Genomic DNA, 56,085 nt, shown 5'->3' with positions numbered 1-56,085 from the left:
ACCTCGTCCCGTGCCTGGGCCAGCAGCAGGTTGCCGGTGTCATGCTTGCGAAATACCTCATAAAACAAGCCGCTGGAGGCCTGGATCTGCCTGAGGCTTTTCTGCGCCGCCGGATACCCGCCAAACACCAACCCGGCAATCTGTGCGATCTCGCGAAAACGACGCAACGCCATTTCTCCTGCGTTGAGGCTGGCCAGTACATCATCCAGCAGGTGTTCGGTACCAAGTGCCTGCGGAAGGTGTGTGGCCCAGTCCACGTTGCCCGGGCTGAGCAGTTCGAACCCGTAGTCATTGACCGCAATCGAAACCGAAAGCGGCTGCACGCGGCTCACCCGCCAGGCGATCAGGTTGGCCAGGCCAAGGTTGGCCATGCGCCCGGCGAACGGATACAGGAACAGGTGCCAACCCTGGCGCGACTTGAAGGTTTCTGCCAGCAGCGTTTCGGGGGTGGGCAGCGCCGACCATTGCGCCTGCAAGGCCAGCAGGGGGCGTACTGCACGCATCTCCGGGCTTTGAAAGCGCCCTTGGGTTGCTGCGCCGAGCTGCTCGACCAGTGCGTCGGCCAGTTCGCTGGAGAGCGGCATGCGGCCACCATTCCAGCGTGCAACCGCTGCCTTGCGCGCGGTACTGCGGCGTACGTAGGCCGTCATGTTTTCCACGCGCACCAGTTCCAGCACTCGCCCGCCGAACACCAAGGTGTCGCCAGGGCGCAAACGGGCAATGAACGCCTCTTCGACGCTGCCCAGCGCCTTGCCCCCACCACCCTTGCTCCAGTACTTGAGCTGCAGGCTGGCGTCGCTGACGATGGTACCGATACTCATGCGGTGGCGACGTGCCAAACGTTCGCTGGCAACCTTGTAAGTGCCGTCGGGCTGGCGCTCGACGCGCTGGTAGTCTGGGTAGGCGCTGAGTGAGCTGCCGCCATGGCAGACGAAGTCCAGCGCCCATTGCCACTGGCTGTCGCGCAATTCGCTGAAGGCCCAGGTACTGCGCACTTCGGCCAGCAACTGCTGCGGGTGAAAGCCGCTGCCCAAAGCCATGCTTACCAAGTGTTGCACCAGCACGTCCATGCACAAGCGTGGCGAATGCCGGGCTTCGATGTGCCCGGCTGCCAGGGCGTGCCTGGCGGCGGCTGCTTCCACCAGTTCCAGGCTGTGGGTGGGCACCAGAGTAACCCGGGAGCGCCGCCCCGGCGCATGGCCGGAGCGCCCGGCCCGTTGCACGAGACGGGCAATGCCCTTGGCGGAACCGATCTGCAGTACGCGCTCCACGGGAAGGAAGTCCACCCCCAGGTCCAGGCTGGAGGTGCAGATCACTGCCTTCAGGTTGCCTTGCTTGAGGCTGCGCTCGACCCAGTCACGGGTATCGCGGGCCAGTGAGGCATGGTGCAAGGCAATCAGCCCGGCCCACTCGGGGCGTACCTCGAGCAGGGCCTGGTACCAGAGTTCGGCCTGCGCCCGAGTGTTGGTGAAGACAAGGCAACTAGTGCTGGCATCTATCTCCCGGCTGACCTGATCGAGCATCTTCAAACCCATGTGCCCGGCCCAGGGGAAGCGCTCGATGGCCGTTGGCAGCAGGGTATCGATCTGCAACTGCTTGTCCTGTCGGCCTTGTACCAGCAGGCCGCCTTGTGGCTGCAATACGTCCAGCGCATGTTGGAGATTGCCGAGGGTCGCGGACAGGCCCCAGGTCGGCAGGCTCGAGTGCCAGTGGCGCAGGCGGGCCAAAGCCAGTTGCAGTTGTACCCCACGCTTGTTGCCCAGTAGTTCGTGCCATTCGTCCACCACTACCAGCCGCAGTGTGGCGAAGTCTTCGCGAGCTTGTGCCCGGGTCAACAGCAGCGTAAGGCTTTCAGGGGTAGTGACCAGTACACTGGGCAGGCGCCGTGCTTGCCGGGCACGTTCGGCACTGCCGGTGTCGCCGCTGCGAATGCCCACGCTCCAGGGCAGGCCCAGGTCGTCCAGCGGCATCTGCAGTGCGCGGGCGGTGTCGGCGGCCAAGGCTCGCATGGGGGTAACCCACACCACCTGCAAGGGTGCAGCATGACGTCCTTGGGCTTCGGCCTTGAAGGCCCTCAATGCGGCGAGCCATACCGCGTAGGTCTTGCCGGCACCGGTACTGGCATGCAGCAAGCCGGATTCGCCCCGTTCCACGGCGGCCCAGACACGGCGCTGGAAAGCGAAAGGCTTCCAGCCACGCTTGGCGAACCAGGCCTTGGCGAGGTCGGTGGCGGCGGGCATGGGGCATAGGGTCCTTCGGTGGCTGTGTTTCTACAGACAACCAGCCAGGCGCAATGGTTTTACCGGATCAGTTTGCCAGCAGATAGCCGCTGCGGCACACCTGCTCGCCTGCGACGTGGGCGATGACCATGCCTGCGGTAGCCATGCGCCGTACGTTACGTGCATACAGCAGGCCGGGCTGGCTGTTGCGGATGGCCGTCACCCGGTCGTTGAGCGGGTCGATGACTTCAGCGATCAGCTGGCCCGCCTCCAGGTGCTGGCCTGGCCGGGCGTGGTACACCAGCAACCCACCCAGTGGCGTTATCACCGGTTCTACTGCGGCCAGCGGCGTGGCCGGGCAGCGCAAGGCGGGCAGGGCCGGGCTTGCGCCTTCGATGACCCCCGCATGGGTAAGGAAGTCGAGGATCGCCTGGCAGTCCTTGCTGGCCAGGTCGTGGCTGACATCGGCCTGGCCGCGCAACTCGACGGTGACCGAGCAGCAGCCCAGCGGAATCGGGAAACGTTTGCCGAAGCGTTGTTGCAGCTGCCACCAGACTAGGCTGAAGCATTCATCGAACGACTGCCCGCCAGAGTCGGTGGCAAGCAGGCTGGCTTGGGCACCCAGGTAGCGGGCCAGCGGTTCGATCTGCGGCCAGGCGTCTGGCGTGGTGTACAGGTGCTCGACCGCCTCGAAGTCGCAGTGCAGGTCCAGCACCATGTCGGCATCGCAGGCAAGGCGCTGCAATATCAGGCGTTGGGCCTGCAGCGGTGTGCGCGCCGGGTGTGCGTCCAGCCCCCGCCGCAGGTATTCGCGGATCAGCGCGAGGTTGTGTGCCGGGTCTTCGGTCAGGTGTTCTTCGATCTGGTCGCCGATGCTGTCGGAAAGATCGACGAAGTTACGGTTGAAGTTCTCGCCGCTTTGCAGTTCGAATCGCCCCAGCGGCGCGTCCAGCAGCACTTGTTCCAGGCCGACCGGGTTGGCCACCGGCACCAGGATGATCTCGCGCTGCAGGCGGCCTTGCTGTTCCAGTTCACCCAGGCGGCTTTTGAGGTGCCAGGCCACCAGCATGCCGGGCAGCTCGTCGGCATGCAGCGAGGCCTGGATATAGACTTTGCCGCCACCGCGAGGTCCGAAGTGGAAGCTGTGCAACTGGCGTGTGATGCCCGGAACGGGCGAGAGCAGGTCATGAGTTGAGTGGTGCATGGTGGTCCTGGGTGCGTGGCGAAAACGGTCTGCGACACGGGGCGGCACACAGATAGAAGCACAGTTTTTGGCCTTGCGCCTGCATCGGTGCCCTCCTGGCCACCGCGCTGGCTTCTTCGCGGGTAAACCCGCTCCCAAAGGGATCGCACAAAACTCAGCTTTTGTGCATGACCTGTGGGAGCGGGTTTACCCGCGAAGAAGCCAGCACGGTCCAGAAATTGTTTCAGGCCAGCAGCGCCTGCAATGTAGCCAGGTCATCCGCTTCTTCCACTGGCTTGTCCAGCCGCCAGCGCAGCATCCGCGGAAAGCGCACGGCGATGCCGCTCTTGTGCCTCCTGGACAGGGCGATGCCCTCGAAGCCCAACTCGAACACCAGCTTCGGCGTCACGCTGCGCACCGGCCCGAAGGTTTCAACGGTGGTCTTGCGGATGATGGCGTCGACCTTGCGCATTTCTTCGTCACTGAGCCCTGAATAGGCCTTGGCAAAGGGGACCAGTGCCCGACCCGGCGTACCGGCTGGCGCGTCCCACACGGCGAAGGTGTAGTCGCTGTACAAGCTGGCCCGCCGGCCGTGGCCGCGCTGGGCATAGATCAGCACGGCATCGACGCTGAACGGGTCGATCTTCCATTTCCACCAGGTGCCCATGTCCTTGGTGCGCCCCACGCCATACAACGCCTCTCGCTGTTTCAGCATCAGCCCTTCCACCCCCAGGCTGCGGGACTGTTCGCGCTGGCGGGCAAGGTCGGCCCAGTCCTGGCCTTCGAGCAGAGGCGAGAGCAATACCGGGGCCAATGGGTGCTGCTCAAGTACCTGCTCCAGCTGCTGGCGGCGTGCATGCTGCGGGCGGCTGCGCCAGTCCTCGCCTTGCCATTCCAGCAGGTCGTAGGCCTGCAGCACGACCGGTGCGTCGCTCAGCAGCTTCTTGCCCAAGGTCTTGCGTCCCAGGCGCTGCTGCAACAGGGCAAATGGCTGCACAGCCAGCTCAGCCGCTGAGCCACCAGGTTTCCAAACCAGGATCTCGCCATCGAGCACGACACCGTCGGGTAGCGTCTGCGCCAGGCTGTGCAATTCGGGGAAGCGTTCGGTGACCAGTTCCTCACCGCGCGACCAGACCCACAGCTGGCCTTCGCGCTTGACCACCTGGGCGCGAATGCCGTCCCATTTCCACTCGATTTGCCATTCGCTCGGCGGCCCGAGCAGTATATCGAGCTGTTCGGTTGATACCTGCAGGGGGTGGGCCAGGAAAAACGGGTAGGGCTGGCCGCCACGCAAGCTATGTTCATCGTCTGATTCCGGGGCTATCAGCCGTTGATAGCTGGCTGCCGTCGGGCGGTGGCTGATGTCGGTGTAGCCAACCAGGCGCTGGGCCACGCGTTTGGCATCCAGCCCCGCCAGTTGCGCGAGGGCGCGAGTGACCAACAGCTTCGATACGCCCACGCGAAAGCTGCCAGTGATGAGTTTCAGGCAGAGCATCAGGCTGGGGCGGTCCAGCTGGGCCCAAAGAGGCGGCAGGCGTTGCTGGATCTCCTCGACTGGCAGGCCGCGCAATGGCAGCAGATGGGCTTCGACCCAGCGGGCGAGGCCATCGTCGCCAGGGTGGCGGCTTTCCGGTACCAGCAGGGAAATGGTTTCGGCCAGGTCGCCAACGGCCTGGTAGCATTCCTCGAACAGCCAGTCAGGCAGCCCCGCCAACCTGCCGGCCAGCTCCCGCAGCACGCGTGTAGGCACCAGTTGGCGAGGGCGGCCACCAGCCAGGAAGTACACCGCCCAGGCGGCATCCCCAGCCGGGGCGGTGCTGAAATACTCGCGTAGCGCCGTGAGCTTTGCAGTGCTGGAGGTAGTCGCATCCAGCCTCAGGTACAGCTCGGCGAATGCTTTCATGCGTCTGGCTCCGCGGCTACCACGTCATCTTCCTCGCCGTACTCGGTCACGAAGGCGCGGGCATCAAGGCCTTGTTCGATGAGGTAGCGCACCAGCACATTGACCGAGCCATGGGTGACCATCACGCGTTCTGCGCCGGTCTGGCCGATGGCCCAGAGCAATCCCGGCCAATCGGCATGGTCCGAGAGCACGAAGCCTCGGTCTACCCCGCGCCGGCGGCGGGTGCCGCGCAACAGCATCCAGCCACTGGCAAAGGCATCGCTGTAGTCGCCGAAACGGCTCATCCAGCTGCTGCCACCCGCCGAAGGCGGTGCCAGGACCAGTGCCTGGCGCAGCAGCGGGTCGTTGCGTGGGATATCGCCGACATAGCGGGTTTGCGGAAGGTAGACGCCAGCGTCCCGGTACACCCGGTTGAGTGGTTCGACAGCGCCATGCACGAGGACAGGACCAATGTTGGCGTCCAGCCCATGGAGGATTCGCTGGGCCTTGCCGAAGGCATAGCAGAACAGCACGCTGGCTTTGCCCTGTTCGCAATTGGCGCGCCACCAGGTATTGATGCCGGTGAAGATCTCGCCCTGGCTGGGCCAACGGTAGATGGGCAAGCCGAAGGTCGATTCGGTTATGAACGTGTGGCAGCGCACCGGTTCGAACGGCGTGCAGGTGCCGTCGGGCTCCACTTTGTAGTCGCCGGAGGCGACCCAGACCTCGCCCTGGTACTCCAGGCGCACTTGCGCCGAGCCCAGTACATGCCCGGCTGGGTGCAGGCTCAGGGTTACGCCATGGTGGAGCAGGCGTTCGCCGTACGGCAGGGTTTGCAGGTCGATGTCCTGGCCCAGGCGGCTGCGCAGGATGCCGGCGCCTGGGGCGGCGGTGAGGTAATGGCGGTTGCCTACGCGGGCATGGTCGCCGTGACCATGGGTAATAACAGCGCGGTCTACGGGGCGCCACGGGTCGATGTAGAAATCACCGGGCGGGCAGTACAGGCCTTCGGGGCGGGCGATGACGAGGTCCATGGCTCAACGTCTGGAGTAGGGCTTGCTAGGTCAGAGTGTCGAGGCCTGCGACAAGTTCTATGTGTGAGGCAGCCCTCTCGAGGGCTGCCAGACCCGCGTCAGGAAATAGCGACCTTCCAGCCCGATTTTCGGGCTTCTTCGATGCTGATCTTGGCGACGCGGGCGATGTTCAGGCGTTTGCCGCCATGCATCAGATATGGCGAAGCACGGAAGTGATCCCAAGTGGTATCGACGCTGTCGGGCAGCAGGTCCTCGGTGTCATAAGCGATTTCCAGGGTGACAGGTGAAGAAACCGCAGGGGCGCTGGCATCTCCGTCGCTGATCATGCGGTAGTCGGCGATTGCGCTTCCCACCCAAAGTTGTGCATTGATGGTAGCGCCAGCTGGAACTTTGAGCGTATCAGGCCAGGAAATTTCAATTTTCAGGGTTTCTGTAGCCATGTTCATCATCCTCTTGATGGAAAGTGTGCCGCACCTGTCCGGGAACAGTGCGGCACCGAGGATGCTAGGTAGCTGGGCGGCTGCCGGTAAGCAGGAAAGGCTCCACTAGCGCCCAGGCACCAACGTCAAACGCTGGTTGCCATACGCCCGCCCGAAGTTCTGCTGCTGCAGTGGCAGGCTCATGAAGCGCCCTTGGAACCAGGCATCCAGCCCATCGCTGTAATGCCTGCTGGCCGGGTTGCCGGACTGCCCGCTGCTGGTCAGCACCTGCAACGGCTCGGCCTGGCCGAAGTCGACGATCATCCGTGCCGAGGCCGGCAGGCGGGTGTCGAATTCGCTGCCCCAGGCATATGGCGTCAGGGCCAGGGTGGTGAAGTCGCCACCGGCAGCCAGCGGCGAGCGACCGAGGGCATCGCCCAGGCCATGATAGGCCGGTGCCGGCCAGCGGTACTGGTGCAGCTTGCCCCACTGCCAGGCGCGGCGGTCGGCGCCCAGTTGCGCGGTGCCGGCATCCACAGCGCCCGCCAGGCTGCGGGCGAGAATGGCCGGCTTGTCTTCTTTCTGCGGGGTATTGCGGTCATCCCAGAACGGGCTGTCGTCGCGGCCCAGCAGGTGGTCGGCCTGCGCCGAGAACGACAACCGCGCATTGCTGACGAAAGCCTGCCAGGCCGGGCCGGATTCCGGGCCCAGGTCATCGAGGAAGGTTTGCCGGGCGACTTCCTGGAGGAACAGTTCGTACAGTGCGGCATCGGCCGACACCGGGCTCAGGCGGCCATCGAAGGCCTCGAGCCGGGCCAGCGCGTCGCGGGCCTTGTCACGCTGTGCGGCGGGCAGGGCATCGATCGCCTGCTTGAGCGGCTGGGCCATGCCCGGGGCGTCGAACATCTGCTTGAGCTTGTCGGCCAGCAGGGTGGTCTGGTCGTTCTGCAGGGCCATCAGGCTGCGGCTGTCGTGGCGGCCATTGCCGGCCAGCTGGGCCAGGCGCTCGGCGCGCTCGGGGTAGTACCAGGTGCTGGACAGCTGCATGCCATAGCCACGCGGCAGGCTGCGCTGGTTGGCGTGGCCGATCCAGCCGGCGGGCGGGTCCTGATCGTAAGGGTGCAGCATCGGGTCGGCATAGCCGTCCCAGTCGTAGCGCCCGTCCCAGCCCGGCGACGGCAGCAGGCCCTGGCCTTCGCGACGGTTGGGGTAGCGGCCACTGACTTGCCAGCCGATGTGCTCGGGTTCGGCGAAGACGAAGTTGAGGGCGGCGGCGGTCACTTCACGGGTGCTGTCGAAGGCACGCTCCACGCTCTTGGCACGGGTCAGGTCGAACAGCGCATCCAGGCTGCGGTCGCCCTTGAACTGTGGCAGGTTCAGCGCCAGGCCCAGGCTGGCATTGCCTGGCTGGGCCAGCAGGGTGCCGTGGCGGGTGTCGTACATCACCTCGCGCAGCGGGCGCTGGCCGCGGACGAAGAAGGTTTCGCTACGGGCGCGGGCCGGCAGCCATTTGCCGTCGGCGAGGTAGCTCAGTTGGCTGCCCTGGTAGCGCAGTTGCTCCAGATACAAATCCTGGTTGTCGGCCATGACCGCGCTGCTGCTCCAGGCCAGCTTGCCGTTGTAGCCGGCCAGCACGATCGGCAGGCCAGGCAACGACAGGCCGGCGACCTGGTACTTGCCGGTGTGGATCTGCACCGGGCTCAGGGCCCAGGCGGCTCGGCTGTCGCTGGCCAGCAAGCTTTTGCCGCTGCGGCTGCGCTGCGGCGCCAGGGCCAGGTTGGCCGAGCCCGGGCTGCCCAGAAGGTCGAGGTCGGCCAGCTTCTGGCTGGCGGTTGCCAGGGCTGGCAGCCCCGGCAACTGGCTGGCCAGGTTCAGGCCCTTGAGCTTGTCCACTTCGGCTTCGGCCAACGGCTCGTCCGGGGCGCCGGGTAGCAGCCAGGCCAGCTTGTCGCTGCCGGCTTTTTGCGCCAGGGTCAGGGCGCTCAGTTCTTCCTGCAGGTTCACCGACTGGCTGAACGCATACAGGGTGAAGATCAGTGCCGAGTCCTCGGGCTTCCAGTATTCGGGGCGGTAGCCACTGCTGGCCAGGCCGGCGGGCAGCTTGTCGCGGTAGCGGAACAGGTAGGCGTTGACCCCGCGTGCATACACTTCGAAGAAGCGCTTGAGCCGTGGCGACGCGTCGGCGTACTGCTGGGTGGCGCTCTGCTTGAGGTTGGCCGCGCGCATCAGGCGGTCGATGTCCAGCGCGTCGCTGCCGGCCAGTTCTGCCAGGCGGCCCTGGGCCAGCAGGCGCATGGCGACCATCTGCTCGATGCGGTCGCCGGCATGCACATAGCCCAGGCTGAACAGGGCGTCATGGAAGCTGCTGCTTTCGATCAGTGGTGCGCCCATTGCGTTGCGCCGTACCGAGACGTTCTGCGCCAGGCCCTTGAGTGGCTGCACACCGCTGGTCGGCGGCACGCTGTCCTGGTAGCCGCCCGTCTGGCAGCCGGCCAGCACGAGCATGCCGAACAGCGTGGCAGCGGTTGCGAACCGCGGGCGGAATGGAGGAAAGGCGGGGGCGGCCATGACAAGGGCTCCTGCAAGGCGTGGCGGGTTTCGAAAGGCGCTAAGGTAGTGAGCGCGCAGACGCCGTGCAAGGTCCCTGGGCGGTTTATTTTTTGTGCTTGGCGTGGGGTGTGCGGTGCCTGTGAGATCGAGCGCCGCCCGCGCGGCGCTTCGCAGCACAAGGCTGCTCCTACATTTGTTTCGGGCCAATTATTCCTGTGAGGTTTGTGCGCGAACGCTTTGGCGCATGGCTCGATATCGCGTTGTACGAACAAGGCGGTCGCGTGCACTGGCATAGGCATTACTGGCCCGAAACAGATGTAGGAGCAGCCTTGTGCTGCGAAGCGCCGCGCGGGCGGCGCTCGATTTGCGCGCCACCTCAAAAATCAAGACATTCACTCAAACCTTGAAATGTTCGGCCACGGCGTCGGAAAAGTGCGTGCAATTGATGCGAGCAAGGCGTTGATAGTCACGGCTGACGGCGAAGGCCGAGCCTGGCATCAATAGCACCTTGTGCTGTTCCAGGCGACGCATGAAGGGCCTCAGGTCGGCCAGTTCGGGGTGGTAGACCCACAGGAACATGCCACCTTGGGGCGTTATGTCGAATTGCCAGCCACGCGCCCGCAACAACTGCTGGGTCTGCGCCTGCTGCCGGATCAGGCGCTGCTGCAGGTCTTGCATGTGCCGGGCATAGGTGCCGTCGGACAAAATGGTGTTGACGAAGCGCTCGCAAAACGCCGGTACCGCCACGCAGGTCAGCAGCTTCAGGCGTGTCAGCGGCTCCATCAGCTCTGCCGAGCAGGCGATGTAGCCCACGCGCAATGAGGCGGACAGGCATTTCGAGAAGCTGCCGATGTAGATGACCCGCTCAAGGTCGTCCAGTTCGGCAAAGGTCTGGCGCACACCCGGGCTGAAGTCGCCGTAGACATCGTCCTCGACCACGAAGAAGTCATGTTCCACCGCCAGGCGCAGGACGCTAAAGGCATTGCGCGGGGTGATGTTGCCGCCGGTCGGGTTGTGGAAGGTACTGTTGCAGAAGAATGCCTTGACCTTGTGCCTGGCCAGGTGCTCCTTCATGTCTTCCACGCTCGGTCCGTCCTGGGTTCGGCGCACCCCGACCACATGGCCGCCGGCCAACTGGATCAGCTTGATCAGGTTGCCATTGCCGGGCTCGTCGACGAACACGTGATCGCCTGGCTTGATCAACAACCGCGCCACCAGGTCCAGCGCTTGTGTGGCGCCCAGCGTAGTCAGCAACTGAGTTGGCCGGGCATCGACACGGGTCAGGCGTTTCAGGTGCACGCACAACTGCTTGCGCATGGGCAGGTAGCCCTGGATGTCGCCATATTCTGCCAGCGAACTCTGCTCCAGGCGTGCCGTGCGCCGAATTGCCCTGGCCAGCAGCTCGGTGTCTCGCCAGGCGGGTGGTAGCCAGCCGCTGCCCAGTTTGGTGTAGTGCTGGCCCCCCTGCAGCAACTTGAACAGCGGGTCGTCGGCCATGCCTGCGGGCGTATCCACTGTGCCGGTTTGCCGTGTGTGGCTGGCGACGAAGTAGCCGCGGCCAGGAATGGCGGTCAACACACCTTCGCTTACCAATCGGGCATAGCTGGAGACGACATCGTGGTAGCTGCAGCCAACCGCCGCCGTCAGCTTGCGGATGGACGGCATGCGCTGGCCAGGCAGCCATTCGCCGGCTTCGAGGCGCTGTTTCAACTGGTCATGAAGGCTGTGCGGGCGCATGGCGGGTCCAGCAGCTGTTAGAAAAAACAGCCTAACAGTTAACCGGAAAGCGCGTCGACTGTTCGAGCTTCAGGGCGCGGCAGATGCCACCATGCACCTGTCGGCCTCTTTCCAATGCCGAATTCCACCCGTCCACCAACCGTGAGCACACGCCATGTCGAGCCCCCTTCCACGGCGCACGTACCTGTATTTCACCGCGCAATCGATCAACCTGACGACTGCGGTCATGTCCGTGACCATGGCGGCCATTGTCGGGGCGGCGCTGGCGCCTGCCGCCACATGGTCCACTGTGCCCTATGGGTTCCAGTTCCTCTGCCTGATGCTGGCTACCTATCCGGTCTCCAGGCTGATGAGCCGCATTGGCCGCAAGCGCGCCTTCATGTTGGGCTCGGTCCCTTTGGCGGTGTCTGGCATCAGTGGTTACCTGGCGGTGCAGTACCAGCACTTCCCGACGCTGGTGATCAGCCATTCGGCATTGGGCATCTACATTGCGTTTGCCAACTTCAATCGCTTCGCGGCCACCGATAATCTGGCCCAGAACCTGAAGCCCAAGGCGCTTTCCCTGGTGGTGGCCGGTGGTGTGATCGCTGCCGTGGTCGGGCCGGCGCTCACCGAGTGGCTGAGGGACGTTGGTGGGTATCCGCTGTTTTCGCTGTGCTACGCCGCTTTTGTCGGCCTGGCGGTGATGTCGTTGCTGACAGCGGCCTGCCTGCCCGGCGATACCGGCACCGCCAGTAACGACCGTGCAGCGAAACCGGCTGGCACGACCGCCGAGCCGCTGAGCCCGGTGGTTGCCGTGGCCATGGCGGTGGCCGCGCTGGGCTACGGCATCATGAATTTGCTGATGATCCAGGCGTCCATGCACATGAAACACATGCATGAGGACTTTTCCGACGTTCGCCTGGCGATTCAATGGCATGTGATTGCCATGTTTGCGCCGTCGTTCTTCACCGGCGCCATCATCCACAAGCTCGGCATCAGGGCCACCATCTGTCTCGGCCTGTGCCTGCTGATCGGTTGCACGGCCATGAACATGTGGTCGCACAGCTACGCGATGATGACCTTGTCACTGATAGCCCTGGGCCTGGGTTGGAACCTGACCTACGTGGGCGGTGGGGCGCTGTTGGCGCAGACGCTGCAAAACAGCCCGGCAGCGATGCAGATGCAAGGGAAGAACGATCTGGCCATTGCGGTGTTCGCGACCGTTGGTGCATTCAGCCCATCGCTGTTGCTGGGTACGGTCGGCTGGGATGGCACCAATGCCATTTGCATGGCCCTCTGCATCGTGCTGCTCATGGCCACCGCAGGGTTGCTGCAGCGCAAGGTTTCAGGGCCTGCCAGGGCCAGTTAGACCCCGGCTACCCTCCGCGCGGCCCGCAGCAGGGACGCGCGAGTGCTGTTCAGGTCAGGCGCCGTGGCACTTCTTGAACTTTTTCTGGCTACCGCACGGGCATGGGTCGTTACGGCCAACGTCCTTCAGGGCGTTGCGTACCGGCTCCTGGTGGCCGTGGTTGCAGTGCGGGCCGTGTACATGGCCATGATCGTGGTGGTGATCATGATCGTGGTTGCAGTCAGGGCCATGAACGTGGGGTTGCTGGGACATTGCAGGGTCACTCCGGTTTGTAATCGCCGGGGATTATCTCACCACTGCGCGACAAGTGCAGGTCCCGATGGATGAGCAACCCGGTCGCCAGCTCGCCCAGCAGGCTGTAATGCAGTGGTTGTTCGCTTTTCAGCAGCTTGGCCAGCGGTTTCAGGTGCTGCCACAGGTTGGTCCGTGCGGTGATCTTGAAAGTACGCCGGGCATGCCCGCCGACACTGCGCCACACGCTGGTTTCATCCTGCACCAGCAACAGGTCATTGAGGCGTATGGCATACGACAGGTTGCGGATGAACAGGCGGCTGTCATTGGGGTTGTCGATTCGCAGATGCAGCACGAACTCCTGCTCCAGCAACCTTGCCTTGACTGTCTCCACCTCGACCAGGTGCACCTCGGGTTCGCGCCAGTCGTCACCGCCCCAGCTGGCGCAGCCCGCGAGCAGTGCAAGCCATGCCATCAGGGTGGCGAGCAGCAGCGGGCGGGTGCGGGCGATCATGGTCAGCTACCCACGTAACTGGCGCAGCATTTCTTGAACTTCTGACCGCTGGCGCAGGGGCAGGGGTCGTTGCGCCCGGCCTTGAGCCCGACCGTGGGGTCGATGAAGTACCAGCGCCCGGCGTGCTGGACGAACGCCGAGCGCTCGCGGTGCTGATGGTCACCCTCCTGGTCGTGCCAACGTGCAGTGAAGGTGACAAAACCGTGCTCCGGCTGGCCGCCCAGCACCTCAGCGCTTTCCACCTCCAGGCCCAGCCAGGTGCTCTGGGCGCTCCAGGCGGCCATGGCGGCACGGTCCAGGCCGGCTTGCTGGGCCGGCAGGGTGGTGGCCACCAGGTAGTCGACCAGGCCCAGCACGTAGGCACTGTAGCGTGAGCGCATCAGCGCCTGGGCATCCGGCGCCGGGGTGCCGGCGTGGTAATGCCCGCAGCAGGCGTCGAGCAGGTTGCCACTGCCACAAGGGCAGACCGAGACACTCATCATCACCACCAGTACTTGCCGAAATTTTCAGGGTTGGCCCAGAACTTGGCATTCAGCCAGTCCGGTACCTGCTTGTAGTCATGTAGATCATAGGTGAACAGGCTCAATACCTGCTGGTCACGGCGGAATTTCTCGCTGGCCGACAGGGCAAGGGCAAAGAAATCGGTGTCTTGCCAGCCACAGGCGACCAGGTCGGCCAGCACTGCGACCCGGCTGGCATTGAGGTTGCGAATGCCACCGAGCAATTCCAGGCCGGTGCGTTTTGGCAGGTGCTCCAGGCAGTCCACCAGTACCGCAAGGTCAAAGCGCTGGGCTGCCAGTTCGGCCGGCAGCGGGCCTGGGGCGGCCGTGGCGATGGTTACCTGTGGGTGCGCCTGGGCGAAGGCGTCCAGCGCCGGAAAGCGCGTGCCCACCAGCAGCAGGCGTTGCGGAGTGAAGCGCTCGAGCAGGGCCGCCAAGGCCTGCTGCGGGGTGCGCTGGGAAAAACCGTCGGTCATTGCCAATCCTCGTTGAAGTCATCCAAGACTAGCGGGCCGCAGCGTGCGGGCAAAGAGGCATGTCACTGTGTCGTGGCTTATTGGTGGCAGGGATCAGATGCTCGGTCTTTACTCCCTGAAATCGGCCTTATGCCGATTCCCCCTAGGAGAAGCAATGAAATGAGCATAGTACGCACAGCGATACCCCTGGTTCTGCTCACCAGTGTGTTGACTGGTTGTGCAGGTTTGCAAAAGACCGACTGGCCGAAATGTGCCGCCGTCGGGGGTGTAAGCGGCGCTGCCCTGGGCGCCATCGAGAGCTCCAGCTGGGCTGGTTGGGGCGCGTTGCTGGGCGGTGGCCTGGCGGCGGGCTATTGCTGGGCCCATGGCGATGGCGACGAGGATGGTGACGGTGTGCCGGACAGCCGTGACAAGTGCCCAGGCACCCCGCGCGGTGTGCAGGTCGATGCCAACGGCTGCCCGCCGGAGCCGGCCGCGGTGGTCGAGGAAGTGGTGGTGCAGAAGGAAGAAGTCATCGTCATCCGCGATGTGCACTTCGAGTTCGACTCTGCGCGCCTGACCGCCAGCGACAAGGAGCGCCTCAACACCATTGCCACGCGGCTGAAACAGGAGGCACCGTCCGCCCGCCTGAGCGTCAGCGGCCATACCGATAGCGTCGGCTCCGACAGCTACAACCAGAAACTGTCCGAGCGCCGTGCCCACTCGGTGACCGATTACCTGGTCGAGAGCGGTGTGCCGCGCAGCAGCTTCGTGTCGGTGGTCGGTGCTGGTGAAACCCAGCCGGTGGCAGACAACGCCACGGCCGAGGGGCGTGCCATGAACCGCCGTACCGAGATCAAGATCCAGCGGTAGACCGGCGTGCGTCCGTGCCTTGAGCAGTGGCACGGGCGCGTCTTCACGGCGGTCAGCCGCCCGTGGCCAATGACACAGGAGCATTCAGCATGAGTGTGACGTCGAAGGCGGCGCTGCCGCTGTTGGTGGCTGCCAGCCTGCTAGCGGGCTGCGCCACCCACAGCGATGGCAGCGCGCCGCTCAACCAGAGGACCTGGCCCATCTGCAGCCTGCTCGGCGGCCTGGTCGGTGGTGGCCTGGGTGCCATCGAAAGTTCGAGCTGGGCGGCTGGCGGCGGTGCCCTTGGCGCCATCGCCGGGGGCCTGATCTGTTACGCCCAGGATGGCGACGAAGATGGTGACGGTATTTTCGACCGTCGCGATCGTTGCCCAGATACCCCCGCCAACACTGCGGTCGACCACATGGGTTGCCCGTTGAAGGTGTACCCCGCATCACCGCCTGCCACTGAACCTGAACCCTCGCCGGAGGTGATCATTCTGGATGACAACGGCGCGGTGATGTTCGCCTTCGATTCCGCCGAGCTGACCCCTGCGGCCCAGCAGCGCCTGCAAGGCCTGGTGGCAAAACTCGATTCACCGACGGTGGCCAAGGTAAGCGTCATCGGGCATACCGATAACGTCGGCTCCGACAGCTACAACCAGGCACTTTCCGAACGCCGCGCCAGCAGCGTGGCCGTTTACCTGATTGGCCAAGGGCTGGAGGCGGGCAAGGTCACCAGCCAGGGGCGCGGCGAGAGTGAGCCGGTCACCGACAACGAAAGCGAGGAGGGCCGTGCCCGCAACCGACGAGTGGAACTGCACCTCAACTGAGTGGTGCTGGCGCCTGTCCGGGCATTGCAGTTAATGTTGGTCGCACGGCCCGCTCGAACGGGCCGTCTCGACATAACAACAATCCATGGGGGCGGGATATGAAGTTCATCCTGGGCTTGGGCAAGGTCCTGACTGTCGCTTTCTGGGGGGTGGTGCTGTTCAATCAGTTCATGCCACAACCCTTGCCCTTCAACCTGCTGATCAACGCCGCCGGCATCACCTTGCTGGGCCTGCACCTGCTTGAAGTGCTGTTCTTCAATGGCAGCTTGCGCGGCCGCAGCCACCGCTGGTTCGATCGTTTGCAGATCCTGTTGACGGGTATCTTCCATGTCATGTCCATCCCCCGTGTGCAGGAGGCGCCGCGAAATGCGTAATCTGATGTTATTGGCCATGTTGGCCGCTCCCCTGGCCCAGGCCGAAAGCCTGGAGGTCGCTGCCAATTCCATGCTGCGCCTGCCCGACAAGTCTGCCAGCGTGCACCTGGCACAGTTGCGTGTCGCCGATGCCGCAACCCTGCTGCTGCCTGCCACGCTCGCGGAATTGAAGGTTGACCAGCTGGAGCTGGGGCGCGATGCGCGTATCGCCATTGCACCTTCCGATAGCCCGTTGCTGATCGAGGCGCGCAGTGCGCGGCTGGGTGAGGGTAGCGAATTCAGTGCGCCGGGAGCGGCGGGTACTTACCAGCGGGGAGCCCGGTCAGGCCGCAGCCTGGACCTGAAACTGGCTGAAGTGGATGCCGAGCGCCTGGCCATCGATGCCCGTGGCGGTGCCGGTGCGCCGGGGTACGTGGGGCTGGATGGCGCCAACGGCCAGGCCGGTGGCTGCACCTGGGGCCAGGCCAGCCGCGGTGCCAACGGCGATGACGGCGGCAACGGGCACGATGGCGCGCCGGGTGGGCGCATCCGCCTGAGCGTGCCGCAGGGCTTCCCGCAGGAACGCATCGTGGTGCGCCTGGACGGCGGCGCACCGGGCAAGGCCGGGGCTGCTGGCAAGGCCGGCAAGGGCGGCGCTAGCAAGGGTTGCCTGGTTTACCGCACAGACGCCGGCGCCAACGGCCGGCCGGGGCAGCCGGGCCAACCTGGGTTGGCCGGCGCTGCAGGTGAGCTGATTCTGCAGCGCCTCTGAAGCCTTGCCGCGCCCCCCTGTAGGAGCGGCCTTGTGTCGCGATGGGCTGCGCAGCAGCCCCAAGATTTCAGCACCTTCGCACAAATTGCCGGGGCTGCTGCGCAGCCCATCGCGACACAAGGCCGCTCCTACAGGGGCCGAGCAGATCCTGTCAGAGCATCAGCCGCGAACTGGCCACGACTACCACCGCCAGACCGAGCAGCAGGTTGATCCCCACCATCCGCCGAATCCGTCCCAGCACTGCCGCACCTGCCGGCCAGTCCTCGGCCTGCACAGCCGCCCTCAACTCCGGCAGCAGCAGCGCCTGGATGCGCATGAACAGGGCAAACATGGCGATGCCCCCACCGATCATTACCTGCACATATTTCGGTGCAGTCTCGAAGCCGCTGAAGCGCATGTGCAACATGCCGATACCACTTATCGCCAAAATCGCCACGGCCAGCCAGACCCAACCGAAGAAGCGTCGGAAAACTTCCACCCACAAGCGCAGCCGGGCAGGCCCTTCAAGGGCTGCAACCGTTGCCGGGCGCAGCACCAGCCAGGCGAAGAACATGCCGCCGACCCACACCAGGGCGGCCAGGACATGCAGTGTGTAGGGCAGGGCAAAGGCAAGCATCCGGATCTCCATGCGGCATAAAGGGCAATAGCGGGGTATGATAGCCGCCCCATGCGAAACACTGAAAATATATCCAGCCCTCCGGGCGCCTGCAGACCATGATCAGCAACGAACTCAAAGCCACCATCCAGGGCGCCTATACGCGTTTTCTCGAAGCCAAGAGCCTCAAGCCGCGCTATGGCCAGCGCCTGATGATCGCCGAAGTGGCCAAGGTGCTCGGCGACATCGCCTGCGACGAAGAAGGCCGCCGTGCCGGCGAGCCTGCCGTGGTGGCAGTGGAGGCGGGCACCGGTACCGGCAAGACGGTGGCCTACAGCCTGGCTGCCATTCCGGCCGCCAAGGCCGCCGGCAAGCGTTTGGTGATCGCCACCGCCACCGTGGCGCTGCAGGAGCAGATCGTCTTCAAGGACCTGCCCGACCTGATGCGCAGCAGCGGGCTGAACTTCAGCTTCGCCCTGGCCAAGGGCCGTGGCCGCTACCTGTGCCTGTCCAAGCTCGACATCCTGCTGCAGGAGGGCCACGCCCAGTCGGCCACCGCCCAGCTGTTCGAGGAAGAAGGCTTTCACATCGAAGTCGACGAGCGCAGCCAGAAGCTGTTCAACAGCATGATCGAGAAGCTTGCCGGCAATCGCTGGGACGGTGACCGCGACAGCTGGCCCGAAGCCCTGGAAGACCAGGATTGGGCGCGCCTGACCACCGACCACAGCCAGTGTACCGGCCGTCATTGCCCGAACTTCCAGCAGTGCGTGTTCTACAAGGCCCGCGAAGGCATGGGCAAGGTCGACGTGATCGTCACCAACCACGACATGGTGCTGGCCGACCTGGCCCTGGGCGGCGGCGCGGTATTGCCCGACCCGCGCGACACCATGTACGTGTTCGACGAAGGCCACCACCTGCCGGATAAGGCTATCGGCCATTTCGCCCACTATTCGCGCCTGCGTTCCACTGCCGACTGGCTGGAGCAGACCGCCAAGAACCTGACCAAGCTGCTGGCCCAGCACCCGCTGCCCGGTGATCTGGGCAAGTACATCGAACAGGTGCCGGAGCTAGCGCGGGAAGTGCGCACCCAGCAGCAGTTCATGTTCACCCTGTGCGAGCAGGTTGCCGACTTCCGCCCCAGCGAGGACAACGAAGGCCGTGAGCGCCCGCGCTACCGCTTCGAAGGCGGCGTGGTGCCGGAGCAGATTCGCGAAGTGGGCATCGAGCTGAAAAAGGGCTTTGCTCGCCTCAACGACCTGTTCACCCGCCTGGCCGACCTGCTCAAGGAGGGCATGGACGGTGAGGTCAACATCGGCATCGCCAGCCATCAGGCCGAGGAGTGGTACCCGCTGTTCGGTAGCCTGGTCACCCGTGCCCAGGGCAACTGGGAACTGTGGACGGCCTTTACCGCCGAAGATCCGGAAGACAGCCCACCCATGGCCCGTTGGCTGACCCTGGCCGAGAGCGGTGCGCTGTTCGACATCGAAGTCAATGCCAGCCCCATCCTGGCCGCCGAAATGCTTCGCCGCAGCCTGTGGAGCGTGGCACATGGCGCACTGGTGACCTCGGCGACGCTGACTGCGCTGGGCAAGTTCGACCGCTTCCGCATGCGCTCGGGGTTGCCCCGTGACGCGGTCACTTGCGTGGTGCCCAGCCCGTTCGTGCATGGCGATGCCGGCCTGCTGCGGGTCCCCGACCTAAAGGCCGACCCGCGCGATGCGGCGGCGCATACCGCAGCGATCATCCGCGAACTGCCGAACATCGTCGAAGATGCCCGTGGCGCGCTGGTGCTGTTCTCCTCGCGCAAGCAGATGCAGGACGTGTTCGATGGCCTGGACCGTGACTGGCGCAAGCTAGTGCTGATCCAGGGCAACCTGTCCAAGCAGGAAACCCTGAACAAGCACAAGGCACGGGTCGACGACGGCCAGCACAGCGTGCTATTCGGCCTGGCCAGCTTTGCCGAGGGTGTCGACCTGCCGGGTGCTTACTGCGAGCACGTGGTGATCGCCAAGATTCCCTTTGCCGTGCCTGATGATCCGGTCGAAGCGGCGTTGGCCGAGTGGATCGAGGCTCGCGGTGGCAACCCGTTCATGGAAATTGCCGTGCCCGACGCCTCGCTGCGGCTGATTCAGGCCTGTGGCCGCCTGCTGCGAACCGAACAGGATCGCGGTGTTATCACCTTGCTTGACCGGCGCCTGGTCACCCAGCGCTACGGCAAGGCTATTCTCAATGCGCTGCCGCCGTTCCGGCGGGAGATTTCCTGACCGCCGGAGCACACTTGCTCCGGCGCGTTGTCCATTACTCAGTCGTGGGCCATGAGGGCCCTGAAGGAGAGCCCCAGCCTTATGGTCCGCCGTACCCTGCCCGCCGTTTTTGCCCTGTTGTTCAGCTCGCCGTTGCTGGCTGGGCAGCAGACGCTTTTCAGCTTCGTGCGCCCGGCCTCGGTGGTCAATGTGGCGACCGAGGATGCCGGCATGCCGCAGTACAACGCGGAGCAGACGGCCGAAGGCGAAGTGTTGCGGCGCGTGGTGTTCAACCCGGCCCTGCGGCCGACCCTGCGCCTGAGCCCGCAAAGCGGTGTGTGGGACTGGTCCGGCGGTCAGTTCCTGACCTTGCGCCTGCAAAGCGCGATGGATTGGGCGCTGACCGTGGACGTGGTGGTGCAGGGCAGTGATGGGCGCACGTTGACCAGCCGCATCGACCTTCCGGCCGGTCCTGCACAAACCGTGATGGTACCGCTGACGGCCAGTTCGCCGTTGAGCCAAGGCATGCGCGCCGGCCCGCCCATGCCCTGGAACCATGGCGGCCAGCGCCTGCTGCTGACCAGCAGCGCCGGTGCGGTCGACCTCAAGCAGGTGACGTCGGTCAGCCTGAGTATCCCCAACCCCAAGGTGGCGCAGAACCTGCTGATCGAGCGGGTGGGCATCCAGGATGACGACCAGGCATACAAGGCGGCCTACCAGGAGCTGATCGATGCCTATGGCCAGTCCACCCGCGGCCATTGGCCAGAAAAGGTTACCAATGACGAGCAGCTCAAGGCGGCCGATGTACGCGAGCAGCAACAGCTCAAAGGCTGGCTGGCAGAGCGTGGCAAGCAGCAGTTGGACGCGTACGGCGGCCTGCTGGCCGGGCCGGCGTTCGAGGCCAAAGGCTTCTTCCGCACCGAAAAGCGTGACGGCCGCTGGTACCTGGTAACGCCCGAGGGGCATCCGTTCTATTCCCTGGGGGTGAATGCCGTCGCCGCGGATGGCGGGCGTACCTATGTCGCCGGGCGTGAGGGGATGTTCAAGGGGTTGCCGGGTGAGGAGGATGCACTGGCCGCATTCTATGGTGATGGCAACAACGACGATGGCAACCCCTCGTCGCAAGGGCGCAACTTCAAACAGGGGCGCTGGTTCGATTTCTATGCCGCCAACCTGCAGCGCACCTATGGCAAACCCTGCCCGCCCGCGGTAGAGGGGCAGCCGGCAAGCTGCCCACCATTGGCGCTGGATACCGCCCGCTGGCAGGCGCATGCGCTCGACCGCCTGCAGGCCTGGGGTTTCAACACGGTCGGCAACTGGAGCGAGCCGGCCCTGGGCCAGGCCAGGCGCATGCCGTACACCTTGCCGCTATCGATCGTGGGGGATTACGCCAGCATCAGCACCGGCATGGACTGGTGGGGCCGCATGCCCGACCCGTTCGACCCGCGTTTTGCTATGGCCACAGAGCGCGCCGTGGCCATTGCCGCCCGCGATCACCGTGACGACCCCTGGCTGATCGGCTATTTCGCCGACAACGAACTGTCCTGGGCCGCCCCCGGTAGCGACCCGAAGGCGCGTTACGGCCTGGCCTACGGAACCTTGCGTCTGACTACCGATGTACCGGCCAAGCGCGCCTTCCTCAAGCAGTTGCGTGACAAGTACCGCAACCAGGAAGGGTTGTCCAAGGCCTGGGGCATCGAGCTGAGCGCCTGGGAACTGATGGAGGACCCGGGCTTCGAGGCACCGTTGCCGAACCCGGAGCACCCGGAAATCGAGCGTGACTACCAGCACTTCCAGCAGGTGTTCGCCGAAACCTACTTCAGGACCATTGCCGACTCGTTGAAGTGGCATGCGCCCAATCACCTGCTGCTGGGTGGCCGCTATGCCGTCAGCACGCCGGAGGCGGTCAAGGCCTGCGCCGAGTTCTGCGATGTGCTCAGCTTCAACTTTTATACCCTCAAGCCGCAGGACGGCTACGACTTCACCCGCCTGGCCGAGCTGGACAAGCCGGTGTTGGTGTCCGAGTTCCAGTTCGGCTCGCGCGATCGCGGGCCGTTCTGGCCGGGGCCGCTGGAAGTGGCGCGGGAAGAAGAGCGTGGCCCGGCCTACGGCAACTTCCTCAAGGCGGCCCTTGCGCAGCCGATGATCGTTGGCGCGCACTGGTTCCAGTACCTCGACCAGCCGGCCAGCGGCCGCCTGCTCGATGGCGAGAACGGTCACCTAGGGTTGGTGGCGATCACCGATATGCCATACCCGGGGTTTGTCGATGCCGTGCGCAAGAGCAACTTCCAGGCAATGAGCCAGCTGCGCGTCCAACTGGAAAAACCGGCGCCCTAGCCCAGGACGACGCGGTCTTTTTGTGGGAGCGGCCTTGCGTCGCGAAAGGACTGCGAAGCAGTCCCCTGAATTCAGCGGCGCTGCATAAATTGCCGGGGCTGCTGCGCAGCCCATCGCGACACAAGGCCGCTCCCACAGTGACCACCCAGCCCAAGCCAGTTTGCAAAACGCCAAACTACTGAAACAATGCACACCATTTTCGGAATTGGTCGTACGGAGAACAGCGGGTGCAGATCCAGGGTCACTATGAGCTGAAGTTCGAAGCAGTGCGCGAAGCCTTTGCCGCGCTGTTCGAAGATCCCCAGGAGCGTGGCGCGGCGCTGTGCATCCAGGTTGGTGGCGAAACCGTGGTCGACCTGTGGGCCGGCAGTGCCGACAAGGACGGCCAGCAGGCCTGGCACAGCGATACCATTGCCAACCTGTTCTCCTGCACCAAGACCTTCACCGCTGTCACCGCCCTGCAACTGGTCGGCGAGGGCAAGCTGGCCCTTGATGCGCCTGTGGCCAACTACTGGCCCGAGTTCGCCCAGGCAGGCAAACAGGCGATTACCCTGCGCCAGCTGCTCAGCCACCGCGCCGGCTTGCCGGCCATCCGTGAGCTGCTGCCGGCCGAGGCACTGTATGACTGGCAGGCCATGGTCGATGCGCTGGCTGCCGAAACGCCCTGGTGGACACCCGGCACCGAGCATGGCTATGCCGCCATTACCTACGGCTGGCTGATCGGCGAGCTGATCCGCCGTGCCGACGGCCGTGGCCCCGGCGACTCGATCGTGGCCCGTACCGCTCGGCCGTTGGGGCTGGATTTTCATATCGGCCTGGCGGACGATGAGTTTCATCGCGTAGCGCATATCGCCCGTGGCAAGGGCAACGCCGGGGACGCTGCAGCTCAGCGCCTGCTGCAGGTGACCATGCGCGAGCCCGAGGCCCTGTCGACCCGCGCCTTCACCAACCCGCCGGCGATCCTGACCAGTACCAACAAGCCGGAGTGGCGGCGCATGCAGCAGCCAGCCGCCAACGGCCATGGCAATGCGCGCAGCCTGGCGGGCTTCTATGCCGGGCTGCTGGACGGTAGCCTGCTCGAATCAGAGCTGCTCGACGAACTCACCCGTGAGCACAGCCTCGGCCAGGATCGTACTCTGCTCACCCAGACCCGTTTTGGCTTGGGCTGCATGCTCGACCAGCCCGACGTGGCCAATGCCACGTTCGGCCTCGGGGCCCGCGCCTTCGGCCACCCAGGCGCCGGCGGCTCGGTTGGTTTCGCTGACCCGGAACACGATGTGGCCTTCGGTTTCGTGGTCAATACCCTTGGCCCTTATGTGCTCATGGACCCGCGAGCCCAGAAACTGGTACGCGTCCTTGTCAGTTGCCTTTGATCGGGTAATGCGGGTATTGCCCCAGCCCTTTGACTATCCTCAATGCCAACGCCTGAAGGGCGTAAGCAAAATTTCTTTCTATTTCATGGTGTATCGCTGATGTCTTCACACAAAACCTTAGCACTCGCCCTGTGCCTGACCGCCGTTACCGGCTGCGCCAGTCACCCCCAGGACGGCTCGAAGGACAGCGCCTCGAGCTGGTGGCCCTTCGGTTCGGACAAGGTTGCCGAGCAGGAAGTGAAGCAAGCCGTCACGGAAAATGTGGCCAAGGCCGACGCCAAGTCCGACAACGCCAGCCGTTGGTGGTGGCCGTTCGGCGGTGAAGAGAAGCAGGCCAAGGGGCCGGTGGTGCCGAAGGTCGACCAGAAGGCAACCCAGGCCTGGCTGGACGAGTACGAGCCAAAGCTGCGTGAGGCGATCAAGGGCAGCAAGCTGGAGCTGGAGCGTCGTGACAACGTGCTGGCCGTAACCATCCCGGTGGACAGTTCGTACAACCCCGATCGCCCGAACATGCTGCTGCCGATGACCCTGGGCCCGATCACCCGTGTGGCCAAGACTGTCGAAGGCGATGCCAAGACCGCCGTGCTGGTACTCGGCCATGCCGACAGTAGCGGTGTCGCTGCCGCCAACCAGAAGCTCAGCCTGGAGCGCGCCGCTTCGGTGTCGGCCATCTTCCGCCTCAGCGGCCTGCAGCGTGATCGCCTGAACCTCAAGGGCATGGGCTCGGAAATGCCGCGCGCCGCCAACGACAGCGCCGAGGGCCGTGCCCTGAACCGCCGTGTGGAAATGCTGTTGACCCCGCAGAACACCATGGTCGCCCTGCTGGCCAAGTACCAGCAAGCCGCCCCGGCCCGCGCCCCGATGGTGGCGGTGCAAGATGTCAAAGCACCTGCTGCCAAGCCTGCCGACAGCAAGCCGGCCACCAAGGCTGCGGCGAAGAAGCCTGTGACCAAAGCCAAGGCCAAGGCGCCAGCCAAGACCACGGCCAAGAAAAAAGCTGCGCCGGCCAAGCCGGTTGCCAAGAAAGCTACCACTGAAAAGAAAGTAGCTGCCAACAGCCCTGCGAAGACCAACTGATCGTCAAGGAACGCAGCAATGACCCAATCCCTGGCCGATATGCGCCGCGACTACACCCGTGATGGCCTGGCCGAATCCCAGGCCCCGGGAGAGCCGTTCGCCCTGTTCCACCAGTGGTTCGCCGAAGCGGTGAAAACCGAGCAGGTGCCGGTGGAAGCCAACGCCATGACCTTGGCCACTGTCGACGGTGAAGGCCGCCCGCACTGCCGTATCTTGTTGCTGAAGGGGCTCGATGAGCGTGGCTTCACTTTCTTCACCAACTACGATAGTGCCAAGGGCCAGCAACTGCTGATCAACCCTTTCGCCGCCATGACCTTCTTCTGGCCAGCGCTGGAGCGCCAGGTGCGCATCGAAGGGCGGGTGGAAAAGGTCACCCCCGAGGAGTCTGACGCCTACTACCAGGTGCGCCCGCTGGGTAGCCGCCTGGGTGCTTGGGCTTCGCCACAGAGCCAGGTGATTGCCGGTCGTGAGGAGCTGGAGGGGCTGGTCAAGGCCACTGAGGCGCGCTTTTCCGACACCCAGCCGCATTGTCCGGAGCATTGGGGTGGGTATCGTTTGCTACCTGAGCGCATCGAGTTCTGGCAGGGGCGGGCCAGCCGCCTGCATGACCGACTGAACTACCGGCTGGTGGACGGGCAATGGCTGCGGGAGCGGTTGGCGCCCTGAGTTTGTCGGGGCCGCTTTGCGGCCCCGGCGCTCCATCAGGCTACTCCGGATACCCCGCAGCTTCCCGCTCCAGCCACCCCGCCAACTGCTTGCGCCCCACCTTCTCCACCCGCGCCTGCTCCAGCCTTTGCAGCATATACGCGCGTTTTTCAGGGTCCGACCCTGCCAGCGACAACGCCAGGTCACGGTCCATCCAGCGGCGCATGCGCACATACAGCCACCAGTGGAAATACAGCCCCGCAACGGTGGTGACCACGACGATGAAGTAATCCATGGCTATCCTTGGTCTCACTTGAAAGGCCTCGACACAGCCGTGCAGGCTGTCCCTTGGCTGAATGAAAACAATTTTATTACGTTTGTACCGTGACAGCCGTCAACGTGCAGCGTCTAATGAGCACCTGACTTATGGAGACCTTACCCATGCGTAAATCCGCTTTGCTGGTGGCGACCTTTACCACCATGTCGCTGTTGCTGGGTGGCTGTGCCTCGAGCCTGACCGGTGACAGCTACTCCCGTGATGAGGCCCGCCGCGTGCAAACCGTGCGCATGGGCACTATCGAGTCCCTGCGTCCGGTCAAGATCGAAGGCACCAAGACCCCGATCGGTGGCGGTGCTGGCGCCATCGTGGGTGGCGTGGCCGGGAGCGCCGTGGGTGGTGGCCGTGGCAGCATCGTCGCCGCCGTGATCGGTGCCGTTGCCGGTGGCCTGGCCGGTTCCGCCGCCGAAGAGGGCCTGACCCGTACCCAGGGTGTCGAAATCACCGTGCGTGAGGACGATGGCAGCATGCGTGCCTATGTGCAGGCCGTGCAGCAGAACGAGATCTTCCGCGTTGGCGACCGCGTGCGCATCATGACCGTCGATGGCACCAGCCGCGTCACGCACTGACCGTAGCCCAACAAGACAAAACCCCGACATGGCGCTCGCCAGTCGGGGTTTTTTCATGCTGCGGCCAGGTCAGCCGACGTTGGACTTGCGGCTGGCCATGGCGGTTACCGCATAGCCGATCACGGCGGCGAAGAACGAGCCGGTGAGAATACCCATGCGGTCCATCCCGGCGTAATCACTGCTGCCAGGCACAAAGGCGAGCGAGCCGACGAACAGGCTCATGGTGAAGCCGATACCGCAAAGTATTGCCACACCCAGCAATTGCCCCCAACTGGCGCCTGCAGGCAGCGCGGCCAGGCGCAGCTTGACCGCGACCCAGGTCAGGCCGAAGACACCCACGGTCTTGCCCAGCAGCAGCCCCACGGCGATGCCCAGTGGCACCGGGTGGGTGAAGCTTTCTACGGTCATGCCTGCCAGCGATACACCGGCGTTGGCGAAAGCGAACAGCGGCAGGATGGCGTAGGCAACCCAAGGATGCAGGGCGTGTTCCAGGGCGAGCAGTGGTGAGCGTTCGGCATGGCGCGTGCGCAGCGGGATGCACAGGGCCAGGGCGACGCCGGCCAGGGTGGCATGCACGCCGCTCTTGAGCACGCAGACCCACAGGATCAGGCCAACGACCATGTACGGCCCAAGCTTGACCACGCCAAGCCGATTTATCGACACCAGCAATACCAGGCAGGCGGCAGCCAGCAGCAGCGACATGCTCGACAGGGTGCCCGAGTAGAACAGGGCAATGACGATGATCGCACCCAGGTCGTCGATGATCGCCAGGGTCATCAGGAACAGTTTCAGCGACAGCGGCACGCGCTTGCCCAGCAGGGCCAGTACGCCGAGGGCGAAGGCGATGTCGGTGGCTGTGGGGATAGCCCAGCCGGCTATGGCGGCAGGGTTGTCACGGTTGATGAACCAGTAGATCAGTGCCGGTATCACCATGCCGCCCACGGCGGCGGTGGCTGGCAGGATCACTTGGGAGGGCTTGGACAGGTGGCCGTCGACCACCTCGCGCTTGACCTCCAGGCCGATCAGCAGGAAGAACAGGGCCATCAGGCCGTCGTTGATCCAAAGCAACAGCGGTTTGGCGATGTGCAGCGCACCGACCTGAACGGCGACGGGAACGTCGAGCAGGCCGCTGTACAGGTAGGACAGCGGCGAGTTATTGATGACCAGGGCCAGGATGGCCGCAGCGATCAGCAACAGGCCACTGGCGGCTTCGAGCTGGAAGAAGCGGGTGAACAGTCTACGCACGGGTTATAGGCTCTCCATGAGCAGTTGACAATGGAACGGGCGTACACCCTAGCCTTTGGCAATATGCTTTCAAACAAAAAACCATATTCGTTTTTGTTATATGGTATTGCCGACTGGGCTGCGGGAAAGCCTAGACGCAGATGGGGAAGGAGTGGGGAGGGGAAGTCTGATGTTTGTTGTGGATTTTTCTGATGTCTGCAGTGGCCCTTTCGCGGGTAAACCCGCTCCCACAGGTACTTCACAGTCTTCAATACTGTGCAGTACCTGTGGGAGCGGGTTTACCCGCGAAGAGGCCCTGGCATGTAAAAGGCTCAGAGGCCGAGCATATCCCGCGCCACCGCCTCGGCGATGCGAATCCCATCGACACCCGCCGACAGGATCCCGCCCGCATACCCGGCCCCTTCACCCGCCGGGAACAGCCCCTTGAGGTTCAGGCTCTGGAAGTCCTCACCGCGAGTAATGCGCAGCGGCGAGGAGGTGCGGGTCTCGATCCCGGTCAGCACTGCATCATGCAGGTTGTAACCCTTGATCTGCCGGTCGAACGCTGGCAGCGCCTCGCGAATGGCTTCGATGGCGAAGTCCGGCAGGCTCGGCGCCAGGTCGCCCAAGGTCACGCCCGGTTTGTAGGACGGCTCGACACTGCCCAGTGCAGTCGACGGCCGGCCGGCGACGAAGTCACCCACCAGCTGTGCCGGGGCCTGGTAGTTGCTGCCGCCCATCACGTAGGCGTGGGCTTCCAGGCGTTCCTGCAGCTCGATGCCGGCCAGCGGGCCGCCCGGGTAATCGCGCTCGGGGTCGATGCCGACGACGATGCCGGAGTTGGCGTTGCGCTCGTTACGCGAGTACTGGCTCATGCCGTTGGTAACCACCCGACCTGGCTCGCTGGTTGCTGCGACCACGGTGCCGCCCGGGCACATGCAGAAGCTGTACACCGAGCGGCCATTCTTGGCGTGGTACACCAGTTTGTAGTCGGCGGCACCGAGTTTCGGGTGACCGGCGTACTTGCCCAGGCGAGCCTTGTCGATCAGCGTTTGCGGGTGCTCGATACGGAAGCCCACCGAGAACGGCTTGGCTTCCATGTACACGCCTTTGGCGTGCAGCATGCGGAAGGTGTCGCGAGCACTGTGGCCAAGCGCCAGCACCACATGGCGCGAGTGCAGCTGTTCGCCGCTCTCCAGCACCACGCCGGTCAGTTGCCCATCCTCGATCAGCAGGTCGGTGACCTTCTGCTGGAAGCGCACTTCGGCGCCGAGGGCAATCATGTCCTGACGCATCTGCTCGACCATGCCGGTGAGGCGGAAGGTGCCGATGTGCGGTTTGTTGATGTACAGGATCTCGTCCGGCGCACCGGCCTTGACGAACTCTTCCAGCACCTTGCGGCCGTGGTGCTGCGGGTCCTTGATCTGGCTGTACAGCTTGCCGTCGGAGAAGGTACCGGCGCCGCCTTCGCCGAACTGCACGTTGGACTCGGGGTTGAGCACGCTCTTGCGCCACAGGCCCCAGGTGTCCTTGGTGCGCTGACGTACTTCCTTGCCGCGCTCGAGGATGATCGGCTTGAAGCCCATCTGTGCCAGCAACAGGCCGGCGAAGATGCCGCACGGGCCGAAGCCGACCACGATCGGGCGCTCCTGCAGATCGGCAGGGGCCTTGCCGACGAACTTGTAGGTTACGTCTGGCGCCGGGCCGAAATTGCGATCGTCGGCGAACTTGCTGAGCAGCTCGGCTTCGTTGCTGGCTTCCAGGTCGATGGTGTAGATGAACAGCAGTTCGCTGTTCTTCTTGCGCGCATCGTAGCTGCGCTTGAACAGGTTGAAGCTGAGCAGTTGCTCGTCGCGGATGCCCAGGCGCTGGACGATCGCTTCACGCAGGGCTTCGTCGGGATGGTCCAGGGGCAGCTTCAGTTCGGTGATTCGTAGCATGGCAGGGTCCAGTATCCCGGCCATGGGCGGCCGGCGGCTTTACACAAACCGCCAAGTATAAGCTGTTCGCCGCCCCGACTGGCAGGATAAAAGCGCCCGGCGATCAGTTGTCGCGTGCACCGCCATAGTAACCGCAGCCCAGCAGGGTCTTGCCGTCGATGCGCAGTTCGGCACGCAAGTGGTGGATGGCACCGGTGGCGGTGTCTACACAGCGTTGTGGCGCGGCCCACAGCTCCACGTGCTGGCCGTTGGCTTCGCTGGTCAGGGTCAGGCCGCCGCCGGGCACTTCTTCTTCCAGATAGGGCAGGGGCAGGGGGGGCTGGCCGACGCGGTTGAGCACCATGCCTTTGCCGCTGGCCTTGATGTCCCATTCCGGCTCATGGCCGCTGGCGCGCAGGGTCAGCTGCTTGAAGTTGGGGTCTTCACAGGCGCGGGTGGAAGGTTCCAGGCGGTACAGGCGGCGAACTTCAAGCTGGCCGTCGTTGTTGGCCTGTCTGCTGCCGGTGAGGCGGCCACGGACGTCGGCGAACAGTTTGTCGTTGGCGTCCTTGGCGAGGTTGGCGGCTTCCTGCAGGATGCCGGTTGCGGCGACGTCGTTGATCACGAAAGTGCGGTTTTCGCTGCACGGCTTGAACAGCAGTTGACCACCGCCGGCACGCAGCTCGCCCTGCATGCGCGTAGTGCCGATGTTCGGGTCGCTGGGGGCGTCAGCCATGAGCTGGCAGCCGGCGAACAGGGGCAGCAGGGCGGTGAGCAGCAGGGTGGGGGTGAGGCGCATGGGGCGGGCTCCGGGGATCTTTGCCGTGAAAGCAGGCCACGTTACTCAGGCTGGCGCTGGATCACAAGTTAATGGTTGCCTGTGCCGGCGATAGGGCCAGTACAGGCAATACATTTCTGACAGGTAGAAAAAAAGGGCCAGTAGATGGCCCTTTTCCCCGTCAACCCCCCAGGTACGCGTCGCGCACCTTCGGGTCGGTCAACAGTGCTTCCCCAGTACCCTGCATCACCACCCGGCCGTTCTCCAGCACATACGCCCGGTCAGCGATCTTCAGCGCCTGGTTGGCGTTCTGTTCCACCAGGAACACCGTCACGCCATCACGGCGCAGCTGTTCGATGATGTCGAAGATCTGCTGGATGATGATTGGCGCCAGACCCAGCGATGGCTCGTCGAGCAGCAGCAGCTTGGGCTTGCTCATCAGCGCCCGGCCAATGGCGAGCATCTGCTGCTCGCCACCGGACATGGTGCCGCCACGCTGGATATAACGCTCCTTCAGGCGCGGGAACAGCTGCAACACCTTGTCCAGCTGCTCCTGGTAATCGCCCTTGTCGGTGAAGAAGCCACCCATCGCCAGGTTTTCCTCGACGGTCAGGCGGGAGAACACGCGGCGGCCTTCCGGTACCACCGCGATGCTCTTGCGCATGATGTGCGAGGATGGCTGGCCGACCAGTTCTTCACCCAGGTACTTGATGCTGCCGCTGTGCGCCTGCGGCGAGCCGCAGAGGGTCATCAGCAAGGTCGACTTGCCGGCGCCGTTGGCGCCGATCAGGGTGACAATCTCGCCCTGGTTGATCTCCACATTGACGCTGTGCAGCGCCTGGATCTTGCCGTAGAAGGTGGAAACGTTCTCGAACTTCAGCATTTACGCTTCCCCCAGGTAGGCTTTGATCACATCAGGGTTGTCGCGGATCTCTTCCGGTGTGCCGTGGGCCAGGGGTGTGCCCTGGTTGATCACCACGATATGGTCGGAAATGCTCATCACCAGCTTCATGTCGTGCTCGATCAGCAGCACGGTGACGTTGTGCGACTCACGCAGGTAGGCGATCAGCGCCTTGAGGTCTTCGGTTTCCTTCGGGTTCAGGCCCGCAGCCGGTTCGTCGAGCATGATGATGCGCGGTTGGGTCATCATGCAGCGGGCGATTTCCAGGCGGCGCTGCTGCCCGTAGGCGAGGGTGCCGGCGGTACGGTTGGCGAACTCGGTCAGGTTGACCTTCTCCAGCCAGTACTGCGCGCGCTCCATGGCCTCCTTCTCGCTGCGGCGGAAGCTTGGGGTCTTGAACAGGCCGGCGAAGAAGTTGGTGTTGAGGTGGCGGTGCTGGGCGATCAGCAGGTTTTCCAGCGCGGTCATTTCCTTGAACAGGCGCACGTTCTGGAATGTCCGCACCACGCCCTTGCGGGCGATCTGATGCCCGGCCAGGCCCTGGATCGGCTGGCCATCGAGCAGGATGGTGCCGCCGCTGGGCTTGTAGAAGCCGGTCAGGCAGTTGAACACGGTGGTCTTGCCGGCGCCGTTCGGGCCGATCAGTGCCACCACCTGTTTTTCCTTGACGGTCAGGCCCACGCCGTTGACCGCCAACAAGCCGCCGAAGCGCATGCTCAGGCCGCTGACTTGCAGAATTTCGCGGCTCATCGACGCAGCTCCATGTGTGGACGTTGCATAGGCAGCAGGCCTTGCGGACGCCAGATCATCATCAACACCATCAGCGCACCGAACATCAGCATCCGGTATTCGCTGAACTCACGCATCAGTTCGGGCAGCAGGATCATCACGATGGCCGCGAGGATCACGCCCAGTTGTGAGCCCATGCCGCCGAGCACGACGATGGCGAGGATGATCGCCGACTCGATGAAGGTGAACGACTCCGGCGTCACCAGGCCCTGGCGCGCAGCGAAGAAGCTGCCGGCGAAACCGGCGAAGCAGGCGCCCAGGGTGAATGCCGACAGCTTGATCACGGTCGGGTTCAGGCCCAGAGCACGGCAGGCGATCTCGTCTTCGCGCAGGGCTTCCCAGGCGCGGCCGATCGGCATGCGCAGCAGGCGGTTGATCACGAACAGCGCCAGCAGGGCCAGCAGCAGGGCCACCAGATAGAGGAAGATGACCTTGTTGATCGAGTTGTATTCCAGCCCGAAGAACTCATGGAAGGTCTGCATGCCTTCGGCGGCACGGCGTTCGAAGGTCAGACCGAAGAACTCCGGCTTGGGAATGTTGCTGATGCCGTTGGGGCCGCCGGTCCAGTCGGTGAGGTTACGCAGGAACAGGCGGATGATCTCGCCGAAGCCGAGGGTCACGATCGCCAGGTAGTCACCGCGCAGGCGCAGCACCGGGAAGCCGAGCAGGAAACCGAAGGTAGCGGCCATGAGGCCGGCGATCGGCAGGCATACCCAGAAGCTCCAGCCCAGGTAGTGCGAGAGCATGGCGTAGCTGTAGGCACCGACGGCGTAGAAGCCGACGTAACCGAGGTCGAGCAGGCCTGCCAAACCGACCACGATGTTCAGGCCCAGGCCCAGCAACACGTAGATCAGGATCAGCGTGGCAATGTCGACCGCGCCGCGCGAGCCGAAGAACGGCCACACCAGTGCCGCGACGATCAGGCCCATGATCACGTAGCGCTGGGTTTTCGGCAGGGTCAGATAGTTGCTGACCGCCGGCGGGATCAGCTTGCGATCCGAGCGGCGGCCCATTACCGAGCTCCACTGCTTGTCGAACAGCACGCGCAGGAACATCAGCACCGAACACACTGCGATGATGCCGATGGTGAACGAACCCTGGCTGTGCACTACCAGGCTGATGCCATCGATGCTCAGTTTCAGGCCCAGTACCGGGAAGGCCACGGCCCATACCAGCAAGGCGCTGAAGAACGCCTGTTTGAGATTTCTGTTCATACTTTTTCAACCTCCGGGCGGCCCAGGATGCCGGTCGGCCGGAATAGCAGGACAAGAACCAACAAGCCGAATGCCACAACGTCCTTGTACTGGTCGCCGAAGATATCGGCACCGAACGCTTCGGCCACGCCCAGCACCAGCCCGCCGAGCATGGCGCCCGGAATGCTGCCGATGCCACCCAGCACCGCCGCGGTGAAGGCCTTCAGGCCCACCAGGAAACCGGCGTTGGGGTTGATCACCCCGTACTGCATGCTCAGCAGCACGGCCGCCACCGCCGCCAGGGCGGCACCGATGACGAAGGTGAGGGCGATGATGTTGTTGGTGTTGATGCCCAGCAGGTTGGCCATCTTGATGTCCTCGGCGCAGGCGCGGCAGGCGCGGCCCAGGCGGGAACGGGAGATGAACAGGGTGAGGCAGGTCATGGCCACCAGGGTGACCACGAACACCAGGATCTGCATGTAGCTGATCAGTACTTCCTCGGCGCCGCCTGGCCCGAACGAGAAGCTTCCGGGGATCAGGTTGGGGATGGACTTGTCCTTGGAATCTTGCGACAGCAGGACGGTGTTCTGCAGGAAGATCGACATGCCGATGGCGGAAATCAGCGGGATCAGGCGGTTGCTGTTGCGCAGGGGGCGGTAGGCAACCCGTTCGATGCTGTAGCCATAGGCACTGGTGACGAAGATCGTCGCGACAAAGGCGACGGTCATCAGGACAGGCAGCGAATGGATACCCATCATGGCCAGGCCCGCCAGGGCGATGAAGGCCACGTAGGAACCGATCATGTACACCTCGCCGTGGGCGAAGTTGATCATGCCAATGATGCCGTACACCATCGTGTAGCCGATGGCGATCAAGGCATAGGTGCTGCCGATGGTCAATCCATTAACCAGTTGTTGGAAGAAATGGTAGATCTCAGGCATTACAGCGCTCCTAAAAACCTGATTTGCATTTCGCTGGCGGGGGTAGGCCAGGAAACCGCGGGTGACGGTTTTAAGATTTTCAGGTGAGCCCGCCCCCGGATCGCGGGGATCAGGCCCATGAACCTCGTAAAACAAAGCCCACTGCTCGCACAGTGGGCTTCTACGGTCAGCTATTAGTCACGCAGTTACTGAGGGGAGACTTCGGTCTTCGGCTTGCCGAAGTGCCATTCGTAGACCACGAATTTGAAGTCTTTCAGGTCGCCTTTGTCGTCGAACGACAGGTCACCGGTCGGGGTCTTGAAGGTACCTTTGTGGATGGCGGCTGCCACCTTGTCGGCATCTTCGGACTTGGCTTCCTTGATGCCCTGGGCGATCAGCTCGACAGCCGAGTAGGCCGGAAACACGAACGGGCCGCTTGGGTCCTTGCCGTCAGCCTTGATGGCGTCGACGATCTTCTTGTTCGCAGGGTCCGCGTCGAACGACTTCGGCAGGGTCACCAGCAGGCCTTCGGAGGCGTTCTGGGCGATCTGCGAGATGGAGTCGTTGCCCACGCCTTCCGGGCCCATGAACTTGGCTTTCAGGCCCTTTTCCTGAGCCTGGCGCAGAATCAGGCCCAGCTCTGGGTGGTAGCCGCCGTAGTAGACGAAGTCGACGTTGTTCTGCTTGAGCTTCTGGATGATCGAGGAGAAGTCCTTGTCACCGGCGTTCAGGCCTTCGAACACGGCAACCTTGGTGCCTTTGCCTTCCAGGGTCTGCTTGACCGCGGTGGCGATGCCTTCACCGTACTGCTGCTTGTCGTGCAGGACGGCGACAACCTTCGGCTTGACGTGGTCGGCGATGTAGTTGCCGGCAGCCGGGCCCTGGGCGCTGTCCAGACCGATGGTGCGGAAGATCAGCTTGTAGCCACGTGCGGTGATTTCCGGGGAGGTCGCGGCCGGGGTGATCATGATCACGCCTTCGTCTTCGTAGATGTCGGACGCAGGCTGGGTGGAGCTGGAGCACAGGTGACCGATGACGAACTTGACGCCGTCGTTGACCACTTTGTTGGCGACTGCAACGGCCTGTTTAGGGTCGCAGGCGTCGTCGTATTCCTTGGCTTCGAGCATCTTGCCATCCACGCCGCCCGCGGCGTTGATATCCTTGATGGCTTGCTTTGCGCCGATGAACTGCATGTCGCCGTACTGGGTCACAGGGCCGGTCTTAGGGCCTGCAATCCCGATCTTGATGGTATCGGCGGCAAACGAATGGCTGGCTACCCCTGCCAGAACCATTGCGGCGAACAGCTTGGAAATCTTGATCATAGTGCTCCACTCATTCTGTTGTAATTCTTATAGTCCTGGCGGCCAGGGCTACAGACCGGGCGGGATTTGCGGCGTGGCCATGCCAACGCGCAAGCCCACCTTCCCCCGGAACATGTCCCGGAACTGTACCGGTACAGTGTAGAGCGCTGTTCGAGCGCTTGAAAAGCGGTCGAAAAGTGCCTGCTTCCTGGGTTGTCGCATGGTCGACACAAAGATACAGAAAGGCGCCATCAAACTGCCTGCATCTGCGACCCCGCCCCACAAGTTCGGGATCAATCGACCAAATTACATATTTGAAACCGGGTTTTTCTGCAAAAATGCCGACCTTTTTTATTGGCCGATTTTTGCGGAAACCACCCATGACTGATCAAACAAGCACCCTCTATGCCAAATTGCTTGGCGAGACGGCAATCATCGAGTGGAAAGCGCTGGAGCGTTTCTGGGCCAAGGGTGACCTGATTTGGGTCGACCCGAGCCTCGACCTGATTGCCGTTGCCGAGGCGATGGCCGAGAATCGCAGCGAGATCTTCGCCAAGTGGCGTAGTGATGGCACTGTTGGTCCGGTAACCGCCGAGCAGGCCCTGGACCTGCAAAGCCGCGATCCAGAGATCTGGGCGGTGGTGGTTTCGCCGTTCATCGTGATTCAGGCAAAGCGCCCGACAGAGGCATGATCGCTTTTGGTGCGCGAAAATGCGCAGCAGCCCCGTTTTGGTGCTTGAAGGCGCTCAAGGCGGGTAGAGGGAAGTAACAATTCGGCGTGGCGGTAACAGTTTACGGGATGCGTAATGGGGGCTGCCTTGCAGCCCTTCGCGGGCATGCCCGCTCCCACAGGTCAGATGTTGCTCTTCAGACCAGCGCTGGTGCTGTGGGAGAGGGCGCGCCCGCGAAGGCCGCAAAGCGGCCCGGATCGATATCGAATTTGTCCGGAGTCATTGATGAACTCAAAACTACCTTCGCTTGGATTCGCCGGCATCGGGCTGATGGGCCTGCCCATGTGTCGGCGCCTGCTGGCAGCGGGTTACCCGCTGACGGTATGGAACCGCAGCCCGGACAAGTGCGCTGCACTGGTCGCGGCTGGCGCGCGCCTGGCCAGCAGCCCTGCCGAACTGTGCCGCGACAGCGACATGGTGCTGCTGTGCCTGGCCGACACGGCCGTGGTCCGCGAGGTGGTGTTCGGCGAGCAAGGCATTGCCCAGGGCGGACGCAGCGGCCAGTTACTGGTCGATTTTTCCAGCCTGGAGCCAACCGCCACTCGTGAAATGGCCGCCGAACTGGCAGCGCTGTGCGGCATGGCCTGGCTGGACGCGCCAGTGTCCGGGGGCACCCCCGGGGCCGAAGCCGGCACCCTGGCGATCATGGTCGGTGGCGAGGCAGCAGACCTGGAGCGTGCGCGCCCGGTACTGCAGGTACTTGGCCAGCGCGTGACGCATATGGGCGCGGTGGGCGCAGGCCAGGTGACCAAGGCCTGCAACCAGATGATCGTGGCCTGCAATGCTCTGGTAATCGCCGAAGTGGTTGCCTTGGCTGAACAGTCCGGTGTCGACGCGACGCTGATCGCCGAAGCGCTGGCGGGCGGTTTTGCCGACTCCAGACCGTTGCAGATCCTCGCTCCGCAAATGGCCGAGAGCCGCTTCGAGCCGATCAAGTGGCATGTGCGCACGCTGCTCAAGGACCTCGATGGCGCGGTCAAATTCTCCCGCGAGCAAGGCTCGGCGACGCCGCTCAGTGGCCTTGCCGCACAATTGATGCGCCTGCACGCAAGCCAGGGGTACCTGCAAAAGGATCCGGCGACTCTGGTTGAGCTGTATCGCAGCAAGGGCTGAACACGCCGCCCTTGTGCCGAACCCGCTCCAGTAGCGAGCGTAGTTCGGCCAGCGGCTCCGGGGGGGCCAGCAGGTAGCCCTGCAGGTAGTCGCAGCCGTGGGCTTGGAGAAACGCCAGCTGTTCGGCGGTTTCCACGCCCTCGCTGACCACCTGCAGATGCAGGGTATGCGCCATGACGATGATCGCCTGGACAATTTCGCGATCCTTCTGGCTGCCCGGCACATCCTGCAGGAAGCTGCGGTCGACCTTAAGCACGTCCAGCGGCAGGCGCTTGAGGTAGGCCAGCGACGAGTAGCCGGTGCCGAAGTCATCGATCGACAGCGCCACGCCCAGGGCGCGTATGCGCGTAAGCAGGTTTACCGTGCGCTGGATGTCACCCATCAAGGCGTTCTCGGTCACTTCCAGTTCCAGCTGTCGGGGTGCGAGCCCGGCGTGGAACAGCGCCTTTTCCACTTCGTTGGGCAGTTCGTCGTGGCTGAGGGTGACGGCCGAACAATTGACCGTGACCTTGAGGTTTCCATGACCGTGGCGCTGCAGATAGGCCAGGTCGGCGCAGGCGTGGCGCAGCACCCACAGATCGAGGTCGATGATCAGCCCGTTGGCCTCTGCGATGGCGACAAAACGATCGGGCCCGAGCAGGCCGTGTTGCGGGTGTTGCCAGCGCACCAGGGCCTCCAGTTTGGCCACTTGCCTGCTGCGCAGGTCGAAGATCGGCTGGTAGTGCACGCATAGCCCATGCTCCTCGAGCAGCGCCACCCGCAGTTCCTCTTCCAGTTGCAGAGCAATCGAGGCCTGGGTCTTCAGGCTGTCGTTGAAGAAGTTCAGGCTGTTGCGCCCGTTACCCTTGGACTGGTACAGGGCAAGGTCTGCATGCTTGAGCAGCTCTTCGGCGGTGGTGCCGTCGTCGGGGAAGATGCTGATGCCGATGCTGGTGGTCATGACCATGCGCCGGCCGCCCAGGTTTATGGGCTCTTTCATCCTCTGCATGATGCGCTGGGCCAGGTGGCGGGCTTCGTCGCGGTTGGTGAGGCTGGTGACCACGCAGAACTCGTCGCCGCCCAGGCGTGCGACCAGGTCGCGGTTTCGGGTGGCGGCCTTGATGTGTCCGGCGATCACTTTGAGCAGCTCGTCGCCGGCGTCGTGACCGAGGCTGTCGTTTATGCGCTTGAAATGGTCGATGTCGAGGAACATCACCGCCAGGTGGCTTTCCGTGGCCTGGTGCTCGGCCAGGCGTTCGGCGAACACCTGGTTGAAACCGCGGCGGTTGACCAGGTTGGTCAGGGCGTCGTAGTGCGCGGCCTGCTGCAGCGAAGCGCGGGCCTGGTCCAGTTGGCTGAGCAGCACGCTGACCCGGCGCAGGTCGTGCTCCTTGCTTTGCAGCTTCTTGTCGGCCAGTGCGGTACTGATGCTGGCAGCACTGATCAGCATGGTGATGAAGCCGATGCCCAGCGCCAGTTGCAGGCTGTTGTCGCCAGACGGCAGGCGCAGGGCGGTGTCGGCCGGGATGACCAGGGTCATGGCCGACATCGCGGTGAAGTGGGTGGCAACGATACCACCAGCCATCAGCAGGCTGGCGCCGTACTTCATGGCCTGGTGCAAGGTACCGCTGCCCTGCCGGAAGTAGCGGGCCAGGTATAGCGCGGTCAGGCTGGTGAGCAGGGCAATGGTGGCAGAGGCCAGCAGCAGGCCGGTCTGGTAGTACTGGCGGGCACCGGTTTCCAGGGCGGCCATGCCTACGAAGTGCATCAGGATGATGCCCAGGCCGATCAGTACTGCACTTTGCAGGTAATGGATTGCGCGCATCTGGCTGCGGTCGAGGCTGTGCATGGCCAGCCAGGCGACGGCCAGTGCGATGAGCAGCGAAAGAATGGTCAGGGACGCGTCGTAGTGCACTTCCACTGGCGCCTGGAAGGCCAGCATGCTGATGAAATGCATGGCCCAGATACCACCTGCCAGGCAGCAGGCACCAAGCATGTTCCATTGTCGGTGGGCGGTGGGGTCTTCGCTGTGGGATTGTCGCTCGGCCATGTCCAGCGTGGCGAAGCAGGCCGCACAGGCGACGAGGTAGGCAAGCAGAACCAGGAACGGTTCATGCCGGCAATCGATGACGATGCGCCCGGTTGCCGGCAGGTCGGCGAACAGTTGCAGCCCAAGCCATTCCATGGAATGCCTCATGATCGAGTTTTCACTCGTCTGCGCTAAACCCTGTGCAGACTGTCCAGAGGCAGTATAGGAAGAGGTGTTTAAGCCTTCCTGACTAATGGCACATTGATTCCTACGATTTGGTTATGGAATCAATCGCCGCCAAGAATATCGGCTCGCATTTTGTAGGAGCGGCCTTGTGTCGCGATGGGCTGCGCAGCAGCCCCAGATTTCTGCACTACCGCAAAAATTCTGGGGCTGCTGCGCAGCCCATCGCGACACAAGGCCGCTCCTACACGGGTGCGGGGAAAGACTAGCCAGCCACCAGCACGCGAATGGCTTCCAGGCGCAAGGCGGCCTTTTCCAGCATCGCCAGGCCCTCTTCACGCTGCTTGCGCAGCGCTTCGATCTCGCTGTCGCGCACGCTCGGGTTGACCGCTTGCAGGGCGACCAGACGGGCCAGTTCTTCGTCGGCCTCCGCTGTAAGGCGGCGCTGGGCCTCGGCCACGCGCTCGACGTGGGCCGGCATGACCTTGGCCTCGCCGCTGCCGATGCGCTGGGCCAGCACGTCACGCTGGGCCTGGACGAACTTGTTGGCGCTGGCGCGTGGCACGCTTTCCAGCTGGTCGTTGAGGGTTTCGAAGGCCACGCGGGACGCCAGGTCGTTGCCGTTGGCATCTAGCAGGCAGCGCAATGCCGCCGGTGGCAGGTAACGCCCCAGTTGCAGGCTGCGCGGTGCCACCACCTCGCTGACGAACAGCAGTTCAAGCAGCACGGTCCCAGGTTTGAGCGCCTTGTTCTTGATCAGCGCCACAGCGGTGTTGCCCATCGAGCCGGACAGCACCAGGTCCATGCCGCCTTGTACCATCGGGTGTTCCCAGGTGAGGAACTGCATGTCCTCGCGCGACAGCGCCTGGCCACGGTCGTAGGTGATGGTAACGCCTTCGTCGTCACCCAGCGGGAAGCTGGCGTCGAGCATCTTTTCGCTCGGCTTGAGGATCAGGGCGTTCTCGGAATGGTCTTCGCTGTCGATGCCGAAGGCGTCGAACAGGGTTTCCATGTAGATCGGCAGGGCGAACTGGTCGTCCTGTTCGAGAATGTCCTCGACCAGCGCCTGGCCTTCGCCGGCACCGCCGGAGTTGAGCTCCAGCAGACGGTCACGGCCGGTATGCAGTTCGGCTTCCAGGCGTTCGCGTTCGCTGCGGGCGTCGGCCACCAGGGCTTCCCAGGCCTTGCTTTCGCCACCTTCAAGCAGTGGCAGCAGGCGCGGGCCGAACTGGTGCTGCAGGGCGTTGCCGGTAGGGCAGGTGTTGAGGAAGGCGTTGAGGCCTTCGTGGTACCACTGGAACAGGCGCTCTTGCGGGCTGTCCTGCAGGTACGGGATATGCAACTGGATGGTGTGCTTCTGGCCGATACGGTCGAGGCGGCCGATGCGCTGTTCGAGCAGGTCGGGGTGCGCCGGCAGGTCGAACATCACCAGATGGTGGGCAAACTGGAAGTTGCGGCCTTCACTGCCGATCTCGGAGCAGATCAGCACCTGCGCGCCGAACTCTTCGTCAGCGAAGTAGGCGGCGGCGCGGTCGCGTTCGAGGATGCTCATGCCCTCATGGAACACCGAGGCCGGGATGCCGGAGCGCACGCGCAGGGCGTCCTCCAGGTCCATCGCGGTTTCGGCATGGGCGCAGATCACCAGCACCTTGGTACGCTTTAGCATCTTCAGGGTGTCGATCAGCCAGTCGACGCGCGGGTCGAAACGCCACCAGCGCTCGTCATCGGCCACCTCGCCCTGGGCCTGGAAGGCGACTTCCGGGTACAGCTCGGCATGTTCGCCAGCTGGCAGGTCGCGGTACTGCTCGGGCGTCGCCAGTGGGTAAGGGTGCAGCTGGCGCTCAGGGAAGCCCTGGATCGCCGCGCGGGTGTTACGGAACAGCACGCGGCCGGTGCCGTGGCGGTCGAGCAGCTCACGGATCAGGCGCGCGCTGGCCTGGGTATCGCCGTCGCTGACCGCAGCCAGCAAGGCTTCGCCTTCGGCACCCAGGAAGCCCTGGATGGTGGCGTGGGCCTTGGGCGACAGGCGGCCTTCGTCGAGCAGTTCCTGTACGGCTTCGGCCACCGGGCGATAGTGCTCACTCTCGGCGCGGAAGGCGGCCAGGTCGTGGAAACGGTTGGGGTCGAGCAGGCGCAGGCGGGCGAAGTGACTGTCCTGGCCGAGCTGCTCGGGGGTGGCGGTGAGCAGCAGCACGCCCGGGATCACCTGGGCCAGCTGTTCGACCAGGCCGTATTCGGCGCTGACCTGGTCTTCGTGCCAGACCAGGTGGTGGGCTTCGTCCACCACCATCAGGTCCCAGCCAGCGGCGAACAGCGCGTCCTGGGCCTTTTCGTCTTCTACCAGCCACTCCAGGGCCACCAGCGCCAGCTGGGCATCCTCGAACGGGTTGCTGGCATCGCTTTCGATGAAACGCTCAGCGTCGAACAAGGCCACCTGCAGGTTGAAGCGGCGGCGCATTTCCACCAGCCACTGGTGCTGGAGGTTTTCCGGTACCAGGATCAGTACGCGGCTGGCGCGGCCAGACAGCAGCTGGCGGTGGATCACCAGGCCGGCTTCGATGGTTTTGCCCAGGCCCACTTCGTCGGCCAGCAAGACGCGCGGCGCGCTGCGGTCGGCGACTTCGCGGGCGATGTGCAACTGGTGGGCGATGGGTTGGGCACGGCAGCCGCCCAGGCCCCACAGCGCCGACTGCATCTGCTTGCTGGTGTGCTGCAGGGTGTTGTAGCGCAGGCTGAACCACGACAGCGGGTCGATCTGCCCGGCGAACAGGCGGTCGCTGGCCAGGCGGAACTGGATGAAGTTCGACAACTGGGTTTCCGGCAGGGTGCGCGGCTGGTTCTGCCCGTCCAGGCCGTGGTAGACCATCAGCCCGTCGATGTCCTCGACCTCGCGCACGGTCAGCTTCCAGCCTTCGAAGTGGGTGATCTGGTCACCTGGCGAGAAGCGCACGCGGGTCAGCGGCGCATTGCGCAGGGAATACTGGCGGGTGTCGCCAGTGGCCGGGTAGAGCACGGTCAACAGGCGGCCATCCTGCGCCAGGATGGTACCCAGGCCGAGCTCGGCTTCGCTGTCGCTGATCCAGCGTTGCCCCGGTTGATACTGCTGCGCCATACTGCCTGAACTCCCGCGATGAAAAAGCCGGTTATGTTAACGGATCGGCCGGTCAGACCAAAGTGCCGAGCGCATCGAAAGGTGCCGAAGTGCGATAGGTAGCAACAGTCTAGCCGCTTCATCGTCCCCCACCGTGCTGCCGACGAGGGCTCCGGATCAACATGTCTGCCAAGCACCGCTGGATCAGCGCTTCGATGGCCGTGGGCAGCCTGTTGCTGCTGGCCGCCTGCGAGCAGAAAAACTTCGAGACCTTGCCCGCCATCCCGATCGAACAGCTCGAGGTGCTGGGCGTACAGACGCCGATCAAGAGCGTGCACTTTCGTGACCGCGACGGTGAAGGCCTGCTGGTGTTGAGCCGCAGCGATGGCCAGGCCAGCGACCCGGAAAGCGAGCAGGAAGTTGACAAGGTGGTACTCAAGGCCACGCTGTACGGGCGCAAGGCCGAAAATGACGCGTTCAAGGCGCGCTGGCAGATCGAACAGGAAACCACCTGCCCGGGCCTGGACCTGGATGTGGACTTCTATAACGACGTCAGCGATGTCGGCGACCTGAACAAGGACGGCATCGCCGAGGTGACGGTTGCCAGCCACGCATTCTGTGGCGGTGGCATCGACCCGCACGACATCGCCATCGAGATGCGCGAAGGGCAGGCCAGCTACAGCATCACCGGCCAGTCGCTGATCACCCCGGCAGGTGAAGAGCCGATCGGCGGTGAGCGTGAGGACAGCGCCTCGCTAAAATCCGCGCCGCAGGTGCTGCGCGAGCACATGGACGCGGTCTGGCAGCAGGTGTACAAGCGGCCCTGGAGCGAGGCCAGCCCACCTAGCGACGATAACCCTGACGACGAAGCCGAATAAGTGTTGTGCATGCCATCAAGGTAAACCCGCGCCTGCCGATACAGGGGGCATAGGAGAACGTCCATGCTGCCACCGATCATTCCGCTCAGTGCCGCCCCGGTGACCTCGCAACAGGACCCGGTCAAGCCGACACCCGACATCAAGCCGGTGGTGCCGACCCAGCCTGCATCCGGTGAAAGTGCCATCGACCTCAAGCAGCAGCGTGACCCGCAGGAGCAGGCGCTGCTGCTGCGCGACGAGCAGCGCCGCCAGCAGCAACGTCGGCAGAAGGGCGACGACGAACGCTACAGTGCAATGCCGGGTGACGAGGTCAACGCCGACAATACCGTGCCGGTGGCGCCGTTGATGGGCGAGCATGTACGCCAGGGGCTGCTGGTGGACATCGAAGTCTGACGCGGGGCTGGTCAGCGCCAGCGCCTGGCTTCATCATGCAAGTCTCAGTTGATCGTCGAGCCCACCCATGAGCCAAGACAACCTCATCGATTTCGATGCCGAACGCGCCAAGCGCGTCCACGACCTCAAGGAAAAGCGCCTGAACGAAATGCGCAATGCGTTCGAGCAGGCCCTGCCGTTGAACAGTGCCAAGAAAAAGAAGCCCAAGGGCAAGCCGAAGAAGCGCTGAAACTTGACGCAGGTCAACCCTGCACCCGCCTCGCGTGCCCGGCCCCGGGCACCATTGACACCGATCAATTTTCCCCGCCCCCACATTGGTTAACTTGCACCCATCGGACAACGGCAAACGAATGGGGAGGCCAGCATGTTCTTCGACAACGTGGTTATCGCCGGAGTGGTAACGGTCGGGTTGATGGTCGTCTTCTTTGCCGGTCTGGGCATTTTCATCTGGAAGGACTCGAACAAGCGCAAACCGCGCTGACCTTCCGGGTACACGAGCACGCAAGGCATTTAGGGCGACTTCGGTCGCCCATTTTTTTGCCTGCAATTTTTGTGTTGCCTGTCCCGGCCCTTTCGCAGCACAAGGCTGCTCCTACACAGTATCTGTAGGAGCAGCCTTGTGCTGCGAAAGGGCCGGGACAGGACGATCTGCACCTCCTGTAAAGATGATTAGCTAGCTAATTAATCGTTTCCGCTTTATCCTTCCCACCATTGTCTATCTTTCTACAAGACCATCCCCTCAAGGTCCGTCTCGTGCCCATCACCTTCCAGGCCCTGTTCGCTCCCAGCAGCCTCGCCCTCAAGTTCGCCACCAAGACCCTGCTCGGTGGCGGCCTGGCCCTGTGGCTGGCGATGCGCTGGGGCCTGGAGCAACCGTCCTGGGCCCTGATGACCGCTTTCATCGTCGCCCAGCCGTTGTCAGGCATGGTAGTGCAGAAGGGCCTGGCGCGGCTGGCCGGCACCCTGGTCGGCACGTTTATGTCGGTGCTGTTCATCGGTCTGTTTGCCCAGACCCCCGGTCTGTTCCTGCTCACCTTGGCCCTGTGGCTGGCCCTGTGTACCGCCGCCTCCACACAGTTGCGCAGCGCCTGGGCCTATGCCTTCGTGTTGGCAGGCTACACGGCGGCGATCATTGCCCTGCCGGCCATCGATCACCCACTGCAGGTGTTCGACCAGGCCGTGGCGCGCTGTACCGAGATCTGCCTGGGTATCTTCTGTGCCACCGCCAGCAGCGCCTTGCTCTGGCCCATGCGGGTAGAGCAGCAACTGGGCGGGCAGGCACGTCAGGCCTGGCAAAACGGCCTGCAGGCCGCCAGTGCCATGCTGGGCGGTGAAGACGAGGCGCGCAAAGGCCTGCTGGAAAGCCTGGGGCGTATCGTTGCCATCGACAGCCAACGCGAACACGCCTGGTTCGAAGGCAACCGCGGGCGCCAGCGCGCTCGTGCCATTCGCGGCCTGAGCCAGAAACTGATGGTGCTGCTGCGCATTTCCCGTTCGGTGCGCCGCCAGTGGCGGCAACTTGATGAGAGCGAGGCCGAACGCCTGGCGCCCTGGCTGGAGGAGGTGCGCGCACTGTTGGGCAAGCCCGATCAGCCGAGCCTTTTGCTTCTACGCCAGCGCATCTGGGATGCTGCCCACGATGATCAGATCAGCCCGGCGGAGCACTTTTGCCTGGCACGCATGGCACTGCTGCTGGATTACGCCATGGCTGCCAGCCAGGCGTTGGAGGATGTGGAGGCGGGCAGGGCGCCCAAGGATGTGTCTCAGGGCCTGGCTGCGCACCGCGACTGGTCGCTGGCCTTGCTGTTCGGCTCACGCAGTGCGCTGGCGTTTCTGGTGATGAGTGGTTTCTGGCTGGCCACCGCCTGGCCTTCGGCACCGGGTGGCCTGGTGCTGACCTGTGTGGTCTGCAGCCTGTTCGCCAGCCGCGAGAATGGCGCGCAGATCGGCCTGAGTTTTTTGCGCGGGATCCTCCTAGCAATACCGGCGGCGTTTCTGGTCGGGCAAATTCTGCTGCCGCAATGGAGCAGCTTCGCCATGCTCTGCCTGGGTATGGGGGTACCGCTGTTTCTTGGTGCGCTGGGCATGGCTCACCCGAGGACCGGGGCCACGGCTACTTCTTATTGCCTGCATTTCATTGTGCTGGTGTCGCCGCTCAACGCCATGCAGTTCGGCGTGGCCACCATGCTCAACAGTGCCTTGGCCATGCTGGTGGGTGTGTCGGCAGCGGTGATGGCCTTCCGCTTGTTGGTGTTTCGCCACCCGGCCTGGCTGGGCCAGCGCCTGCGGGCGGCGACCCAGAATGACTTGGTGCGCCTGACCCGGCGCGACCTGCGCGGGGCCGACAGCTGGTTTGGCGGGCGTATGGCCGACCGCCTGATGCAACTGGCGCGGCATGCCGGCGACCTGCCCGAGAGCGAACGCAAGCGCTGGGACGACGGCCTGCACGGCCTGGATATCGGCGACGAACTGGTGCATTTGCGCATGTGCCTGGCGGTCGCCCAGGCCCCGTTGGGACGGGCCGAGCGTGAATACCTGCAGCAGGTGGAGGCAGTGCTGGCCAAAGGGCCGGCGCCAGGGCGTGGACAGAGCCTGGATGCCGCAAGCGAACAGTTCATTGGCGCCTTGCGCCGTCTACCCTCCAGCGATCCGCTGCGGTTGGCCGAAGGGGCGGTGCTGCAACTGCAAAAAAGCTGGGGCAAGTGGTGCCGTTGGCAGGAGGAATCCCATGGGGTTGCGTGAGTGGGAATTGGGCGGCGTGCTGTTCAGCCCTTTCCTGGTTTATGTGTTGATGGCGCTGGTGCTTACCGGCGTGTTGCGTCTGGTGGTGCAGGCCACGCCGTTGGGGCGCTGGATCTGGCATGAAGCGCTGTTCGATGCGGCGTTGTTCGTTTGTGTGTTGTTCCTGGTAGTGCGACTGCTGGGAGCTTTATAAAGGAGTGTTTCGATGCGTGTGGCCGTACGTACCCTGGTCACCTTGTGTGTGGTGGCCCTTGCCGTCTTCGCCGGCTATCAGCTGTGGCAGTACTACATGCTCACCCCCTGGACCCGCGATGCCCGTGTGCGCGCCGATGTGGTGGTGATCGCCCCCGATGTGTCTGGCTGGGTGCGCGAGCTGAAGGCCCGTGACAATCAGCAGGTCAAGGCCGGCGACCTGCTGATGAGCATCGACCGCGAACGCTTCCAGGCGGCTTTCGACCAAGCCAGCGCAGTGACCGAAACCCGCAGCCAGCAGCTGCGCCTGCGCGAACGTGAAGCGGCCCGGCGTACCGCACTTGGGCCGGAGGCGATCAGTGCCGAATTGCGGGAAAACGCCCAGATCAATGCGGCCATCGCCCGCGGTGAGCTGCATGAAGCCGAGGCACAATTGCAGGTCGCCAAAATCAACCTGGCGCGCAGTGAAGTGCGGGCGCCGCGCAGCGGGCATATCACCAACTTGCGCCTGGCCGAGGGCAACTATGTGAATACCGGGGAGGCGGTGATGGCCCTAGTGGACGATTCAACCTTCTATATCCAGGCCTATTTCGAGGAAACCAAGCTGCCACGCATTCGTGTGGGGGATGCGGTGAAGGTCTGGCTGATGGGCGCGGGCGAACCGATGCAAGGGCATGTGGAAAGCATCAGCCGTGGTATCACCGACCGCAACAGCAACCCGGACAGCCAGTTGCTGCCGGAGGTTGAGCCGACCTTCAACTGGGTACGCCTGGCGCAGCGGATACCGGTGAGGATTCGCCTGGACCAGGTGCCGGAGGGGGTGACCCTGAGTGCGGGAATGACGGCCAGTGTGCAGGTGCACGAGGAGCAAAACCGGCCGTGAGGGCCAAGGGGCTGCTCAGCAGCCCCAGATCCTCGATTTCAGAGGAACATCCCGCCCGAAACCTCTAGCCGTTGCCCGTTGATCCAGCCGTTGCCATCTTCCAGCAACAGCGCAATCGCTGCCCCGATATCATCCGGCAAGCCCACCCGCCCCAGCGCCGTGTTGCCGGCAATGTATTCATTAACCTGTCGGTTATCCCGTACCACGCCGCCGCCAAAATCGGTCTCGATCGCCCCCGGCGCCAGAATGTTCACACGAATCCCACGTGCTCCCAGTTCCTTGGCCTGATAGCGGGTCAACACCTCCATCGCCCCCTTCATCGCGGCATAGGCGGCATACCCCGGTAGCGCAAAGCGCGCCAGGCCGGTGGAAATGTTGACGATGCGGCCATTGTCGACCAGCAACGGCAGCAGGCGCTGGGTAAGGAAGAACGGACCTTTCAGCTGGATGTTCAGCAACTGGTCGAACTGTGCCTCGCTGGTTTCGGTGTATGGCACGTTCAATCCGATCCCGGCATTGTTCACCAGAAAGTCGAAGCGCTCGCGGCCGAAGTGTTGCTGCAGGGTTGCGCCGAGGCATTCGGCGAAACCGGCAAAGCTGGCGCTGTCGCTGACGTCCAGTTGCAGCATGATGGCCTTGACCCCGGCCTGCTCCAGCCGGGCGGCGACGGCATGGGCTTCCTCCGCCTTGCTGTGGTAAGTGCCGATGACATCGATGCCGCGTGCGGCCAGGTGTTCTGCGGTGTTGCGGCCCAGGCCGCGGCTGGCGCCAGTGATCAGGGCAATCTTGCGGGTCATGGTGAAAACCTCATGGTGGGCTGATGAGCACAGGTTATTGGTCGGTGTGGTGCTGTTAAATCCAGCGAATATGGAAATACTGTTCGGTAAAACCGGATAGACGAGGGCTGAATTGAACAAGCTGGAGTTGTTGCGCACCTTTGTTCGGGTCTGCGAGGTCAGCAGTTTCACCCTGGCTGCAGAGAGCTTGGGGCTGCCCCGTTCGACTGTGTCGGAGCAGGTCAGGGCGCTCGAGCGTTTACTGGGTACGCAGCTGTTCAACCGCACCACCCGCCGGGTACAGGCGACCCAGGATGGCGTCTTGCTGTACGAGCGCAGCAAGGACCTGCTGTCGGGCATGGACGAAATCGAGGGCTTGTTCCGCGCCGACGATGCCGAGCTGGCCGGGCGCCTGCGCGTCGATCTGCCGACAATGATGGCCCGGCGGGTCATCATCCCGGCGTTGCCGCAGTTTTTGCAGCGCTTCCCGCGCCTGGAGGTGGAGCTCAGTTGTACCGACCGCCAGGTCGACCTGCTGCGTGAAGGCTTCGATTGCGTCATGCGCATTGGTGCCCTGCATGACCTGGATGTGGTGGCGCGCCCGGTCGGCCAACTAAGCATGCGCAACTGTGCCAGCCCTGCCTACCTTGCACGCTACGGCGTGCCGCGCACGCTGCAGGACCTGGCCGAGCATCACTTGGTGCATTACGTGCGCACTCTGGGGGGGCGTAGTGCCGGTTTCGAATTTCTGCAGGACGGTGAACTGCATTTCCAGGCCATGGCCGGCGTGGTCACAGTGAACAATGCCGAGGCCTACTCGGCGGCCTGCCTGGCCGGGCTGGGGCTGATTCAGGTGCCGGCGGTGGGCGTGGCCGAGCACCTGCAGCGCGGTGAGCTGGTTTCGGTACTGGAAGGCTGGCAGGCGCCGGCCATGCCCGTATCACTGCTTTATGCCCGGCAACGGCACGTGCCACGCCGGGTGCAGGCCTTCATGCAATGGTTGGGCGAGGTGCTGCATTCACAGGTTGACGGTGGTTGCTGATCGATGAAAACCGTGGCGCCTGTGTGATGGCTTGCGTTAGGCTGCCAGTCACGAGTTGCCCGGCAGAGGCAACCCTTTCCCGCCTGGCGTGCGTATCTTCCGATTTCATTGCGAGGTTACGTCATGGCCATCACTTCACAGGACATCTGCAACGCTGCCGACCAGCTCAAGGGCTTCGTCGGTTTTCATGGCAAGCGCGGCGTGCATATCGTGCGTTTTTCCGAAGACTCTTTCGGCATGGACGTGGCCGATGCCAGCATCACGCCCTGCAGCGAGTTTGTCTGGCGGCCCGAGCAAGGGCAGCGCATGGCTCTTTGCCGCGAACGGCTGGCGCTGTTGCTGGAGCAGCATGTGGATGACCGTTTGAACATCGGTGAACCGCTGCGCACCTACCTGCGCCGGCGCGACCTGCCGGAAATCGTGGCTGAGCGCAGCTTGCAGCGGGACTCCGCTCTGTAATAGCGGAGTAACTGCCTCGCTCGAATACCGAAAACCTGCACCATCACTGTGGGAGCGGGTTCACCCGCGAACACCGGCGAAGCCGGTGCCATATACCGCGTTGCATTCTTCGCGGGTGAACCCGCTCCCACAGGGGGTGTGCAAGTATCAAACCTGCACTAGACAGTTACCTCCACGCGCTACAGGTAGGGCGCCGAGCGCTGGGATGCCTGCTGCAACAACGCCTCGAGCCCCGCACTGTTCAGAGGCCTGCTCAGGTAATAGCCTTGCACTTCATGGCAACGGTCCTTCTGCAGTGCCCTGAGCTGCTGCTCGCTTTCCACTCCTTCGGCCGTCACCGTCAGCCCCATCGCTTCACCCAGGTTGATGATGGCCTGGACCACCGCGCGGTCGCTGCCAGCGGTGTTGTTCAGCCCGCCGATGAAGCGTTTGTCGATCTTAATGCTGTCGAACGGGTAGGTGCGCAAGTAGCCCAGCGACGAGTAGCCGGTGCCGAAGTCGTCCATGTTCAGGCGAACGCCCAGCTCCTTGAGCGACAGCATGGTGCCCAGCGCGCCTTCGATGTCATTGAGCATCACGTTCTCGGTAATTTCCAGCTCCAGGCGCTGTGCGGGGAAAGCGGTTTCCAGCAGGATCTCGCGTACATCCGCCACCACATCGCTGCGCTGGAACTGCGCAGGTGACAGGTTCACAGAGACCAGAACATCGGCGGGCCAGTCATGGGCAGTGCGGCAGGCTTCGCGCAACACCCAGCGGCCCAGCGCGACAATGATGTCACTCTGTTCGGCCAAGGGAATGAAGGTGTCCGGCCCCAGCAACCCTTCCTGCGGATGCTGCCAGCGCAGCAAGGCCTCGACTGCGACGATGCGCAGGTCGCTGAGGCGGTAGCGCGGCTGGTAGTGCAGCTCGAATTCCTGGTTGCGCAGGGCTCGCCGCATGTCGTTCTCCAGTTGGCGGCGGTACTGGATCTGCTGGTTCATTTCGGCAGCGAAATAGCGCCAGGTGCTCTTGCCGTCGGCCTTGGCCTGGTACAGGGCGATATCGGCGCAGCGGATCAGCTCGCCGGCATCGAAGCCCTGGGTACGGGTCTGGGCGACTCCGATGCTGGCGCCAACATGGAGGGTCTGGCTATCGAAGGCGATCGGTTGCTGCAGCAGGCTGATCAGGCGCGCACAGAAACGGTCGATCTCGCTGCGGTTGTCCATGCCGCTGAGCACCAGGAGGAACTCGTCGCCGCCCAAACGCGCGACCAGGTCGCCGTCGCGGGTAGTGTCGCGCAGGCGGTTCGCTACCTCCTGCAGCACCGCGTCACCGGCGGCATGGCCGAGAGAGTCGTTGATCGGCTTGAAGTTGTCCAGGTCCAGCAGCAGCAAGGTCAGTGGTGGCGAGTCGCTCCCACGTAACAGCGCCTGTTCCAGGTGGCGGGCTAGCTTGTTGCGGTTGGCCAGGCCGGTCAGCGGGTCGTGCAGCGACAGGTGCTGGATGCGTGCATGGGCATCGACTTCGTCGGTGATGTCACTGGCGGTGCCACGAAAACCGACGGGCTTGTCGTCGTACCAGATGGCGCGGGCCGAAATGCGGCAGTAGCGGTTCTGGCCATTCTGGTCGCGGTAGGTGCAGCGCAGGTTGGCCAGCTGTTGCGGGTCGGCCGCGGCCAGGGCATCCAGCCACGGCGAGAGCGGCGTGGTATCGCAGGCCAGCAACTGATTGAGCGGGTGGCCGAGCCAGTCGCCCACAGGGTAACCGGTAACGTTGACAAAACGTTGTGACAGATAGGTGAGGCGTTGCTGCCGATCGGTTTCCCAGATCCAGTCGGATGCCGACTCAGCCACCGCGCGAAAACGCTGTTCGCTGGCCTCCAGGGCCTGGTTGCTCTGCTGAAGATGGGCGAGCGTGAGGTCGATCGCGCGCGAACTGCGCAAGGCATGACGGAACAGGTAGAGCATGACCAGGCCAAGTATCAGCAAGGCTCCCGACAGCGGGGGCAACACAGCACGCAGCAACTGGTGCCCTGGCAGCGGGCTGCTCCAGGACAGGTGGTAGCCGGTATCGCCGAGGTCGATGCGCAGGTGGCCGTGCTCGCCCACATCATTTTTCTCCACGTGCATGCCGGTCAGGCCGGCACCGCTGCTCAGTTGCGCCAGCTTGTCCTCGGTGAGCTGGTCGACAAACAGCATTACCGGCGCCTGGCTGACCTCGCTCTCGGTGACATCCCGGTCCGGGCGCACCGCCGCAGCACTGAGCACGGCCGGCCAACCGTTGAACAGGACGAAACGGGTGATCTGTTCACGGGGGATGGCCGCTGCCCGGGCCTGGTCGATGATTGGCTGCAGCGCTGCATCGATATAGGTATTGGCCGCCGCCTGGGTAGGCTGGCCTCTGAACAAGGCGTAGGTGGTGCGTGCGTCCTCCACCACGAACACTCCCTCATAGCCGCTGGCGCTGTACAGCGACTCGCCCACGTTCTTTTCTTCGTAGGCCCATTTCCAGTCGGCCTGCCCCGCCAGGTGTTCGAAGGCAGCATCCCATACGGCGTAGCTGGACAGGAATTGGCGCGATGCGAGCAACCGTTGCTCCAGCGCCTTGGATGCCTGCGAGGCGCTGCGCTGGCGCTCCTGATGGTCAAGAGTACCCGCGATATTGAACAGGGCGCCGACGATGACCAGGCAAGCCAGGCCGAAAACTGCGCTGAAGCCGGCAATCAAGCGACGCACCTGGAAGCGCGGGGTGGGGCTGGCGGTTGGAAGGTTGGCGGTCCTGGCCATGCGCGAGCGGCTCCTTCAGACAGCCTCCCGCCAGTTAGTCAGGAAGGAGGTTCAATCAGGATAGGCCAGCCTGAGCGTTGCAGCGTCGCTGCGGGCAAAATTGATCTGGTCGCGCCCGGCATGCTTGGCGGTATACAGCGCTTTGTCCGCCTGCTCGAGCCAGTGCTCGGGTGACTCCAGGTCGGCCTCGAATGCCGAAAGGCCGATGCTCAGGCTGATGCGCAGGTGCGGCAACTGCGGGTTGCGGTAGCTGGCGACCCGCTCGCGCAGGCGCTCCATGGCCAGGCACGCTTCGGCTTCGCTGGTATCCGGCAAGATCACGCAGAATTCGTCACCGCCGTAGCGCCCGGCCTGGTCGCCTTCGCGCAGGCTGTGCCGCAGCTCGGCGCCGAGTTGGCGCAGCACACAGTCGCCGACAACGTGACCGAACGTGTCGTTGATGGTCTTGAAGTGGTCGATGTCGATCAGGGCAATCACCGCGTGCCCCTTTTGCTGCTGGCAGGCCTGGAACTTCAGCAGCAGCAGGTCTTTCCAGGCACCGTGGTTGAGCAGGCCGGTCAGGCTGTCGGTGAGGCTCAGTGTACTCAGTCGGCGCTTGTGGTCGGCCAGCTTGATCGCCAGCTGGTAGCAGACCCAGCCCAGCGCCAGTGGGTAGAGCGTCAGCATCGGCAGGCAGGCATAGACCTGCAGGGGCGTGGCGTTCAGTTGCAGGCCAGGGCCCAGCAACAATATGGCGACGAGCATGCCGCCCAACTGGGCCAGCATCCCGCGAACGACCATGCGTTTGCCGCCGGCGGCGACGTTGTTCATGGTCATCATCGAAAGCACGGTCACACTGGGCAATGGATTGAAATGCATGGCGGCGGTCCAGAACCCACCCATCAAGGAGTCCAGAACCAGGTTGCGCTGTTCTGCCTGGTAGGGGGTGGCCGAACGGGCTGCCCACAGGTAGGCCACATGTGGCCACAAAAGGCCATTGAACAGTACCAGCAGCCATGCCCAGGTGGGCGGTGACAGCGGCGCCATGGCGGCCATGACACTGAACAGGCCGATTCCCAGGCCGATGACCCGCGGCAGGTAGATGCGTTTGGCGAATGAAAGTCCTTTGCCGCTGCGTTTATCCATCTTGATCATCGTTCTTCTGCTGAAGCACCGTTTATCGCATAACTCGCATGAATATTGTTGAACAGTGTTTCATCGACGAAAAATGACCTTACAAGCCAATTCATGGTTGATCCGATCACTGTGGGGTAGCATGAAGGCTTTCCTGTTGCTCGGAGTGTTGCTGATGGTCCCTTTGGTCAACTCCGCCGGCGAGCCGGCGCCACAGCGGGAAGGGCGTTTTCACAACCAGGCGTCGTTGCCACAGGATGGCGTATTGAAGAAGTTGCGCATCGGGCTCAAGTATCTGTTCCTGCGCAAACCGCCGCAAACCCGGCCGGCCACACCGGTCAGTCTTCAGCCCATGACCCGCCAGCAGGTGCTCGATGCGCCCGACCGCAGCCTGTGGCGCCTGGGCCATTCCACGGTATTGCTCAAGCTGCGTGGGCGCTTCTTTATTACCGACCCGGTATTCGCCGAGCGCGCCTCGCCAGTGCAGTGGGCCGGCCCGCTGCGTTTCCATGCGCCACCCTTGGCACTGGACCAATTGCCGCCATTGGCTGCGGTGGTACTGTCCCACGATCACTTCGATCATCTGGACGAACAGGCGATTCGCCAACTTGCACCGCGAACAAGTGTGTTCCTGGTCCCGCTGGGCGTAGGCAACCTGCTGATTACCTGGGGCGTGGCACCGGCGAAGGTGCGGCAGCTGGACTGGTGGCAGGAAAGCGAGGTCGAGGGCGTACGCTTTGTCGCCACCCCGGCTCAGCACTTTTCCGGGCGTGGGCTGCTGGACAGCAACCGGACCTTGTGGACGTCGTGGGTGATCGTCGACGAGGATGTGCGGGTATTCTTCAGTGGCGATACCGGCTACTTCGATGGGTTCAAGCAGATTGGCGAGCGTTTCGGGCCGTTCGACCTGACCTTGATCGAGACTGGGGCCTACATCGTCGCTTGGCCCGATGTGCACATGCAGCCGGAGCAGAGCCTGCAGGCCCATCTGGATTTACGCGGGCGTTGGCTGTTACCGATTCACAACGGCACTTTCGACCTGTCCATCCATGGTTGGCAGGAACCGTTCGAACGCATCCTGGCGCTGGCCAACCAGGCACAGGTGCGCCTGAGCACCCCGCAGATGGGGGAGCGGGTCAGCCTTGACTCTCCGCACGCCGGGCAGAACTGGTGGCAGCCACGGCCCTTGCGTCAGCGGGGCCAGCCGAAGGAGCGCGTGGTAGCGGCACGCTGAAGTTCATTCGTTGCCGTTGTTGCGGCGCGCTGAGGGTGGCCGGTTCTCTTTCAGTAGCCGCGAGGGCGGTTTGCCGCTGTCGCTGCGCACCTGTGCATGGCTGATCAATCCGAAGATGAAACTGCCGCCGATGATGTTGCCCGCCAGTGTCGGCAGGGCGAACTCCAGCCAGAAACTGCTCCAGGTTTCATCGCCGGCCCAGACCAGATATGACACCTCGACCGAGCCGACCACTATATGGGTGAAATCGCCCAGGGCCATCAGATAGGTGATCATCAGGATGATCCAGATCTTGGCATGTTCCATCGACGGGATCATCCAGACCATTGTGGCGATCATCCACCCCGATACGATGCCTTTGGCGAACATCTGGCTGACATCGTTCTTCATGACCTTGCGGCCAACCTCCAGGAAAGCCACGTCGGTCTTGCTGTCGAAGATCGGCAGCTCCAGCATTACCCAGGCCACCAGCAAGGTGCCGGCGAGGTTGCCAAGCAGTACCACGCTCCAAAGGCGCAGCAGGCGCCCGAAGTTGGCCAGGGTGGGGGCAGTCATTACCGGCAACACGGCGGTCAGGGTGTTTTCGGTGAACAACTGCTGACGCGCCAGTATCACTGCAAGGAAGCCTGCGCTATAGCCGATGCTGGCGATAACCTGGGCACTGTCCCCCTCCGGCAGGCGTGCGTAGAACAGCCCCATGGCCATAAGCGACAGCCCCATGGACAAGCCTGCGGCCAGTGCCGACCACCACAGTGCGGCGAGTGTTCGTTCCAGTTCCTGGTCGCCCTGGTAACGAATGATCTCGTGAAGCACTGCCGCGCGGGGCGGTTGGTTAAGGCTTACTTCCTGCTCCTCGTCCGCCGACAGGCCTGGGGTTTTCTCGCTTTGCGCATCGCTCATGGCCGCTACGCTCCGTTGGGTGGTGTTTCTCTACAGATTCGCGGCGCTTTCATTAGTTGCCGACGAAGGTAAAACGCTGGCAGAAAGTTTTTTCAGATCAAGGTGTTGACTCTGATCTCAAAGCGCGTATTATTCGCCTCCTCGCAGCGTTGAACGCTTCGAGGCAAGCGGTAAGTTGTTGAAGTTGAAAGGTTTCGAAAGAAACCGGTTGTAAAAAACTTCAAAATAAACGCTTGACAGCAAATGAGGAAAGCGTAGAATGCGCGCCTCGGTTGAGACGAAACGCTCTTAACCAAACGCTCTTTAACAAATCGAATCAAGCAATTCGTGTGGGTGCTTGTGAGTACGGACTGATAGTCACAAAGATTATCAGCATCACAAGTGGCCATGCGAGAAATCACATAGTCATTTGAGATTGCTGAGCCAAGTTTAGGGTTTCTTAAAAACCCAAGCAGTATTGAACTGAAGAGTTTGATCATGGCTCAGATTGAACGCTGGC

At 63.6% G+C, this 56,085-nt stretch carries 50 protein-coding genes (1 of these 50 only partly in view); 23 read left to right on the top strand and 27 right to left on the bottom strand.

Going from position 1 to position 56,085, the window contains the following annotated elements; all coding sequences use genetic code 11:
- From WM94_RS02355 to WM94_RS02325, 7 genes are all read right to left on the bottom strand, one after another.
- On the bottom strand, positions 1-2,240 hold the 5' portion of the coding sequence (locus WM94_RS02355) for a ligase-associated DNA damage response DEXH box helicase (RefSeq protein WP_061550348.1). The gene continues 214 nt to the left of window position 1, outside the view; only the first 2,240 of its 2,454 coding nucleotides appear in the window; it begins with the start codon at positions 2,238-2,240; its stop codon lies off the left edge, out of view.
- Positions 2,241-2,307: 67 nt separating this feature from the next.
- Positions 2,308-3,423: a succinylglutamate desuccinylase/aspartoacylase family protein gene (locus tag WM94_RS02350; protein ID WP_039614754.1), complete on the bottom strand. Its 1,116-nt coding sequence runs from the start codon at positions 3,421-3,423 to the stop codon at positions 2,308-2,310.
- Positions 3,424-3,646: 223 nt separating this feature from the next.
- Complete coding sequence (locus tag WM94_RS02345) at positions 3,647-5,305, bottom strand: ATP-dependent DNA ligase (RefSeq protein WP_061550347.1); 1,659 nt, start codon at positions 5,303-5,305, stop codon at positions 3,647-3,649.
- Positions 5,302-6,318 (bottom strand): ligase-associated DNA damage response exonuclease, encoded by a 1,017-nt coding sequence (locus WM94_RS02340; RefSeq protein WP_061550346.1) that lies wholly within the window; start codon positions 6,316-6,318, stop codon positions 5,302-5,304. The genes WM94_RS02345 and WM94_RS02340 overlap by 4 nt, the downstream gene beginning before the upstream one ends.
- 98 nt (positions 6,319-6,416) lie before the next feature.
- Positions 6,417-6,758 carry a hypothetical protein gene (locus WM94_RS02335; RefSeq protein WP_061550345.1) on the bottom strand — a complete coding sequence of 114 codons (342 nt, stop codon included), beginning with the start codon at positions 6,756-6,758 and terminating at the stop codon, positions 6,417-6,419.
- 105 nt (positions 6,759-6,863) lie between these two features.
- A complete protein-coding gene (locus WM94_RS02330) occupies positions 6,864-9,305 on the bottom strand; it encodes a penicillin acylase family protein (protein WP_061550344.1) in 2,442 nt (813 codons plus the stop codon).
- A gap of 378 nt (positions 9,306-9,683) precedes the next feature.
- Positions 9,684-11,024: a PLP-dependent aminotransferase family protein gene (locus WM94_RS02325; protein ID WP_061550343.1), complete on the bottom strand. Its 1,341-nt coding sequence runs from the start codon at positions 11,022-11,024 to the stop codon at positions 9,684-9,686.
- Positions 11,025-11,178: 154 nt separating this feature from the next.
- Between WM94_RS02325 and WM94_RS02320 the strand changes: the two genes are divergently transcribed.
- Positions 11,179-12,375 carry an MFS transporter gene (locus WM94_RS02320; RefSeq protein ID WP_054573725.1) on the top strand — a complete coding sequence of 399 codons (1,197 nt, stop codon included), beginning with the start codon at positions 11,179-11,181 and terminating at the stop codon, positions 12,373-12,375.
- A gap of 54 nt (positions 12,376-12,429) precedes the next feature.
- On the opposite strand, the gene WM94_RS02315 is transcribed toward WM94_RS02320, so the two are convergent.
- Genes WM94_RS02315 through WM94_RS02300 form a run of 4 tightly spaced genes read right to left on the bottom strand, consistent with a single transcriptional unit; the run spans position 12,430 to position 14,096 of the window.
- Positions 12,430-12,627, bottom strand: a complete 198-nt coding sequence (locus WM94_RS02315) for an SEC-C metal-binding domain-containing protein (protein WP_003258907.1) — start codon at positions 12,625-12,627, stop codon at positions 12,430-12,432.
- A 7-nt stretch (positions 12,628-12,634) separates the two neighbouring features.
- Positions 12,635-13,120 carry an LEA type 2 family protein gene (locus tag WM94_RS02310; protein WP_061550342.1) on the bottom strand — a complete coding sequence of 162 codons (486 nt, stop codon included), beginning with the start codon at positions 13,118-13,120 and terminating at the stop codon, positions 12,635-12,637.
- A 2-nt stretch (positions 13,121-13,122) separates the two neighbouring features.
- Positions 13,123-13,599: a YchJ family protein gene (locus WM94_RS02305; protein WP_015271542.1), complete on the bottom strand. Its 477-nt coding sequence runs from the start codon at positions 13,597-13,599 to the stop codon at positions 13,123-13,125.
- Between the two features lie 2 nt (positions 13,600-13,601).
- On the bottom strand, positions 13,602-14,096 hold the full coding sequence (locus WM94_RS02300) for a DUF6231 family protein (protein WP_003258904.1): 495 nt from the start codon (positions 14,094-14,096) through the stop codon (positions 13,602-13,604).
- A 159-nt stretch (positions 14,097-14,255) separates the two neighbouring features.
- On the opposite strand from WM94_RS02300, the gene WM94_RS02295 reads away from it, so the two are divergent.
- The 4 genes from WM94_RS02295 (at position 14,256) to WM94_RS02280 (ending at position 16,882) form a co-directional block, all read left to right on the top strand.
- Positions 14,256-14,948: an OmpA family protein gene (locus WM94_RS02295; RefSeq protein WP_003258902.1), complete on the top strand. Its 693-nt coding sequence runs from the start codon at positions 14,256-14,258 to the stop codon at positions 14,946-14,948.
- An 89-nt stretch (positions 14,949-15,037) separates the two neighbouring features.
- Positions 15,038-15,757, top strand: coding sequence for an OmpA family protein (locus WM94_RS02290; protein ID WP_061550341.1), 720 nt, complete (start codon positions 15,038-15,040; stop codon positions 15,755-15,757).
- Positions 15,758-15,855: 98 nt separating this feature from the next.
- Entirely contained in the window at positions 15,856-16,131 is a 276-nt protein-coding gene (locus tag WM94_RS02285; protein ID WP_013973933.1) for a DUF1145 domain-containing protein, read from the top strand.
- On the top strand, positions 16,124-16,882 hold the full coding sequence (locus tag WM94_RS02280) for a hypothetical protein (RefSeq protein ID WP_024087646.1): 759 nt from the start codon (positions 16,124-16,126) through the stop codon (positions 16,880-16,882). Before WM94_RS02285 ends, WM94_RS02280 begins: the two co-directional genes overlap by 8 nt.
- A 151-nt stretch (positions 16,883-17,033) precedes the next feature.
- On the opposite strand, the gene WM94_RS02275 is transcribed toward WM94_RS02280, so the two are convergent.
- Positions 17,034-17,498 (bottom strand): CopD family protein, encoded by a 465-nt coding sequence (locus WM94_RS02275; RefSeq protein WP_061550340.1) that lies wholly within the window; start codon positions 17,496-17,498, stop codon positions 17,034-17,036.
- Positions 17,499-17,596: 98 nt separating this feature from the next.
- Here WM94_RS02275 and dinG point away from each other — a divergent pair, with 98 nt between their 5' ends.
- From dinG to pdxH, 5 genes are all read left to right on the top strand, one after another.
- On the top strand, positions 17,597-19,741 hold the full coding sequence (dinG, locus tag WM94_RS02270) for an ATP-dependent DNA helicase DinG (protein ID WP_013973931.1): 2,145 nt from the start codon (positions 17,597-17,599) through the stop codon (positions 19,739-19,741).
- 81 nt (positions 19,742-19,822) lie between these two features.
- Positions 19,823-22,057 (top strand): beta-galactosidase, encoded by a 2,235-nt coding sequence (locus WM94_RS02265; RefSeq protein ID WP_061550339.1) that lies wholly within the window; start codon positions 19,823-19,825, stop codon positions 22,055-22,057.
- 227 nt (positions 22,058-22,284) lie between these two features.
- Positions 22,285-23,430, top strand: a complete 1,146-nt coding sequence (locus tag WM94_RS02260; RefSeq protein ID WP_061550338.1) for a serine hydrolase domain-containing protein — start codon at positions 22,285-22,287, stop codon at positions 23,428-23,430.
- Positions 23,431-23,529: 99 nt separating this feature from the next.
- The gene (locus WM94_RS02255) at positions 23,530-24,507 is read left to right on the top strand and encodes an OmpA family protein (protein WP_031324384.1); all 978 of its coding nucleotides are present in this window, start codon (positions 23,530-23,532) and stop codon (positions 24,505-24,507) included.
- Positions 24,508-24,525: 18 nt separating this feature from the next.
- Positions 24,526-25,173 carry a pyridoxamine 5'-phosphate oxidase gene (gene pdxH / locus WM94_RS02250; RefSeq protein WP_061550337.1) on the top strand — a complete coding sequence of 216 codons (648 nt, stop codon included), beginning with the start codon at positions 24,526-24,528 and terminating at the stop codon, positions 25,171-25,173.
- Between the two features lie 40 nt (positions 25,174-25,213).
- On the opposite strand, the gene WM94_RS02245 is transcribed toward pdxH, so the two are convergent.
- Positions 25,214-25,447, bottom strand: a complete 234-nt coding sequence (locus tag WM94_RS02245; protein WP_061550336.1) for a hypothetical protein — start codon at positions 25,445-25,447, stop codon at positions 25,214-25,216.
- Positions 25,448-25,593: 146 nt separating this feature from the next.
- On the opposite strand from WM94_RS02245, the gene WM94_RS02240 reads away from it, so the two are divergent.
- The gene (locus tag WM94_RS02240) at positions 25,594-26,058 is read left to right on the top strand and encodes a glycine zipper 2TM domain-containing protein (protein ID WP_013973925.1); all 465 of its coding nucleotides are present in this window, start codon (positions 25,594-25,596) and stop codon (positions 26,056-26,058) included.
- A gap of 69 nt (positions 26,059-26,127) precedes the next feature.
- Here the strand turns inward: WM94_RS02240 and nhaA are convergent, their stop codons facing one another.
- From nhaA to WM94_RS02200, 8 genes are all read right to left on the bottom strand, one after another.
- Positions 26,128-27,303 (bottom strand): Na+/H+ antiporter NhaA, encoded by a 1,176-nt coding sequence (gene nhaA, locus WM94_RS02235; protein ID WP_061550335.1) that lies wholly within the window; start codon positions 27,301-27,303, stop codon positions 26,128-26,130.
- A 311-nt stretch (positions 27,304-27,614) separates the two neighbouring features.
- Positions 27,615-29,222, bottom strand: a complete 1,608-nt coding sequence (locus WM94_RS02230; RefSeq protein WP_061550334.1) for an NAD(P)/FAD-dependent oxidoreductase — start codon at positions 29,220-29,222, stop codon at positions 27,615-27,617.
- A gap of 103 nt (positions 29,223-29,325) precedes the next feature.
- Positions 29,326-30,000, bottom strand: coding sequence for a COG3650 family protein (locus tag WM94_RS02225; protein ID WP_061550333.1), 675 nt, complete (start codon positions 29,998-30,000; stop codon positions 29,326-29,328).
- 160 nt (positions 30,001-30,160) lie between these two features.
- Entirely contained in the window at positions 30,161-30,862 is a 702-nt protein-coding gene (locus WM94_RS02220; RefSeq protein WP_013973921.1) for an ABC transporter ATP-binding protein, read from the bottom strand.
- Positions 30,863-31,630, bottom strand: coding sequence for a high-affinity branched-chain amino acid ABC transporter ATP-binding protein LivG (gene livG / locus WM94_RS02215; RefSeq protein ID WP_013973920.1), 768 nt, complete (start codon positions 31,628-31,630; stop codon positions 30,863-30,865).
- Entirely contained in the window at positions 31,627-32,883 is a 1,257-nt protein-coding gene (locus WM94_RS02210) for a high-affinity branched-chain amino acid ABC transporter permease LivM (protein WP_015271529.1), read from the bottom strand. Before WM94_RS02210 ends, livG begins: the two co-directional genes overlap by 4 nt.
- A complete protein-coding gene (livH, locus tag WM94_RS02205; RefSeq protein ID WP_013973918.1) occupies positions 32,880-33,803 on the bottom strand; it encodes a high-affinity branched-chain amino acid ABC transporter permease LivH in 924 nt (307 codons plus the stop codon). The genes WM94_RS02210 and livH overlap by 4 nt, the downstream gene beginning before the upstream one ends.
- Positions 33,804-33,988: 185 nt before the next feature.
- A complete protein-coding gene (locus WM94_RS02200) occupies positions 33,989-35,104 on the bottom strand; it encodes a branched-chain amino acid ABC transporter substrate-binding protein (RefSeq protein WP_024087643.1) in 1,116 nt (371 codons plus the stop codon).
- Between the two features lie 359 nt (positions 35,105-35,463).
- Here WM94_RS02200 and WM94_RS02190 point away from each other — a divergent pair, with 359 nt between their 5' ends.
- Together WM94_RS02190 and WM94_RS28675 are read left to right on the top strand one after the other, a co-directional pair.
- Positions 35,464-35,775 (top strand): DUF2288 domain-containing protein, encoded by a 312-nt coding sequence (locus tag WM94_RS02190; RefSeq protein WP_003258939.1) that lies wholly within the window; start codon positions 35,464-35,466, stop codon positions 35,773-35,775.
- Positions 35,776-36,039: 264 nt separating this feature from the next.
- Entirely contained in the window at positions 36,040-36,927 is an 888-nt protein-coding gene (locus WM94_RS28675; protein WP_003258940.1) for an NAD(P)-dependent oxidoreductase, read from the top strand.
- Here the strand turns inward: WM94_RS28675 and WM94_RS02180 are convergent.
- Together WM94_RS02180 and rapA are read right to left on the bottom strand one after the other, a co-directional pair.
- A complete protein-coding gene (locus tag WM94_RS02180) occupies positions 36,827-39,091 on the bottom strand; it encodes a bifunctional diguanylate cyclase/phosphodiesterase (RefSeq protein ID WP_061550332.1) in 2,265 nt (754 codons plus the stop codon). The genes WM94_RS28675 and WM94_RS02180 overlap by 101 nt on opposite strands.
- Before the next feature lie 292 nt (positions 39,092-39,383).
- Positions 39,384-42,230 (bottom strand): RNA polymerase-associated protein RapA, encoded by a 2,847-nt coding sequence (gene rapA, locus WM94_RS02175; protein ID WP_061550331.1) that lies wholly within the window; start codon positions 42,228-42,230, stop codon positions 39,384-39,386.
- Between the two features lie 161 nt (positions 42,231-42,391).
- On the opposite strand from rapA, the gene WM94_RS02170 reads away from it, so the two are divergent.
- The 7 genes from WM94_RS02170 (at position 42,392) to WM94_RS02150 (ending at position 47,297) form a co-directional block, all read left to right on the top strand.
- Positions 42,392-43,087, top strand: a complete 696-nt coding sequence (locus WM94_RS02170; RefSeq protein WP_047595771.1) for a M949_RS01915 family surface polysaccharide biosynthesis protein — start codon at positions 42,392-42,394, stop codon at positions 43,085-43,087.
- A gap of 63 nt (positions 43,088-43,150) precedes the next feature.
- The gene (locus WM94_RS02165; protein ID WP_003258942.1) at positions 43,151-43,480 is read left to right on the top strand and encodes a hypothetical protein; all 330 of its coding nucleotides are present in this window, start codon (positions 43,151-43,153) and stop codon (positions 43,478-43,480) included.
- 67 nt (positions 43,481-43,547) lie between these two features.
- On the top strand, positions 43,548-43,709 hold the full coding sequence (locus tag WM94_RS30365) for a hypothetical protein (protein ID WP_003258944.1): 162 nt from the start codon (positions 43,548-43,550) through the stop codon (positions 43,707-43,709).
- Positions 43,710-43,844: 135 nt separating this feature from the next.
- Positions 43,845-43,961: a cytochrome c oxidase subunit CcoM gene (gene ccoM, locus WM94_RS31015; RefSeq protein ID WP_025340347.1), complete on the top strand. Its 117-nt coding sequence runs from the start codon at positions 43,845-43,847 to the stop codon at positions 43,959-43,961.
- A 272-nt stretch (positions 43,962-44,233) separates the two neighbouring features.
- Positions 44,234-46,222, top strand: coding sequence for an FUSC family protein (locus WM94_RS02160; RefSeq protein WP_061550330.1), 1,989 nt, complete (start codon positions 44,234-44,236; stop codon positions 46,220-46,222).
- Positions 46,209-46,415, top strand: a complete 207-nt coding sequence (locus tag WM94_RS02155) for a DUF1656 domain-containing protein (RefSeq protein ID WP_013973910.1) — start codon at positions 46,209-46,211, stop codon at positions 46,413-46,415. Before WM94_RS02160 ends, WM94_RS02155 begins: the two co-directional genes overlap by 14 nt.
- A gap of 12 nt (positions 46,416-46,427) precedes the next feature.
- Entirely contained in the window at positions 46,428-47,297 is an 870-nt protein-coding gene (locus tag WM94_RS02150) for an HlyD family secretion protein (protein ID WP_061550329.1), read from the top strand.
- A 38-nt stretch (positions 47,298-47,335) separates the two neighbouring features.
- Here the strand turns inward: WM94_RS02150 and WM94_RS02145 are convergent, their stop codons facing one another.
- The gene (locus WM94_RS02145; RefSeq protein ID WP_013973908.1) at positions 47,336-48,094 is read right to left on the bottom strand and encodes an SDR family NAD(P)-dependent oxidoreductase; all 759 of its coding nucleotides are present in this window, start codon (positions 48,092-48,094) and stop codon (positions 47,336-47,338) included.
- A 112-nt stretch (positions 48,095-48,206) separates the two neighbouring features.
- On the opposite strand from WM94_RS02145, the gene WM94_RS02140 reads away from it, so the two are divergent.
- Together WM94_RS02140 and WM94_RS02135 are read left to right on the top strand one after the other, a co-directional pair.
- Positions 48,207-49,115: a LysR family transcriptional regulator gene (locus WM94_RS02140; RefSeq protein ID WP_061550328.1), complete on the top strand. Its 909-nt coding sequence runs from the start codon at positions 48,207-48,209 to the stop codon at positions 49,113-49,115.
- Between the two features lie 123 nt (positions 49,116-49,238).
- Entirely contained in the window at positions 49,239-49,574 is a 336-nt protein-coding gene (locus WM94_RS02135; protein ID WP_013973906.1) for a DUF2025 family protein, read from the top strand.
- A 179-nt stretch (positions 49,575-49,753) separates the two neighbouring features.
- Here the strand turns inward: WM94_RS02135 and WM94_RS02130 are convergent, their stop codons facing one another.
- The gene (locus tag WM94_RS02130; RefSeq protein WP_061550327.1) at positions 49,754-52,339 is read right to left on the bottom strand and encodes an EAL domain-containing protein; all 2,586 of its coding nucleotides are present in this window, start codon (positions 52,337-52,339) and stop codon (positions 49,754-49,756) included.
- Positions 52,340-52,390: 51 nt separating this feature from the next.
- Positions 52,391-53,464: a diguanylate cyclase gene (locus WM94_RS02125; RefSeq protein WP_061550401.1), complete on the bottom strand. Its 1,074-nt coding sequence runs from the start codon at positions 53,462-53,464 to the stop codon at positions 52,391-52,393.
- A 130-nt stretch (positions 53,465-53,594) separates the two neighbouring features.
- On the opposite strand from WM94_RS02125, the gene WM94_RS02120 reads away from it, so the two are divergent.
- Positions 53,595-54,686, top strand: coding sequence for an MBL fold metallo-hydrolase (locus WM94_RS02120; RefSeq protein WP_061550326.1), 1,092 nt, complete (start codon positions 53,595-53,597; stop codon positions 54,684-54,686).
- Positions 54,687-54,689: 3 nt separating this feature from the next.
- Here WM94_RS02120 and WM94_RS02115 read toward each other — a convergent pair whose 3' ends face one another.
- Entirely contained in the window at positions 54,690-55,586 is an 897-nt protein-coding gene (locus tag WM94_RS02115; RefSeq protein WP_061550325.1) for a formate/nitrite transporter family protein, read from the bottom strand.
- Positions 55,587-56,085: the final 499 nt, after the last annotated feature.

Source organism: Pseudomonas sp. ABFPK (assembly GCF_001586765.1).
GTDB lineage: Bacteria > Pseudomonadota > Gammaproteobacteria > Pseudomonadales > Pseudomonadaceae > Aquipseudomonas > Aquipseudomonas asiatica.
The sequence above is the reverse complement of the archived record's forward strand: the minus strand, read 5'-3'. Positions and strand labels throughout refer to the sequence as shown.

What these genes read in the sequence shown, in the direction of transcription:
- WM94_RS02350 (WP_039614754.1), bottom strand. Translation starts at nt 3,423, where the DNA reads ATGCACCACTCAACTCATGACCTGCTCTCGCCCGTTCCGGGCATCACA.
- WM94_RS02345 (WP_061550347.1), bottom strand. Translation starts at nt 5,305, where the DNA reads ATGAAAGCATTCGCCGAGCTGTACCTGAGGCTGGATGCGACTACCTCC.
- WM94_RS02340 (WP_061550346.1), bottom strand. Translation starts at nt 6,318, where the DNA reads ATGGACCTCGTCATCGCCCGCCCCGAAGGCCTGTACTGCCCGCCCGGT.
- WM94_RS02335 (WP_061550345.1), bottom strand. Translation starts at nt 6,758, where the DNA reads ATGGCTACAGAAACCCTGAAAATTGAAATTTCCTGGCCTGATACGCTC.
- WM94_RS02330 (WP_061550344.1), bottom strand. Translation starts at nt 9,305, where the DNA reads ATGGCCGCCCCCGCCTTTCCTCCATTCCGCCCGCGGTTCGCAACCGCT.
- WM94_RS02325 (WP_061550343.1), bottom strand. Translation starts at nt 11,024, where the DNA reads ATGCGCCCGCACAGCCTTCATGACCAGTTGAAACAGCGCCTCGAAGCC.
- WM94_RS02320 (WP_054573725.1), top strand. Translation starts at nt 11,179, where the DNA reads ATGTCGAGCCCCCTTCCACGGCGCACGTACCTGTATTTCACCGCGCAA.
- WM94_RS02315 (WP_003258907.1), bottom strand. Translation starts at nt 12,627, where the DNA reads ATGTCCCAGCAACCCCACGTTCATGGCCCTGACTGCAACCACGATCAT.
- WM94_RS02310 (WP_061550342.1), bottom strand. Translation starts at nt 13,120, where the DNA reads ATGATCGCCCGCACCCGCCCGCTGCTGCTCGCCACCCTGATGGCATGG.
- WM94_RS02305 (WP_015271542.1), bottom strand. Translation starts at nt 13,599, where the DNA reads ATGAGTGTCTCGGTCTGCCCTTGTGGCAGTGGCAACCTGCTCGACGCC.
- WM94_RS02300 (WP_003258904.1), bottom strand. Translation starts at nt 14,096, where the DNA reads ATGACCGACGGTTTTTCCCAGCGCACCCCGCAGCAGGCCTTGGCGGCC.
- WM94_RS02295 (WP_003258902.1), top strand. Translation starts at nt 14,256, where the DNA reads ATGAGCATAGTACGCACAGCGATACCCCTGGTTCTGCTCACCAGTGTG.
- WM94_RS02290 (WP_061550341.1), top strand. Translation starts at nt 15,038, where the DNA reads ATGAGTGTGACGTCGAAGGCGGCGCTGCCGCTGTTGGTGGCTGCCAGC.
- WM94_RS02285 (WP_013973933.1), top strand. Translation starts at nt 15,856, where the DNA reads ATGAAGTTCATCCTGGGCTTGGGCAAGGTCCTGACTGTCGCTTTCTGG.
- WM94_RS02280 (WP_024087646.1), top strand. Translation starts at nt 16,124, where the DNA reads ATGCGTAATCTGATGTTATTGGCCATGTTGGCCGCTCCCCTGGCCCAG.
- WM94_RS02275 (WP_061550340.1), bottom strand. Translation starts at nt 17,498, where the DNA reads ATGCTTGCCTTTGCCCTGCCCTACACACTGCATGTCCTGGCCGCCCTG.
- dinG (WP_013973931.1), top strand. Translation starts at nt 17,597, where the DNA reads ATGATCAGCAACGAACTCAAAGCCACCATCCAGGGCGCCTATACGCGT.
- WM94_RS02265 (WP_061550339.1), top strand. Translation starts at nt 19,823, where the DNA reads ATGGTCCGCCGTACCCTGCCCGCCGTTTTTGCCCTGTTGTTCAGCTCG.
- WM94_RS02255 (WP_031324384.1), top strand. Translation starts at nt 23,530, where the DNA reads ATGTCTTCACACAAAACCTTAGCACTCGCCCTGTGCCTGACCGCCGTT.
- pdxH (WP_061550337.1), top strand. Translation starts at nt 24,526, where the DNA reads ATGACCCAATCCCTGGCCGATATGCGCCGCGACTACACCCGTGATGGC.
- WM94_RS02245 (WP_061550336.1), bottom strand. Translation starts at nt 25,447, where the DNA reads ATGGATTACTTCATCGTCGTGGTCACCACCGTTGCGGGGCTGTATTTC.
- WM94_RS02240 (WP_013973925.1), top strand. Translation starts at nt 25,594, where the DNA reads ATGCGTAAATCCGCTTTGCTGGTGGCGACCTTTACCACCATGTCGCTG.
- WM94_RS02230 (WP_061550334.1), bottom strand. Translation starts at nt 29,222, where the DNA reads ATGCTACGAATCACCGAACTGAAGCTGCCCCTGGACCATCCCGACGAA.
- WM94_RS02225 (WP_061550333.1), bottom strand. Translation starts at nt 30,000, where the DNA reads ATGCGCCTCACCCCCACCCTGCTGCTCACCGCCCTGCTGCCCCTGTTC.
- WM94_RS02220 (WP_013973921.1), bottom strand. Translation starts at nt 30,862, where the DNA reads ATGCTGAAGTTCGAGAACGTTTCCACCTTCTACGGCAAGATCCAGGCG.
- livG (WP_013973920.1), bottom strand. Translation starts at nt 31,630, where the DNA reads ATGAGCCGCGAAATTCTGCAAGTCAGCGGCCTGAGCATGCGCTTCGGC.
- WM94_RS02210 (WP_015271529.1), bottom strand. Translation starts at nt 32,883, where the DNA reads ATGAACAGAAATCTCAAACAGGCGTTCTTCAGCGCCTTGCTGGTATGG.
- livH (WP_013973918.1), bottom strand. Translation starts at nt 33,803, where the DNA reads ATGCCTGAGATCTACCATTTCTTCCAACAACTGGTTAATGGATTGACC.
- WM94_RS02200 (WP_024087643.1), bottom strand. Translation starts at nt 35,104, where the DNA reads ATGATCAAGATTTCCAAGCTGTTCGCCGCAATGGTTCTGGCAGGGGTA.
- WM94_RS02190 (WP_003258939.1), top strand. Translation starts at nt 35,464, where the DNA reads ATGACTGATCAAACAAGCACCCTCTATGCCAAATTGCTTGGCGAGACG.
- WM94_RS28675 (WP_003258940.1), top strand. Translation starts at nt 36,040, where the DNA reads ATGAACTCAAAACTACCTTCGCTTGGATTCGCCGGCATCGGGCTGATG.
- WM94_RS02180 (WP_061550332.1), bottom strand. Translation starts at nt 39,091, where the DNA reads ATGGAATGGCTTGGGCTGCAACTGTTCGCCGACCTGCCGGCAACCGGG.
- rapA (WP_061550331.1), bottom strand. Translation starts at nt 42,230, where the DNA reads ATGGCGCAGCAGTATCAACCGGGGCAACGCTGGATCAGCGACAGCGAA.
- WM94_RS02170 (WP_047595771.1), top strand. Translation starts at nt 42,392, where the DNA reads ATGTCTGCCAAGCACCGCTGGATCAGCGCTTCGATGGCCGTGGGCAGC.
- WM94_RS02165 (WP_003258942.1), top strand. Translation starts at nt 43,151, where the DNA reads ATGCTGCCACCGATCATTCCGCTCAGTGCCGCCCCGGTGACCTCGCAA.
- WM94_RS30365 (WP_003258944.1), top strand. Translation starts at nt 43,548, where the DNA reads ATGAGCCAAGACAACCTCATCGATTTCGATGCCGAACGCGCCAAGCGC.
- ccoM (WP_025340347.1), top strand. Translation starts at nt 43,845, where the DNA reads ATGTTCTTCGACAACGTGGTTATCGCCGGAGTGGTAACGGTCGGGTTG.
- WM94_RS02155 (WP_013973910.1), top strand. Translation starts at nt 46,209, where the DNA reads ATGGGGTTGCGTGAGTGGGAATTGGGCGGCGTGCTGTTCAGCCCTTTC.
- WM94_RS02150 (WP_061550329.1), top strand. Translation starts at nt 46,428, where the DNA reads ATGCGTGTGGCCGTACGTACCCTGGTCACCTTGTGTGTGGTGGCCCTT.
- WM94_RS02145 (WP_013973908.1), bottom strand. Translation starts at nt 48,094, where the DNA reads ATGACCCGCAAGATTGCCCTGATCACTGGCGCCAGCCGCGGCCTGGGC.
- WM94_RS02135 (WP_013973906.1), top strand. Translation starts at nt 49,239, where the DNA reads ATGGCCATCACTTCACAGGACATCTGCAACGCTGCCGACCAGCTCAAG.
- WM94_RS02130 (WP_061550327.1), bottom strand. Translation starts at nt 52,339, where the DNA reads ATGGCCAGGACCGCCAACCTTCCAACCGCCAGCCCCACCCCGCGCTTC.
- WM94_RS02125 (WP_061550401.1), bottom strand. Translation starts at nt 53,464, where the DNA reads ATGGATAAACGCAGCGGCAAAGGACTTTCATTCGCCAAACGCATCTAC.
- WM94_RS02120 (WP_061550326.1), top strand. Translation starts at nt 53,595, where the DNA reads ATGAAGGCTTTCCTGTTGCTCGGAGTGTTGCTGATGGTCCCTTTGGTC.
- WM94_RS02115 (WP_061550325.1), bottom strand. Translation starts at nt 55,586, where the DNA reads ATGAGCGATGCGCAAAGCGAGAAAACCCCAGGCCTGTCGGCGGACGAG.